The organism is Halalkalibaculum sp. DA3122 (assembly GCF_043951865.1).
Lineage (GTDB): Bacteria > Bacteroidota > Rhodothermia > Balneolales > Balneolaceae > JAMQKA01.
The window spans coordinates 1-48551 of sequence record NZ_JBINJF010000031.1 but is presented as its reverse complement, the minus strand read 5'-3'; the positions used below and the strand labels follow the sequence as shown (position 1 = coordinate 48551).

The 48551-nt window shown below is 49.7% G+C and carries 43 protein-coding genes; 18 read left to right on the top strand and 25 right to left on the bottom strand.

Features of this window, described 5'->3' with window-relative positions:
• Positions 1–328 precede the first annotated feature (328 nt).
• Positions 329–1120: a 5'-methylthioadenosine phosphorylase gene (locus tag ACG2F4_RS16215; RefSeq protein ID WP_395261936.1), complete on the bottom strand. Its 792-nt coding sequence runs from the start codon at positions 1118–1120 to the stop codon at positions 329–331.
• A gap of 312 nt (positions 1121–1432) precedes the next feature.
• On the opposite strand from ACG2F4_RS16215, the gene ACG2F4_RS16210 reads away from it, so the two are divergent.
• On the top strand, positions 1433–1705 hold the full coding sequence (locus ACG2F4_RS16210) for a hypothetical protein (RefSeq protein ID WP_395261935.1): 273 nt from the start codon (positions 1433–1435) through the stop codon (positions 1703–1705).
• Between the two features lie 243 nt (positions 1706–1948).
• On the opposite strand, the gene ACG2F4_RS16205 is transcribed toward ACG2F4_RS16210, so the two are convergent.
• From ACG2F4_RS16205 to ACG2F4_RS16170, 8 genes are all read right to left on the bottom strand, one after another.
• Positions 1949–2683, bottom strand: a complete 735-nt coding sequence (locus ACG2F4_RS16205) for an ABC transporter ATP-binding protein (RefSeq protein ID WP_395261934.1) — start codon at positions 2681–2683, stop codon at positions 1949–1951.
• Positions 2677–3456, bottom strand: coding sequence for an ABC transporter permease (locus ACG2F4_RS16200; RefSeq protein WP_395261933.1), 780 nt, complete (start codon positions 3454–3456; stop codon positions 2677–2679). Before ACG2F4_RS16200 ends, ACG2F4_RS16205 begins: the two co-directional genes overlap by 7 nt.
• Positions 3440–4321, bottom strand: a complete 882-nt coding sequence (locus ACG2F4_RS16195) for an ABC transporter permease (RefSeq protein WP_395261932.1) — start codon at positions 4319–4321, stop codon at positions 3440–3442. The genes ACG2F4_RS16200 and ACG2F4_RS16195 overlap by 17 nt, the downstream gene beginning before the upstream one ends.
• Positions 4287–5507, bottom strand: a complete 1221-nt coding sequence (locus tag ACG2F4_RS16190; protein WP_395261931.1) for an ABC transporter substrate-binding protein — start codon at positions 5505–5507, stop codon at positions 4287–4289. Before ACG2F4_RS16190 ends, ACG2F4_RS16195 begins: the two co-directional genes overlap by 35 nt.
• A 54-nt stretch (positions 5508–5561) precedes the next feature.
• Positions 5562–8561: a TonB-dependent receptor domain-containing protein gene (locus ACG2F4_RS16185; protein ID WP_395261930.1), complete on the bottom strand. Its 3000-nt coding sequence runs from the start codon at positions 8559–8561 to the stop codon at positions 5562–5564.
• A 92-nt stretch (positions 8562–8653) separates the two neighbouring features.
• Complete coding sequence (locus ACG2F4_RS16180; RefSeq protein WP_395261929.1) at positions 8654–9370, bottom strand: DUF2064 domain-containing protein; 717 nt, start codon at positions 9368–9370, stop codon at positions 8654–8656.
• Between the two features lie 1129 nt (positions 9371–10499).
• Positions 10500–11384, bottom strand: coding sequence for a mechanosensitive ion channel domain-containing protein (locus tag ACG2F4_RS16175; protein ID WP_395261928.1), 885 nt, complete (start codon positions 11382–11384; stop codon positions 10500–10502).
• A 477-nt stretch (positions 11385–11861) separates the two neighbouring features.
• Positions 11862–12233, bottom strand: coding sequence for a hypothetical protein (locus ACG2F4_RS16170; RefSeq protein ID WP_395261927.1), 372 nt, complete (start codon positions 12231–12233; stop codon positions 11862–11864).
• Between the two features lie 212 nt (positions 12234–12445).
• Between ACG2F4_RS16170 and ACG2F4_RS16165 the strand changes: the two genes are divergently transcribed.
• On the top strand, positions 12446–12868 hold the full coding sequence (locus tag ACG2F4_RS16165) for a DoxX family protein (RefSeq protein ID WP_395261926.1): 423 nt from the start codon (positions 12446–12448) through the stop codon (positions 12866–12868).
• A 353-nt stretch (positions 12869–13221) separates the two neighbouring features.
• Here the strand turns inward: ACG2F4_RS16165 and ACG2F4_RS16160 are convergent, their stop codons facing one another.
• The 5 genes from ACG2F4_RS16160 to ACG2F4_RS16140 are packed head-to-tail and all read right to left on the bottom strand — an operon-like array spanning position 13222 to position 20782.
• Entirely contained in the window at positions 13222–13653 is a 432-nt protein-coding gene (locus ACG2F4_RS16160) for a Crp/Fnr family transcriptional regulator (protein ID WP_395261925.1), read from the bottom strand.
• 10 nt (positions 13654–13663) lie between these two features.
• On the bottom strand, positions 13664–16414 hold the full coding sequence (locus tag ACG2F4_RS16155) for an Npt1/Npt2 family nucleotide transporter (protein WP_395261924.1): 2751 nt from the start codon (positions 16412–16414) through the stop codon (positions 13664–13666).
• Between the two features lie 12 nt (positions 16415–16426).
• Entirely contained in the window at positions 16427–17767 is a 1341-nt protein-coding gene (locus ACG2F4_RS16150) for an NTP/NDP exchange transporter (RefSeq protein WP_395261923.1), read from the bottom strand.
• Positions 17768–17779: 12 nt separating this feature from the next.
• A complete protein-coding gene (locus ACG2F4_RS16145; protein ID WP_395261922.1) occupies positions 17780–19489 on the bottom strand; it encodes a hypothetical protein in 1710 nt (569 codons plus the stop codon).
• 9 nt (positions 19490–19498) lie between these two features.
• A complete protein-coding gene (locus ACG2F4_RS16140; RefSeq protein WP_395261921.1) occupies positions 19499–20782 on the bottom strand; it encodes a BamA/TamA family outer membrane protein in 1284 nt (427 codons plus the stop codon).
• Between the two features lie 268 nt (positions 20783–21050).
• Here ACG2F4_RS16140 and ACG2F4_RS16135 point away from each other — a divergent pair, with 268 nt between their 5' ends.
• Positions 21051–21464, top strand: coding sequence for an SRPBCC family protein (locus ACG2F4_RS16135; RefSeq protein WP_395261920.1), 414 nt, complete (start codon positions 21051–21053; stop codon positions 21462–21464).
• 109 nt (positions 21465–21573) lie between these two features.
• Here the strand turns inward: ACG2F4_RS16135 and ACG2F4_RS16130 are convergent, their stop codons facing one another.
• The 3 genes from ACG2F4_RS16130 to ACG2F4_RS16120 form a co-directional block, all read right to left on the bottom strand.
• On the bottom strand, positions 21574–22887 hold the full coding sequence (locus ACG2F4_RS16130; RefSeq protein ID WP_395261919.1) for a rhodanese-like domain-containing protein: 1314 nt from the start codon (positions 22885–22887) through the stop codon (positions 21574–21576).
• A gap of 121 nt (positions 22888–23008) precedes the next feature.
• Positions 23009–23764: a flavodoxin family protein gene (locus ACG2F4_RS16125; RefSeq protein ID WP_395261918.1), complete on the bottom strand. Its 756-nt coding sequence runs from the start codon at positions 23762–23764 to the stop codon at positions 23009–23011.
• A gap of 182 nt (positions 23765–23946) precedes the next feature.
• Positions 23947–24507, bottom strand: coding sequence for a peroxidase-related enzyme (locus ACG2F4_RS16120; RefSeq protein ID WP_395261917.1), 561 nt, complete (start codon positions 24505–24507; stop codon positions 23947–23949).
• Between the two features lie 229 nt (positions 24508–24736).
• On the opposite strand from ACG2F4_RS16120, the gene ACG2F4_RS16115 reads away from it, so the two are divergent.
• Both ACG2F4_RS16115 and ACG2F4_RS16110 read left to right on the top strand, forming a co-directional pair.
• Positions 24737–26101: a sensor histidine kinase gene (locus tag ACG2F4_RS16115; RefSeq protein WP_395261916.1), complete on the top strand. Its 1365-nt coding sequence runs from the start codon at positions 24737–24739 to the stop codon at positions 26099–26101.
• 124 nt (positions 26102–26225) lie between these two features.
• Positions 26226–26717: a hypothetical protein gene (locus ACG2F4_RS16110; RefSeq protein ID WP_395261915.1), complete on the top strand. Its 492-nt coding sequence runs from the start codon at positions 26226–26228 to the stop codon at positions 26715–26717.
• Between the two features lie 322 nt (positions 26718–27039).
• On the opposite strand, the gene ACG2F4_RS16105 is transcribed toward ACG2F4_RS16110, so the two are convergent.
• From ACG2F4_RS16105 to ACG2F4_RS16090, 4 genes are all read right to left on the bottom strand, one after another.
• Entirely contained in the window at positions 27040–28140 is a 1101-nt protein-coding gene (locus tag ACG2F4_RS16105) for a DUF3179 domain-containing protein (RefSeq protein ID WP_395261914.1), read from the bottom strand.
• Positions 28141–28166: 26 nt separating this feature from the next.
• Positions 28167–29126 carry a hypothetical protein gene (locus ACG2F4_RS16100; protein WP_395261913.1) on the bottom strand — a complete coding sequence of 320 codons (960 nt, stop codon included), beginning with the start codon at positions 29124–29126 and terminating at the stop codon, positions 28167–28169.
• 65 nt (positions 29127–29191) lie between these two features.
• A complete protein-coding gene (locus ACG2F4_RS16095; protein WP_395261912.1) occupies positions 29192–29386 on the bottom strand; it encodes a hypothetical protein in 195 nt (64 codons plus the stop codon).
• A gap of 105 nt (positions 29387–29491) precedes the next feature.
• Entirely contained in the window at positions 29492–30145 is a 654-nt protein-coding gene (locus tag ACG2F4_RS16090; protein ID WP_395261911.1) for an RNA polymerase sigma factor, read from the bottom strand.
• 46 nt (positions 30146–30191) lie between these two features.
• On the opposite strand from ACG2F4_RS16090, the gene ACG2F4_RS16085 reads away from it, so the two are divergent.
• From ACG2F4_RS16085 to ytxJ, 12 genes are all read left to right on the top strand, one after another.
• Entirely contained in the window at positions 30192–31301 is a 1110-nt protein-coding gene (locus ACG2F4_RS16085; protein WP_395261910.1) for a DUF3179 domain-containing protein, read from the top strand.
• A gap of 187 nt (positions 31302–31488) precedes the next feature.
• Positions 31489–32217: a metalloregulator ArsR/SmtB family transcription factor gene (locus ACG2F4_RS16080; RefSeq protein ID WP_395261909.1), complete on the top strand. Its 729-nt coding sequence runs from the start codon at positions 31489–31491 to the stop codon at positions 32215–32217.
• Complete coding sequence (locus ACG2F4_RS16075) at positions 32214–33368, top strand: NAD(P)/FAD-dependent oxidoreductase (protein WP_395261908.1); 1155 nt, start codon at positions 32214–32216, stop codon at positions 33366–33368. The genes ACG2F4_RS16080 and ACG2F4_RS16075 overlap by 4 nt, the downstream gene beginning before the upstream one ends.
• Positions 33369–33518: 150 nt before the next feature.
• Positions 33519–34880 carry a TolC family protein gene (locus ACG2F4_RS16070; RefSeq protein ID WP_395261907.1) on the top strand — a complete coding sequence of 454 codons (1362 nt, stop codon included), beginning with the start codon at positions 33519–33521 and terminating at the stop codon, positions 34878–34880.
• Between the two features lie 54 nt (positions 34881–34934).
• Positions 34935–36005, top strand: coding sequence for an efflux RND transporter periplasmic adaptor subunit (locus tag ACG2F4_RS16065; RefSeq protein ID WP_395261906.1), 1071 nt, complete (start codon positions 34935–34937; stop codon positions 36003–36005).
• 24 nt (positions 36006–36029) lie between these two features.
• A complete protein-coding gene (locus ACG2F4_RS16060) occupies positions 36030–39251 on the top strand; it encodes an efflux RND transporter permease subunit (protein WP_395261905.1) in 3222 nt (1073 codons plus the stop codon).
• 76 nt (positions 39252–39327) lie between these two features.
• Positions 39328–39639, top strand: a complete 312-nt coding sequence (locus tag ACG2F4_RS16055; protein WP_395261904.1) for a hypothetical protein — start codon at positions 39328–39330, stop codon at positions 39637–39639.
• 193 nt (positions 39640–39832) lie between these two features.
• Positions 39833–40036 (top strand): DUF2892 domain-containing protein, encoded by a 204-nt coding sequence (locus tag ACG2F4_RS16050; protein ID WP_395261903.1) that lies wholly within the window; start codon positions 39833–39835, stop codon positions 40034–40036.
• Positions 40037–40211: 175 nt separating this feature from the next.
• Positions 40212–41045 carry a helix-turn-helix domain-containing protein gene (locus tag ACG2F4_RS16045; protein ID WP_395261902.1) on the top strand — a complete coding sequence of 278 codons (834 nt, stop codon included), beginning with the start codon at positions 40212–40214 and terminating at the stop codon, positions 41043–41045.
• Between the two features lie 647 nt (positions 41046–41692).
• Complete coding sequence (locus tag ACG2F4_RS16040; RefSeq protein ID WP_395261901.1) at positions 41693–42133, top strand: hypothetical protein; 441 nt, start codon at positions 41693–41695, stop codon at positions 42131–42133.
• A 48-nt stretch (positions 42134–42181) separates the two neighbouring features.
• On the top strand, positions 42182–42739 hold the full coding sequence (locus tag ACG2F4_RS16035) for a carboxymuconolactone decarboxylase family protein (protein WP_395261900.1): 558 nt from the start codon (positions 42182–42184) through the stop codon (positions 42737–42739).
• A 125-nt stretch (positions 42740–42864) separates the two neighbouring features.
• The gene (ytxJ, locus tag ACG2F4_RS16030; protein WP_395261899.1) at positions 42865–43260 is read left to right on the top strand and encodes a bacillithiol system redox-active protein YtxJ; all 396 of its coding nucleotides are present in this window, start codon (positions 42865–42867) and stop codon (positions 43258–43260) included.
• 313 nt (positions 43261–43573) lie between these two features.
• Here ytxJ and ACG2F4_RS16025 read toward each other — a convergent pair whose 3' ends face one another.
• Positions 43574–45352 carry an arylsulfatase gene (locus tag ACG2F4_RS16025; protein WP_395261898.1) on the bottom strand — a complete coding sequence of 593 codons (1779 nt, stop codon included), beginning with the start codon at positions 45350–45352 and terminating at the stop codon, positions 43574–43576.
• Positions 45353–45834: 482 nt separating this feature from the next.
• Between ACG2F4_RS16025 and ACG2F4_RS16020 the strand changes: the two genes are divergently transcribed.
• Positions 45835–46065: a hypothetical protein gene (locus ACG2F4_RS16020; RefSeq protein WP_395261897.1), complete on the top strand. Its 231-nt coding sequence runs from the start codon at positions 45835–45837 to the stop codon at positions 46063–46065.
• Here the strand turns inward: ACG2F4_RS16020 and ACG2F4_RS16015 are convergent.
• The 3 genes from ACG2F4_RS16015 to ACG2F4_RS16005 all read right to left on the bottom strand — a co-directional run.
• Positions 46062–46352 carry a sulfatase/phosphatase domain-containing protein gene (locus tag ACG2F4_RS16015; protein ID WP_395261896.1) on the bottom strand — a complete coding sequence of 97 codons (291 nt, stop codon included), beginning with the start codon at positions 46350–46352 and terminating at the stop codon, positions 46062–46064. The genes ACG2F4_RS16020 and ACG2F4_RS16015 overlap by 4 nt on opposite strands.
• 152 nt (positions 46353–46504) lie before the next feature.
• On the bottom strand, positions 46505–48091 hold the full coding sequence (locus ACG2F4_RS16010; RefSeq protein ID WP_395261895.1) for a sulfatase: 1587 nt from the start codon (positions 48089–48091) through the stop codon (positions 46505–46507).
• Positions 48092–48203: 112 nt separating this feature from the next.
• A partial coding sequence (locus tag ACG2F4_RS16005) for a sulfatase/phosphatase domain-containing protein (RefSeq protein ID WP_395261894.1) occupies positions 48204–48551 on the bottom strand: 348 nt, incomplete at its 5' end.

Sequence of the window (48551 nt, the reverse complement as noted above, 5' to 3'; positions counted from 1 at the left end):
TACGCGTTCAAATCGATAAAAATTTTAACAGTGCTTATTCCATTGGTTGCCAATAACTTACGAGAATTCAAAAAGTCCTTAACGGGACACTAGTGGTCCCAAATAACTAATAACCAGTCACAAATAACTACCCTGCGCCTTCGCTTGTTTGTCAATAATAAGTAATTTTGTTCATCTGAGGCACCATTTTGGGATAATCAAATCGCAGAAATGCAAGGTTTTTGGCCAATAAGGGAATTAGTTACATGTAATTGTCATAAAAATATAACTCATTGGTAACCAATGAGTTTATATGGGTATGGGATGTCCTGATTAACCAATAACTATACTAATACCGATAAATGTGATTGCCAAATTCAACCGGTTCTCCCCGCTGTAAAAATTCCAGGAGAATGTTCTCTGTGGCTGAGCGCGCCTGCTCCAGCGTTTCCCTGATATCCTCTTCAGGCGGATTATCAATGCCGGGAACTGAATATTTGTGTCCGACCACCAGCCCCGAAACGGGGATTTCGAGTTCATTGGCCAATACTACTTCGGGCGCAACGGTCATGGAGTTGACATCTCCCCCCAGTTGTGCCCACATACGGTTTTCAGCCGATGTTTTACTGCGCGGGCCTCCCGCATAAACGAACACCAGCTCCCGGTTCGGTTTGTAGATTATATCAGGATCAAGTCCGTACACCTGGCTTGCCAGTTCTTTTGAAAACAGTCCCTCGTTTAATACCAGGTGTCCCTGGTTTTCCGAAGGATCTTTAAACATCGTGCAGGTGGATCCATCCGGCAGACGGTTCTCCGGCATCATCATGTCGGTCAGCAGCATCGGTTTATACAAGGGTAAATCCGGATCCAGCACGCCAACGGAACTGTTGATTAGCAGGGCGCCGCAGTTGACCTTATGGAGTGCCGCGGCCTGCGCCCGGTAGTTGATCTGGTTTGGGAGCAAATGGTGAGGAACGCCATGCCGGATGATGGCATACACCTCCCGGTTACCGGTCACGGTCGTTTTATACAGCTTCTGATTGCCCCAGTCGGTGGCAATTTCCACCGTCTGCATATCCAGGGCTTCGGGTATGCTTTTTTCAAAGGCGCTGCCGAGAATAACGGCTAGGGATTTAGTCAAAACAGAATATTTTAAATTAACGTGGCTTTATGTTCATTTTTTCAACGATGAAAAAACGAACCAAAAAAATCGCCGCCTGGTGAAATTTTTGTGGCGTTCCCTCCGCCGCAGCTAAAACCATTTAACTCAATCCGCTGGGAAACACGGATCTCAAACAGAAATGGTTTCTTTACGCTTCGGCTCCAGTCACTCGAATCAACAAAAATTTCAAAGGGCGGAAGGGTGAACGATTTAAAATTACGAATGATAAATAATGAATTTCGAGGGAGTTTTATAACCGGGTTATTGCACTAAAACCAACCGGAAGAATCTATGTCTGACGAAGGGCGGGCGGCAGATCTGAGCAGCGGCCGGATCGATATCCGCCCTGAGGAGTTTAGATTCTTCTTGATTGTTGAGACCCTTTTGTATCAAGACAAAAGGGTCACCTCTAACACTTGGAATTTGCAACATAATTTTGCGGAAGCTTTAAATAGGGTTCCTAAAAAAATCTCAATAGCTTTTCCCAAAGGAAGAGGTGTTCCTTTTTGTGTGAACAAAAAGGAACCCAAAAAATCACCGGCGGGATTAGTTATTGGTTATTAGGAATTAGTTATTCGTTGTCCCAAATAACTAATAACCAGTCACAAATAACTACCCTGCGCCCCCGGGGCGGCTCAGAAATCGCCAGGCCGGAGGGAGAAAGCCCAATTTCACTGGCAGCCATCAAGTCCAGAAAATACTTGCAGTTGAACAGCTCATTATTTCTGTTAAGTCATTGTCACACAGACAATTAAATTGTGTTAAGGAACTCATAAATAGTGTAAAAAAGAAAAAAGGGTGATGCGTTTACTGCTTATCAGATATTGTTTGCCAAAAATCGATTTCTTCCTTAACGCTGTTTTCCCCTGATTGTACAAAGGCCTCGATGGAATCAAACATTTTAAGGTTCCCATTATCCAGTTTTGCGATGCGGTCGCCCATCAAGATGGCTTCTTTTACATTATGCGTGACAAAGATCGCCGTGATGTTAATCTGATCCGCAACGCGTTTAAAGAGGTTCTGCATGCTGGAGCGCGTATCAGCGTCCAGGCTGCCAAACGGTTCGTCGAGCAATATCACTTTTGGATCGGTAATCAGGGCGCGTCCAAAAGAAACGCGCTGTTGCTGCCCGCCGGAAAGCTGGTGAGGCATCTTGTCCTGCATACCGTTCAACTCCAGTTGATTGATCATCTTATTCGTGCGCTTGGTAACGGTTTTTTCATCCATTTTACGCAAACGAAGGCCGAAAGCGATATTTTCAAATACATTAATATGGGGAAACAGCAATGCCTCCTGGTAGAGATATACGATATCACGCTGGCTGGAGGATAGAGATTGAATGTTCTTCTCTCCCACCCAAACGGAACCCTGGTCAGGTGATTCCAACCCTGCCAAAATCTTGAGCAGCGTCGTTTTCCCGCACCCCGACCGCCCGAGAATGCTCAGCGTTTCATACTCCTGCAGTTCCATGTTCAGGTTTATCAGCACCTGTTCGTCTCCGAACGACTTTGTTATGTGTTCTGCCCTGAGTGGATTTACCATCGTTTCTTAAACAGGTATTTTTTGTTGAAATAGAGCAAAATGATCGGTGGCAGTACCAGCAGCAAACTGCTCATTGCGGCATTATAAAAATTGGCTTCATTAATGTACTGGAACACCTTCAGGGTAAGCGTCTGCACTTTGCCGACTCCTATCAGGGTCGTGAGGCCGTATTCAAACCAGGATATCAAAAAGGTTTGGAAAAAGCAGACCAGCAGCAGGCCCTGGGCCATCGGCAGGAACACACGACGATAGGTCTGCCACCTGTTGCCGCCCAGCGTTTGAACCAGTTGTTCCATATTTTGGATACGGTCGCTCCAGAAACCGCTAAACAATATGACGCTGTACGGGTATGCGATCAAGAGCTGTCCCAGGATCACTCCGACTGCATTCCCGGATAGCCCGGCCCGGATAAAATAGAAATAAAGCAGGGCCGCGTAGATGATCGGGGAAAGTACAAAGGGAAAATAGGAAAGCCGCATCCACAGGCTTCTTTTGTGATGGTACGCCAGGTGTTTGCTCGTATAGAATCCGCCAAAGGTTGAAAGCGTAGCCACAGAAAAGGCGATCCCCAGCGAGAGCACCAGGCTGCTGAACAGATCGTTATTGCCGCCTGCCAGCGATATCCAGCGCTGTAAGGTCAGCGAATCAGGCAGCACCTCGGGAAAAATCCAGCTGACCGAAACGGAGAGCAGCAGCAGAAACACCACCGGGAATAGAAATGTCACGGCAAGGGTCCGGGCCAGATATGTTGAGAAATTAGTTGTCGAGATCATAGCTGAACGACCGTGTTTTGAAGATCACAATGAGCAGAATAATAATGACAGCGATAAACAGGAGCGCCGCCACATACGCTTCAGGGATGGTATCGAGGCTGAATTTTCGAAGTTTGCGGATGATCAGCACCGACATCATTTGGGGCGACTGCTGCCCGAGAATCAAGGGAATCTCATACGATCCCAGTATAAATATGGTGTACAGTATGATGGTGGGAAACCCGCGCCGCAGCAGAATCGGAGCTTCAATCCGAAACAGTTGCTGTGCTCTGGAGGCCCCCAGTGATTTGGCCACCTGTGTAAACTCCCCGATCTGTTCCCCGTCATACAGGTTCATGAAATAAAGCCCAAAGAATGGCACCGCCATAAAGGTATGTGCAGCAATAATGCCGATGCCAAAGGGATCATTCACCAGGTCGGGGAATGTGGCGGAATCGGATATCCAGCCCAGCTGCCAGGCGATGCGTGACAGCAACCCGGACTGTGAGGCCAGCTGAAACACCAGAAAGGCGACAACAATGGCTGGAAAAGCGAGCGGTACGTACAGCGAAAAGCCCGGGAATCCTTTTTGCAGCGGCTTTTTCAAAAAGAGTGTGAGACCAAGTGCAGCTGTAATGGTAAGTGTAATGGTGACCAGCGCAATATAAAAGGTGTATCCCAAAGAGTTCCAGAATTCTGCATCTGCCAAGACTTGTTGCCAGTAAGATAGGGTCACGCCTTCACTTAACAGTCCAATAATTCCGAGACTATAGAGCACGGCATACAGAATCCCCATAAGCAGCGGTGCCACCGTCAAAAGCAGGAATAGCAGAATACCTGTCGCCTGAGCTTTACTGCTGAATAATGTTTGTACGGAAATCCTCATACAGTTGAATCATATATTCGGGAGCCAGTTCCTGAAACGCGTGATTGTTGAGCGAATCCCTCGCTGGGGCATATCTTCGCTGCGGCATCTGCCGGAATTCTTCTTTCCACTTGTCGGGCAAATTGTCCATTGCAAGCACCGTCCCGTCGCCCCACACATCGGGCCGGGCTTTCCGGTACTGCGCCTCCGGTGAAATAAGAAAGTTACTGACTACCATGGCAGCGGCTTTTTGTGGAGCATTCACGGGGATACCAAGATAATGGGAGTTTTGTATGGTACCATCTTCTAGTACGAATGCACGGGCGGTCTTCGGGAAAAAGCCTTCCAGAATTTTATTGTCCACTTCCGAGTCGTTGTTGCTCATGGTGAAATGGAGTTCACCGTTCACAAAAAGCTGGTGCATGGCGGCCACGTTCTCAGGGAATGTTTCGCCCTCTTTCCACATATATGGTTTCAGCCGGTTGATATAGTCCCACAACCGGCTGGAGTATTTCTGATAGGCTTCTTTGTTGAATTCGCCGTCCAGCGTTCCCGGACCGGCCATCCCGATCAGCAGCGATTTCAGAAAAGTCATGCCGGAAAAGTCATTGGCAATGGTAAAGCTCCCAGGATGCCGCTTTACGTATTCAGCCAGCGCCTGCCGGGTGGTCGGCGGATCCGTCACCCGCGCTGAGTCATAGATCATCGTAAACTGCACATTGCCCCAGGGGACTTCATACCCGTCAATGGGCTGCTGGAAGTCATATTTAATAAACGGGTTGTCCAGGTCGATGTAGGTTGAATTGGGGAGCTGTTCCAGAAAAGGTCCATATAATCCTTCTATCTGCCGAAGCTGGTAAAAGGTTTCGCCGTTGATCCACACGAGGTCAAGTTCGCCTTCCTGTTTACCGGCTTGCAACTCACTCATAATGATAGAGACAATGGTATTGCCCTGCCCGTTGGCAACTTCCAGGTTGATATCATACCGCTTTTCAACTTCCGGCACCACATAGGTTTGCATGTAGTCGTTTATGTTGGGATCTCCCATCCACATCATCATGCTGACGGTCTGGCCGCGTGCCTGTTCGGTGATCTCTTCCCATGACAGATTCCGCAGGTTTGGATCGGTTCGTTGGGATGAGCAACTCCCGATCCCTAACACCGAGACCAGTATAACTAAAATGTAAATAATGGGTTTTTTAGGCATAAATCGAGATTACTTAAACCTCCAAGGTTTCAAAAACCTTGGAGGTTTGGAGATTTAAAACAGGTATCGCAATGAAAACTGGAACTGGCGTGGCGGACTCGCATTTTTTTGCACCAGCCGTCCCGAGGATGCAGGTCCCACCTGAATTTGGTTGCTCTGGGTGGCATTATTTGCGTACCCGCTCAGATTCTGTGCATTGAAGATATTGAAAATATCGGCCCTGAACTCCAGGTTTTGTCCGCTGGTTACGGGCAGACGGTATTGAATGCCAATATCAAATGTAGTAGCCCAGGGCAGTCGGTCGCTGTTCCGCGGTTCGCCCGGACTCCGGTCGCTGTTGCCTACATAAGCAGCGCCAAATGAGCGGCCGTCCCCGTTGAGATCGGTAGTGCCATATTTTTCGGCATCGGGTATCCTGTTGATCGGCTGACCGCTCTGCAGCAATCCGGCCATGTTTATCGCAAATCCGTCAAATGGATACCACGTGAAAAAGCCGCTGATTACATGGGTGCGATCGTTGATGGACGGTCCCCACTCATTTTCGAAATTGTTGGCGTCCATCGCCCTGAAATTGATATCCTCTGTGTTGTTTCGAAGCCTCGAAAGCGTGTAGCTGAGGCGATAGGAGTAGTCGTCATCACTCCGTTCTTTTCGCAAGTTGAAACTGGCCGCCCAGTACCGTGATTCCCCTTTGGTTTCTGTCATGATCACGTTTCGGCCAATTCCGCGAAGAGTATCTTCCTCAACAACTCCGTAGGTCCCGTTTTCATCAGAATAGATCGGCACCGGGCGGGTGGCATCCGCCTCGGCCTGTGAACGAATGGTGACGTTTTGCGGATCGATCGGGTAGGGAGCGGGGGCATTGATGTCTCGCAGCCGGAACAGGTTGAAGGAGCGCGTGTGCATCAGATCCACATAAAACAGTTTGTCCCGGTCAACCTGAAGCTGGTATCCCAGCGAAAACTGGTGGGTATAGGGATTGTCGTAACCGTTTGGATTCAGGAGCCGCAGGGAATTGCTGAAAATACTGTTTCGATCAGCGGATATCTCAGAAGAGGTCGGTCCCTCGAGATAATCGACATTGTTAAGCCCGGCAGAAACGTTGCCGTTGAATGTCACCTGATCCAGGTCGGTATCCCCGGGTATTTTGCCCAGATCTTCCAACTGCTGCAGTTGTCGCTTGAAATCGGGAGCTGTCGAACTCTGCTGCAGGGCATCGCTGTACACAGAATAGACAATTTTGTCATAAAAAAGACCGTAGCCTCCCCGGAAGCTGCTACGATCTGTCAGCTTGTAATTGAAGTTAAATCGGGGAGCAAGATTATTATAGTCCCCGGAATCACTTCCCCCTTTTGAAAGATTATCGTAATCGTACCGGAGGCCGAAGGTCAGGTTGAGCCGGGAACTGACCGAATACAGATCCTCAATATAAAAACTGTAGATATTCTGGCGGGTACCGAAACGGGTTGGACGCAGTTCCACGGAATAGTTCAACACTTCGGCACCATCCGGAATATCTACCAGATCCAGAGAACGACCCGGGTTGCTCGCGGCCACAGCATTCAGCTGCTGCTGGTTTAGTTTTACCGTGTAGTTCCCGAATGCATTGCCGCCCCCGAGCAGGGAGTGGTCGGAACTCAGGATACTGGCACCGGCTTTAAAAGTATGGTCACCAGCGTACCAGGTAAATTTTTGCTGGAACTGGAACGTATTTTCGATTGCATCAAACTGAAAGCCGGGATTACCGACAATAGCAATCGTCTGTTCAGAAGGGCCCAGCACTGTGGCGGAGGGACGGTTGGGGTTTTCGGCATTGCTGTAGTTCCACCGGAAACGGGAATATTGCAGGTTGGTTTCGCCGTGTAATTCTCCCATTCGGTAACTGTTTTTGAGGGTGGCATGAAACGAATTGCGGTCCTGGCTGTTGGAGGCCGACGGGAAGGTTACTCCGCCATCGATGCCGCCGCCCTGACGTTCAATGTTGATCAGGCCGGTATTTACCCGAAGCGATGACCGAAAATTATCGGCCCAGCGGTGGTCCAGCTTGCCGGAAAGTAAGGTAAAGCGATTTTGCCCGGGCACTGTTTGATTAATACCCAACTGGGGCACGTTCAGCAAATTGTCCTTGAGATCGAAGATCTGTTCCGCATTCAGGTAAAAGAATGTTTGATCCTCCACAACGGGACCGCCCAGGCCAAAGCCAAACTGGTGGCGGCGGAATCCCTCCTTCACCTGGTTCCCGGTAAGGTCGCGCTGGGCAAAACCGGTTTCCCCGTCCAGCGGCTGCCCGGGCCTGACCACGTAAAAGGCTTCGCCCCCAAACTGGTTGCTGCCCGACTTCGTGGTGATATTAAACACGCCGTTCCCCGATAAGCCGTACTCGGTGGAATAGTTGTTGGTTAGCACAGTCACATTTTGTACAAATCCCGTCGGAATCGGGAATTTGGGTCCGCCCAGGAACTGCTCGTTGTTGTCCATGCCGTCGATCAGGTAATTGGTGTAGAGCGAGTTGGCCCCGTTGATACTGACGCTCGGCGCCTCGGGAAAAAAACCGGTGGCGGGCACGACGTTGGGCAGCCGGTATAACGCCGTGTTAATATCCCGGGCCTCCACCGGCAGCGTTTCGAGCTCTTCAGTATCCAGTTCGGCGGCCACCTCCGCATCAATCGTATTGATTTGGGTGATCGGGGCCTGCACCGTTATTTCATCTAATTCAACGGTCTTTTTGGACGAAAGTACCATCGTCACGCTGCGCATGGTGTTGGACCGGAGCTGAAGAGGATCGGTTACCAGACCGTGGAACCTCTCACTTTCCGGGATATTCACCCGGTATGTACCGGAGGTGGGGAGGCTCGTAAAACGGGCTTTTCCCTGTCCACCGGTTACAGCGCTTTGGGTAACACCGATCGAGGCATTTACCAGTGTCAATTCCAGGTCGGGTATTGGATTTCCATTTTCTTTCTGGATAACCGTTACTTCCAGGTCCGCCTGGGCACGTGTTTTTGTCGCAAAAAGTATACAAAGCAGGATCAGCAGCAGGGATATACGCTTCATTATAGAAAGATCATGTCTGATTAAAAATGAATGGATATGGGGAAACCTGTGCCAGCAATTTTTCACAGGATTCCGGTATCGGGACGATATAATCAGGCGATAAAAGGAGGGGCGCGAAGCAGTAGCGACGAAGAAGCCGGTGAGGTGGGCGTTTGAAGACACTCCTGTTTAAATTGATCTGAATATCCGGCTAAAATACCCCGGATCAGGTGGATCAGATGGAAAAGAGGCTGCAAAAACTGGGCGTTCCCGATAAACGAGACCAGGGAGGCATGGTTGTCAATATCCGCATACGACTCAAGCCGGGCTATTGAGAGCTGGTCAGATGACTGTTCCAGGATGGTATCAAATAACCTGGGGGTCCTCCAGGGTAGCTCCTGAAAGGAGTCGGCCTCAAACGCTTCCCGGCTGTAGCCCATCAGCCAGGTTCCTCCATCTTCGGCGGGACCCAGTACAATGTCATCCGTTCCGGCAGCAAGGCGTCGGGCCGCTTCACTGATATGGGCCGCTTTCAGTTGTGGCGTATCGTTGCCGACCGCGATGACATGCTCATACCCTGCGTTAAATACTTGTTCAAAGGCATGGGCAAAACGTTCGCCGAACGACCCGCCTTTCTGCATTTTTTCATCAATTTCAACAACGGGCAGACCGGTTCTTCTGATTTGCCTGCGGGTATGCTCAATTAAGGAGCTCGCAATATGAACATGCCGGCGATCACAGTTGTCACCGGCAAACCGCTTGCAGCCTCCCTCCGCTTCGGCGGAACGGGTAAAAAAAAGAACTGCGACATTTATATCGGTCGATGCCATAAATTATTGCTTTTCGGGACCTTTGCAGAACCTGCTATTTTGTTGGTCAATGGTTGTATCACCGACCCTATTGACTTTTTTTAAACGGGAGTACAACTCCCTCATAACAGAGGAATAGAGGATTTTGCAAAGCCCATGTTTTTATTTATAGACACAACGAAAAAAGTATTCAGCATCTCTGTTTTATCACTCCTTTTGACGGTACGTGAGCGGCGGGTCTTACGACATTGCCGGCAGAACTCAGTGAACTGGATAGAACGTCCAAACCCCGGTTTTGCAAAGCCATTGAAACCAGTGATCAAGAACATCCCGGTACCACGTGAACAAAGAGATAGTCAAACAACATAATCAACAACATAGTGCTCGGAAACGGACTTTAAAAGAAGGAACTCCATAGAGTGGTAGTCTGGTTTTTCGTTGCGGAAAATCCAGGAATAACCTGCCCTTCGGCATGATATCAAGAAGGCAAAAATCAACGTCAGGACCGTGAAAACGTTAAATGAGATGATGGCTAAAATTCCGAATTGAATGAGATAGGCTCAATATAACCGACTACTGCAAGCACCAATGGTGGGATAATCAGGGGATTCGCCGTATCGGACAAGATCCTGGCCTTAACTTCCGAAATTGTGCTTTTCTTTATCTGGTAATAGCGTGTCAGCGGCATGACCGAGGCATCCTGTTTCTTATTCAGCTTTGTGTACTGAAAGTGGCATGATAAATTAATGTGGGAGTTTGGTTTTTAGGATGGTTCGAAATCATTCCTTCTTACGAATTTTATCGATATTGAGATCAGTGAGAAACAGGATATCCCAACTAAAAGAGTTGGTTTTTAAGGGACTATGAAAACCCGCACCTTATGAGCGATACAATAGATTTATGGAGTCTCAGCTCGCTCATCGGATTACATAAACAGTCGCCCGATGAGTGATACAAATGCCTCTTATAATGTATACCTGTATTTAAGCAGGGCATCCCCAGAGTAAAGCTATGTCATTATCTGCCCGTATAACGGAAAGTTGGATGGACTTTTGAGGAAAACCCAAATTAATGTTACTAAAATAATATTACTGGCTAGCCAGTAATATTACCTATATTTGTGAATAATCCGGGATAAGATGAATACAACCTATTGCTCAGCCTGATCATCGGTCTCTTTATCCTCTTTCTTTGCAGCAAAATCATTGTTACTCAACACTTCCGATAATATAGATTGCTCAATAAAACTGCGCTGTCCCGATTTTACAGGTATCCGGATAATCAGGTGAACCTCCCCGGCTGTGGGGATCTGTATGGTTACCCGCGGTTCTACTGTCGGCACGTCAAGCCCTCCCTCCTCGCTAAGCTGTTTCATGTGCCTTCGCACCTCCTCAAGATAAGGCTCGCAATGCCGGTTTGCCGATTCAAGGAACGTCTCCTGTGCCCCCCGCCAGTCATCTTCGCGTTTAAAGGGGATGGTAAAGACATGCAGAATATAGTCGTGGGTATAGCTCTCATTGATAACCGGCTCTGATACGAATAGCGCGTTGGGGATCACCGTCATTCGGCCGGTTCGCTGGTGGGTAATCTTACCCGGACCGACCTCCAGAATGGTAGTGGCAAGCAGATTTTGATCGATCACATCACCCCTGAAATCTTTGACCTGGATACGGTCACCAAGGTTAAAAGAGCCGGCACCGGTCTTGAGTATGGAGCCGGTAACACATAGAATAAGTTCCTTCGTGGCCACTACAAAAGCAACGGCAATCGCAACAATAGAAAGCGCGAGGGTACGAAGCTCTTCTCCCCATATAAAGAGGAGTCCCAGCAAGAGCAGCAGAAGCAATCCATTGCGCGACTGAACCAGCCATCGGCGCCGCAGCTCGGTAGAGGAAACACTCCGACGGATATATCTCGAAAAAAGCCATCGCAATATTATTGTTGCAAGAATGAGTATGGCCGTACTTATGAGCATATTCGGCAACGAACCCGACACGTAGAAATACTCCAGCCACTTTCTGAGGTCTTCAAGCATGATTTTTAGTCCTGCATATTCAACTCGGTATTAAAACACATTATATACTCTTGTGGGACGCACTGCAAATCCAGGATGTAACGCAACAGATCAAAGACCTGGACCAATACGCAAAGTCCACTGCTAAAAAATTCAGGTAGAACTTATCCCTGGATACATCAATAATAATCTGTATTGATTTCTACAATCAGTATCATTCGGTATAACTGAAAAGAACTCGCAATAAATTGGTCTGGTTATTCCCCTCATCTGATGTTTAGTATGAGGTGGGGATGAACATTCAAGCCATTGGTAGCATTATGATAATAAATATGGGATTTTTCGACGACATATTCTCTACCTGTTGCTGTTGTTGTATCACAGCACGTGAAGAGGATATGTGTATGAAGATTTGAATCATTTCACTTTCAATATACAGATCTCATCACACAAAACTGGTGAGGCTTTTTTATTTCTGATCCCAAAAAAACACAACTATTATGCCTGGTACATGGTGGTTATGGCTGCAAGCGTACTGTCAGGCATATAATTTTCTTTGACAATGATGGCGCCATTGGACATCGGGTTCTCTCCATTCATGGCGGCGTCATAGGCAACATCATTCAGGTATATGGCCAGGAGCATGCCGTGGGGCTCGGTACCCTCATACAGCTCTTCCGTGCCCGGAAATAGTCGCCATGAATCCTGGTAGTTTTCCTGCTCAAGGTGATTCCACACCGCCGTTCCCGAAGCCTGGAGATCCGTCACCTCTTCCATATCGCTATCATTGGTTCCACATGCAACCAGAACCAGCGCGCTGAAGACAGCTGCAATACTGATTTTCATCCCACCTGCTATTCGATCCATCATAGTGTCCCTTTATTTAAGTTCTAATTTCGGTATAAATAATTAGATGGGGCTAACTTTATTCTCTTGGCAAAAAAAGAGAATTTTTTTACCGCTGGGAATGAATGAGGTGCGGCGACCGTCTCATGAATGGAGATTCGGGTAAGAACTTCGTGTTTGAACGCATCCATTGATAACAACTTTGTAACCATTAAAAAATCAACGGGGATATTACGATGGATCAACTGAATAAACTTTCGGGTATAGCGCACTGGCTTCCCAGGCTTTCACTGGCGGCCACCTTTATTTATCACGGGTTCCCAAAAGTAGCGATGACCGGCGACGTAGCCGCGATGATGGGTATGCCGTTTATCATGGTACTGATGCTCGGCATCGTCGAAGTGGGAGGCGCTTTGCTTATGCTGTGGGGTGGATTTGGTCCCGATTGGGCTACACGAATCTCCGGATTGTTATTTACAGTGGTAATGATTGGAGCGATCGTAATGGTCCATGCGCAATACGGCTGGAACTCGATCAACATGGGAGACAACGGTGGACGCGGAATGGAGTTCCAGGTATTGATTATCGCCGTATCGCTGCTTTATGCCTTCAAAGGCAATGCCCTGAAACAAAAAGTTGACGTTAGCACCACTCCATAACATCCACAAGACAGAAAGAGGAAGGCTGGAAGATGTCTTCCTCTTTTTTTAACTCCTCATCACGTCCGCCGCAAGCACTGGTGGCACCCAACTTGGGCCCTGACCAATAACTCCCATTCATAACCAACGCAATGGGGTGTCCTTTTTTAGAGGCCCTTGCAAAACATTCGAATCACCGTTCGGAGGGAGTTGCACTCCCGTTAAAAGGTCGGTAGTACAACTACCTCCCAACAAAATAGCAGTTTTGCAAAGGTCCCGAGCAAAAAGCGAACAGGGGAAGATGATTAGAAAGGCCCAGGTAGAGACTGCAAATTTACGTCCCCTGCCTGCCGAATGAGAAAAGGGTAATAAAATCATACAATTGCATCTGACAGTTCAGTGAGTTTGCGTATCCTTTTTACAAAATATTTTAGTACCCCCTGGCTCAGGTTCACGCGTTCCTCCATCAGGTCATAAAAGTCCATTCGGTTGATCGTTAAAAAATGACTTTCTTCTTTACAGACAGCGCTCGTAAGCCGTTCGCCGCCGTCAAAAAATCCCCAGACACCGATAGCTTCCGAATTGGTTAACTCTTTTCTGAGCAAACCGTTGCGTTTCAGCTGCACCTTGCCATTTATTAGCAGAAACAGCGATTGAGACCGGTCGCCCTCTTCAAACAACACGTGTTCTCTGTCCGCCGCAAGACTTTGGGTAATTCCGGCCAGGTGCGCCAGTTGCTCAGACGGGATATCGGCAAAAAGCTCAATGCCCTGCAGGAAAATGACGCGTTCAATTGTTGTATCCATGATCTTCTGATTAAGTGTCGTTTGCATTTCGTTTGATAACCAGCTCCGCTGTTTCCCTGATCAGCTTGTGGGGTGAGTGCGCCACTTCTCGCACTTTCGCCTGAAGAGTGGCGGGACATTGGGGAGAGACACTGTATATCGCGCAGATCTGGAGCCACAGGTCCTCCCCGTTAATCAATTGCAGCAGGCCCTGGTCATACCGCATTTGGGGGATGTCAAAGAGCCTGCGCCCTGCCTCCAGTTTTTCAGGCTCCGACCGGCTGTCAATAATAGGGAAAATGTATTGATGATCTGCATCGGTTAATACGTTATCCAAAAACTCAATGGCAGCAGATCGTTTATCCGGGGAGATACTTTGCAAGGCCAGATAAGTGCCATACATATCACGGGAGTCATAAATGAGTCCCAGCAGTCGGAATATGCGCTCAGTGCCCTGTTCCATCTTTTCATCAAGCGCTTTTAACAAAATTTTGTTCGGCCTGTTCGGGGGCTGAAGCTGCTTCATGGCAAGCAGCTCAAAAATATTCTGCGCCTCACTTCTTATGATGGCACGCACTCTCATTGTCTTCATGGCAAGAGACGGGCGTTCCCGGAGCAGCTTGTTAAGACTTTTGATGACATGGTACCGCAGGTCGGGATCATCAATACGGATCATTTCAAAAAGCTGGTCGGCCGAAATTTGCTCCGGGAGATAAGCAAAAATACCGGGAATGCTCTTGCGAATATTTTTGGAGACTGATTCATCAAAAAAGCGATCTTTGAACAGGATCAGGTGATCGCTGCCAAAGGAGGCAAGGGCCTTCCTGATTTCGATCTTGTATTCGGGATTTTCCAATTTCTTTATCAGCAACGGGATAAAGCGGTCGTTCTGTTGGCGTCCCATGCTGGCGATGGCCTTCCGTACCACAGAGGGGTGATCATCATCCAGGAGTTGAGAAAGGTATTTCCGGGATATGCGATCGTCATTAATATAGCCGAGTGCATCGGCAATCTGGGCTTTAATGACGATTGCATCCTTTCCCTCTTTATGGAGCAGCTGATCGAAAAAATCCGGTTCCACCAGGTCGGTCGCCGAACCCCGGTGCTTGCTGGCACATCCGAGTGCAGCCGATTTTAACTTGTAGCTGCTGTGGTCCAGGTATGATTTAATAACACTTGTGGGATCCTCGCTTGAATGCCGGCACAGATAGTAGATCGTTTCCAACCGGATTTCCGGGTCCTCATCATCCAGTAACTCCTTTATCTCCTCAGTAAGATTCAGGGACTCCACATCCTGCAGCATCTTCAGCGCCCTCAGTTTTATTTCTTTGTTGGAATGATATAACAGCTGCCGGAGCTCGTCCGCAATCTTGTCAACTTCACCGTCTTCCAACAGGATCAGGGTGTGCAGCACCTGGGAGTCGCTGGAGCTGGAAAGCGATTCCTTAATAATGGTCAGGATGGTGGATTCATTGAGATTCAGGGCGATGCTGCCGGTGCCGATCAGCTGTTTCTGGACCGAGTTGCGAAACTTGTCCACATAGCCCCTTTGGGCCTTGATGCCCAGTAAAATCCAGACGATTAACAACGTAATAACAGCATAGGTTAACAGGTGTACCGACCATCCCAGTACCGCGATAAAGCCCAGCAGGAGAAGCCCGCCCAGCCCACGGGAAAACCGATCCACAAAAATATCGATAAAGATTTTGGTCTGTTCTTTCGTGTGCTGGGAAAGGGGCAAAAAGAGCAGTTCGCGCCCCGTTCTATCAATGGAGTAGCGGGTAGCGCCGTCAAACCCATTCAGGATAACAACGGACGCCAGCACCGGTTCTATGGCCATCAGTATGGCTCCGATCATCATACCGGCGGGACGGGATAAAATAGCCCCGGACAGCCCCGTTTTTTTAATGATTTCGGAGGAGAGCAGTACCTGAATCCCCAGCGATGCCAGGCTGATACCTGCATAAAAGGTGCCCATAAAGGCGGTCAGGCCGGCCGTATCAGGATGGGCATCAAACGCCAGGGCCTTGAATTGATAATCGGTAAAGGTAGTTGTGATCATGGTCAGGCCGATAATAGCAGCCACGGTCAGCTGGTAGCGGGAAGTCAGCACGTTCCTGGCCGACTTGAAGGCAGAACTGCTCTTTTCCCGCTCGCCTCCTGTCTGCTCCTTTCCGGCTTCCGCGGATTGCCCGGGGATGAAGTAGAGCAGCACAATTCCCGCCAAAAGCAACGCGATACAGACATATAACAGGTTTTCCGTGGACAGATCGAGCAGGGCAACGATAAGGCTGGAGGTTTCACTACCGGTGATGGCCCCAAAAATAGCTCCCAGCGTCAGGAAGGAAAAGATCCGTTTGGATTGGGATGGCTGGAAAATAGTATTGGCCAGCAGCCAGAACAGGGATATCACCAGGATGCCGAATATGCCGACCCATATGTAGAACCCCATAAAGATCCATTCCATCCTGAACTGGAACAGCCACCGGATAAATAACAAGTTGGCCGCCAGCGCCCCCAGGGTCCATATCAGGACGTTGCGCACGGGGTAGCGTTTCATGACCGAGGTTAGGAGCTGCGTGACCGGAATGGAGACGACAGCCAGCAAAATATACACGTAGGGGAGCTCACTGGGACCATTTTCGGTGAGGAACAGGCTGTCGCGGGCGGGCTTCAAAAAATATAGCACGACCATAAGGATGAAATGAAGCCCAAACATCAGGAGTACCCGCTGCCATTCATCCTTGCGGATATCGTAAAACGTGGAAATTAGTTTTTTCAAGCTTGCTATTATTTATACAGGCAGTTCCTCAACAGCTGCCTTTTTATCAAATTCACGGCCGACGTACCGGACGGTCATGATCCAAAACACAAGGATAACCAGGCAGGCTACCGACAGCCACCGCACATGTTGGAGTCCCACCCAAGCGGCAACCGCCAGGTTAAGCACCACGGCCAGCACCTTGGCAAATCGCTGAACAAACATGTCGATGAACGCCTTGGCCTTGTACTTGGTATCCTGGTCGGTGGGGGTGTATAGTGCTTCTTTGGCTGACTGGTTGATCGAATAATTCAGGCTGTTATCGCTGGCGGACATGATGGTTACAAACAAAAGGCTGGGTATCACCAGGAAACCAACAGACCCAAAGGTAATGGCTAAGGGCAAAAACAGCAGGGCGATGCCCACCCCGTATCGCTTCATGATAAAACTGGTCAGGAACAGCTGCACAACAAGAGAGATAATACTGGTTATTTGGCCCACAAGACCGAAATAGGCATCTTTTTCCAGGTCGCCGCTGATGCTGGAAGCGATGGTCGCTGACAGCTGAAAATCAACGATATTGGATACTATTTCGTAGAGCCCAATGATCCCCACTATAGCCAGCAGGTAGTTGGATTTAAATACGATATTCGCCCCTTCAAAGATTGCGTTACAGCGCTTTCCCTCGGCGCAGGGCTCTTGCGTGTTTGGTTCCCGCACTCCCGGTGTTCGACGGTTGACGATATACCCGATCGCGATCATTACGGCCAGGGGAATCAGGCATATATACAGCAGCGTGGGACGCCCCAGCTCGCTTACGTAACCAGCTACCACGGATGACCCGACAATGCCCCCGATTATGCCGCCCAACCCAACGATGCCATACGTTCGCCTGGCCTGCTTTGCGTTAAAAATATCATTGGAATAGGCCCAAAAGAATGTAACCATCGCAGAGTTGAACATATCGCCCAGCACGTAAAAAGACCAGCTGGTGGAGGCCCCGGGGTTGTGCATGAAACCGGCGAAGAGAATAAACAGTCCACCGAACAAGAGGTTCAGGGCAAGATTCAGGTGCTGTCGCTTGAGTTTCCGGGCCAGCAGGGTAAAAATGACTACAACGGCATACACCACTACCATATTCACCACTTTGGCCAGTTGCTCCACCTCGGCACCGGCAAAGCTCGTACCCATAAACTGCAGCGGATTGGTTTGGTAGTAGTTAACCAACAGCCCGCGCTTTAACGGCTTTAAGACCCAAAACGTGGCAATCACCATGAAAAAGAACAGGGACATCAGCAGCACATTGGGCCACTCCTCTTTCCTGATGTCAAAGAAGTTTTTGCGGATGTGCTGGATAATTCCGGATTCAGCCATAGTGCTGTCGATTTATTCTTCTCGTTTAATGCCAACCACTCTGGGACCCGAAGATTCGAGGGCTACATACACCCGGGTGCTTTTTTCGGATACTTCGGAATTAGCCCTTCGGGTTATAATATCATACTTCAGTACCGTCCCCTGGCCGTTATCTTTCCTTTTGGGAATCAGACATCGATCAATAGATATCCTGGGTTGCTGAACCTGCTGATGTTGCAGTACTGATCCATCCACAATAGAAACAGTATAGTCGTAATTCGTTGAACCTTCTTCAAAAAGTCCGCTGTCAATTCCCAAGTCCTTGAAAGAGAGTACGATCTGTTGCCCGGTGTCTTTCGCGCTGAACTTGTCAACCGGATTGATGCGGCGGAACCAGTGGCGGCCGATCTTGTCTCTGCGTTCTATTAGTACATCAATGACATATTGCTCGGCTTTGGGATTAGTAAGCTGACCGGTCTCTGCGATTGCGCGGATATCCTCATCACTGAAACTCATCACCTGCTTGGCGCCCCAGAAAGCGTCGCGCAGCGTCATGTTTTCGTAGGCGGGCAGCGGATGGGCCGACACCCACCGGCCCGGTTTGAACACATCAGCACGAAAATAACCCACAGAGGGATGAGGAATATAATTTTGTGGATCTACCGTCTCCCATAAATTTACATTAAGTCCAAGAGTGGCGGCATTCAGCGCCATGTATCGCGGGTCAATCAGGTAGGCCTGTCCATAAATCGGTTCGTGGATACCCGCTCCGTTGGCTCCAAGGGTGTTGCCGAAATCCTGCACGTAATGTTTGATGTAACCCTCGTCGGTATAGACCGCCATGGTATTGGCATCGCGGCGGTCCGTATCATTCAGCCAGGAGCTGAGGATGCGCATGCCCCGCAGCTCACGGCGGTGCTCGTGGGCCACCCGATCGTTGGGATCATCGGGTCGCGTCCCCTCAAATGCCCACTGGCCGACCGGAACGCCATCTACAAATTTGCTGGCCAGGGCGCGGATTTTCCCCTGCTCGTTTCGGGGCTTACCAGAGATAATGCTCCGGTAGTCCGTCATCGTCATAGGGCGTTCTTTGCCGGCTTCCATTACGTAAACTCCCTCTCCAATGGTTACTTTGGCAGGATCAAAATAGGTGATCGTGGCTTCGGGCACGTTGTAACCGGCGCCGTGGAATATTTTGGTGCCGATGACCTCGGCAGAAGTGGTTAGTTCGGGGTACTGCGGACCGTCAAACTTGATCAGGAACCGGTTACCGCTGGCATCTTCGATAAAAAATCCGGGATTGGCGCCCTCCAGCTTGGCGGAAAAAATGGTCCAGGAGCCCGAGGTATCAGGCTTGACAGTATTGGGACCCTGCGCCAGTTCTTCAGGCGTCATGGGATTATAGTAGTGCCGGTAGTTGTACCAGCTCGATTCGGGCGGCTCGTCCAGGCGATTCACATTGTCGGCCTGTCTGGCACCGGCCGCCCCAACGGCACGCCCAGCCGTTCGAATAACCTTGTTGAGGTCCAGCGGTTTTTCGAGCTGGTGAAAAATGGTGTTGTCGATGCGGTCCCAGTATTGGTAAGACTCGTTTTCTTCCGGCTGGGGAATTTCAGCAGTATCGGGATCAAATGTTTTAACCGGTCCCAGCGTGTAAGGCCTGGTATTGCTGCATCCCATTAGTCCCAAAAACAGGACCAGGAGTACTGGTTTAAATGTAATATTTGAGTAAAGCGGAGCCACAAACAAATCTTAAAAATTGGGATTTATGGACAGAATTACGCGGGAAGATTCTTTACTGAAGGCAAATTCGGACCGAAAGGCAAACCCTTTGGTGGATATCAGGTGAAGGCCAAAGCCGTAGCTGGTATGAAAATCCTCCAGACCAATGTCAGAATAGCCATTGAACACCTGACCTTCATCCACAAACAGTACGATGTCCGCAAAATTCCACAGGGGATACCGGTATTCCAGGGTCGCCAGCAACGACCCGTCATCCCGGAAACGGTCGGTGGGAAAGCCCCGCAGGTCGTTGGAGCTGCCGAGGATGGGATAATCAAAAAACGGGATTTCGCGGTCTCCCAGCGGCGCGGTTTTCTGCACTCGTGTTTTTAATGCCAGGCGTCGCGTATCCGGCAGAAAGGGAACCGGCAAAAACTGGTGCCACTCCAGCTGGTAGGTCAGGTAATGAAACCGGTCGTCGGTCAGTGAGCGGTTCCAGTTTAATCCCAGTATATATCTTGCTCCGTGTGTGCTTCGGGGGGATTCATTAACGAAATCAAACTGCAGAGAGCTACCGATCCCCAACAGCGCAGTTGCGCCCCTCAGCGGTTCAGGAATCAGCGGGAGGGGATCTTCCCGTACGATTTCATTATTGGAAATATCCATCTTTCGGTACCGGCCTGAGATGGTGAGTGTTGTTGCCGGGCTAACCAGGTGGCGAAACTCGATCCCTCCTTCCAGTTCTTCAGTGGCATAAAGCTGCTCATTTACCAGCGCAGAATTATTACCTCCATACAGCGATTTGACGGGATCGTTGGAATAGCTGGCGTCGAATTCTAACTGACTCCTGCTGGAAAAAAATTGGGGGATGGCATATTTGAAATCAACATCGTTGTATTCCTGGGATCCGAACAGGGCTTCTATGCGGGCGCGGTGATTATAGCTGGTAAATTGGTTGTGGTACAAAAGTAATCCATAGGCAATTCCGACATCGCCGCCCAGCTCGAACAGTGGATATACGCCGTAGGGAGCACGCTCTCCCTGCAGCAGATGGGGCAGCTCACGTTCCGCCCATTTTACGCCCCAGCCCAGCGGGCGCGTGGTCCAGTGCAGTAGGTACGAGGGAAGCGCAAGCAGGTGCTCTCCTGCAGATCGCTCCGAGGAGTAGGGAACCGAGTTTGGGTTTGCAGTAGCCTCTTCTGACTCTGAAGATTTTTTTTGGACACTTTGGCTCCAACCATCTGTGACAGGTGCAATCGTCAGAACACTTAATAAGCCAACGAAAATCGATTTCCAGGAGTGATTGGTCTCCATTAAAAAAATCCGGGATAAAAAATGACTATTCTATTTACAGTTGATCGACACATTAATTTGAAGGGAATAAAGTACAAAATCTTACGAACAATCTTGCCCTGGCTGTCCGAGCAGATATTCCTTACAGGAATTTTTCGACCCTGTTCTTTTGTTCGATATCGGCATATCCATACATTCGAAATCCTCATGTTAAAAATTTACGAAAGATTATTCTCACACGGGACGTCCGTTACATCAAGCAAACTCTAATCACATAGACAGTAAACACATGGAAAAAGTGAAAGTAAGCGGTACCATCAATGCACCGGCTGAAGAGGTGTGGAAACTAGCGGGTAATTTTAACGGATTAGATGAGTTTGTCGAAGCCGTTGCCAGTTGTACTACCGAGGGGTCCGGCGTTGGAGCCGTACGGACGCTGATCTTGCAGGATGGTGGAGAAGTCAGGGAAAAACTGGAAAGCCTGGATGCAGATAATCGGGTGATGACCTATTCCATCGTAGAATCTCCTATGCCCATTGAAAATTATACCGGAACCATAGAAGTTAAAAAGATCGATGAAGAGCGGTCAGAATTCACCTGGTCATCGACATTCGAGGCGGCTGATGGCACGGAAAATGATATGAAGGAAGCGCTGGAAGGTCTCTATTCCCTGGGCGTGGCGGGGCTGAAGGATGCTTTTTAGCGTGGCTGTTATCTTTGTTAAATGTTGAAGGTTGACAGGTTGAAGGTTACTAACCCGCAACCTTCAACCTGTCAACCTTCAACCTGCAACAAGAAAACAGCAGTCGCTGCTACCTACCATTAACTACTGCCCTCTCCTCCGGAATTCCGGTTTCGATGGGATTAGCCGGATCGTTGCACCACTCATACCATCCACCGTCATAGACCGACACGTTGGGCCATTCCATCAGCCAGGCGTTGATGAAAGCCTCGCTGCCCCGCCATCCGGTACCGCAATAAAAGGCGATATGTTTGTCCGGCGTGATCCCCCCCTCCCGCCAGGCCGCTTCGACTTCGTGGTATTCCCGCATGGTATGATCGAAATTCCGGTAATTTTCCATGTGGTAGGCGTCGCTGCCGCAGTTGCCGAACACCGCGCCGGGAATACGTCCCTTCTGCTCGATATAGTGATAGCCGCTCCGGTTGCCGATAAACTCCTCCCAGCTGCGGATGCTTACCAGCTCGCCATTGGCTGAGCCCAGCAGCTGCTTCGCCTCCGGCGTGTCGATCATGTATTCGGGATGGGCGGGGATATCGATTCCAAAATCGCTGGCGGGATTGGGGTCGTTCGGTTCCATGGAAAGATCATATCCCGCATCTTCCCAGCTGGTGACGCCCCCGTTTAAAATCCGTATATCCTTGACCCCCGCATACAGCATAATGGCCGCGCAGCGCAGGGCGCCCAAATGACCGGCACTCTTCCCGGGAAATTTTTCTTTATCGTACACCGGCGACGAAAATCGCCCGTAGATGACCACGGTGGTGTCGTGGCGTATTCCGAGGCTTTGAAGCGTTTCCCTCAATTCTTCCGGGCTCCGTCGGTTCCAGGTTTCGGTCGATTCCAGGCTGTTGGTATCCACCGCAACGGCTCCCGGGATATGGCCCCTGTGGTAATCTTCGATATGGTCGTAGTGGGAATGGCAAATGACATAATTTTTGCCGTTGGAGTGAAGTGGTTTTTTACCATCGATCAACTGCTTCACCCATTCGGGATACACCAAATGTTTGAACCGGGGGAGCCGCTCCATCGGCAGCTCCGGGCTGGCTGCCCATTCATAAACAAACCCGTTGTAGATGGACACCTGCTGAAAGCCCAGCTTCCGTAATTTTTCAGCCATTTGAATACTTTCATCCGGCTTGTATCCATACACAATAACGGGTCGGTCTTTGGCAATACTCTTTTCTTCCAGCACCTCCACCCAGTCCATATACCGGGTCCAGGTCAGGGGAACGCTTTTTGCGCCCTGGATGTGTCCACCGCGCTGCTCCCCCTGCAGGGCCCAACCGTTGTAGGCGGCAAGGGGGCGAACGTCGATAAGGGTGGTAGTTGTCTGGTTCAATTTTTCAGCGAGCGTGCTGGTGGAAAGTTCTTCAAATGCGGGCATATAGGTTCGGTTAGTTAGGATCGAAACGGATTATCTGAATGTACGGATGCTCAGACAAGGTAAAAACCCCGGCACGCAGCAACCTTGTTCCAGTAGTTGACATACCGGTGGCTGTACCGAGTCAACGGTGTTCAGGATTGGGATGATCAAAACGGCAGCCGGCCTCCCATTCTGATCGCTGGTTGCCGTGGGCGGGTATGCCGCCGGCCTGGTCGAGCATCAGGGCCATGTGCATCAGGTTCCAGGTCATAAAGGTGGTATTGCGCTGGGTAAACTCGTTGTCGAAACCTGCGCGACCATTTTCCACTTCGTCGCCGTAACTCGGCCCCGGACCTGCTTCGCCGATCCACCCGGCATCAGCCTGTGGTGGAATGACATAGCCCAGGTGCTGCAGACCATAAAGAATACTCATTGAACAATGTTTGATGCCATCTTCATTTCCGGTAATCAGGCAACCCCCTACCCGACCGTAATAAGCGTATTGCCCCTTGTCGTTAAGGTTTCCGGAATACCCGTACAACCGCTCAATGACTTTGGCAGCAACAGAAGATTTTTCTCCGAGCCAGATGGGAGATCCGATGACTAAAATATTGGCATCCATCACCTTCTGCTGAATAGCCGGCCAGTCGTCGGTTTCAAATCCGTGTTCCCTCATATCCGGGTAGACCCCGGGCGCGATATCGTAATCCACAGGCCGCAGCACTTCGGTAGTCACATTATTCTTTTCCAGGATAGACCGGGACACCCCGATGAGCGTCTCGGTATGCGATTCTTTTGGACTGGGCTTCAGTGTACAGTTCAGAAAGAGTGCGCTGAGGTTTGAAAAATCCCATCGACTGTCGCTGCAAAGATCTTCCTGTTTTTTTGATAGAGCCATATTCTATGCCTTGTTGTATTAAAATTACAATCTTCCTCAATGTTTACCGTAACAAGAGATATCGTGTTATAGGTTGCAAGTTTCAGGTTGCAGGTTTATACGAACATAACCTTCAACTTTATTCTTGCAACAGAGAAAAGAGCTAAGAGTTAGATCTCATTATCATCGTAGTTCTTACCAAATCAATACTTATAACCCTTCACTTCCTGTTCGTCGGCCTCCACTCCCAGTCCCATTACCATTCGGTTAACAAAATTGAAATAACTGATAACCAGTACAGCATCCAGAATCGCGCGGTCTGAAAGGCCCGTGTGCTTAAGAGGCTCCACGTCTTCTTTCGCGTCTATCTGGTCTGGAGTATTGGTTAGTTTTTGTGCCAGTCTGCACAGTCGGGCATCCACATTATCAAGATCAAGCTTGGTATAATCCTTCCGGAGCTGCTCCACCTTCTTGCGGTTTTTCCAATAATGGTTTAGGGCCTCCCCGTGATGCAGCTCGCAATATTCGCATTCGTTAGCCGCTGACACGACTACGGCCATCATCTCTCGCCGGGCCCGGCTCAGTGGCGACTTGCTAAACATGATGGACATATACAGCTCCATATGTGCGACAATGGTCTCCGGGTTCAGGCTCTGAATCTTGTGAATTTGAGCCAGCTTTCCCCGCTTTTTCCTCAAGTCTTCATAAATCTCTTTCAAGGTGCCGGAGGCTTCATCCGGTTCAATAATATCAATATATGCCATTTAGAGGTAGTGATCTGTAATTTGGAATTTCCCTGTTTGGACAACAACACGGTCTCTTTTCTTACCGTACGGTACTGAAACTTAGGTACCGCCGCCCTTTTACCCGCACCAACCCAATGTATATGGTTTTATTAAAGTCTGCTAATAACGCGGATCAACAGGTAAGATCCCCGGGCGGCTGTTCATCCACTAACATTCAAATTATGATGCAAGAATTCAGTTTTCGTATATGGGAGAAATAGAGCCGCAGAACAATCGATTTTACCTGAGTCGGAAATTAATCCTGATCGTTAGCCTGTTCATTCTTATTGCGAGCGTTCTGGTTGTACTTACCAATTTCTCCCTCAACATGATTGCAGCCACCAGCGACTACACAGCCTTGCTGTCTAAATGGAGCCAGCTTCACTACAGGTCCGAAATAACCATCCAGCAGTATGCACGAACAAAATCGGACTCTACATACCACAATTTCCTACAGATGAAACGTGAGATGGACCGGCTCCGGCAGCCCATTGACGAGCTGTTCCAGGACGAGGTGGATGCGGATCTTGTTTTTGAGTCGCTCCGCCCAGATCATATATATCCAAATGAAATTTCAACCCTGATCTTTGTTTTCAGCTGGTTTAACGATCTGCAAATAGTCGGCGAAATACGACAGGAGTGGCAGCAACTGCACCGAATTGAAACGGCTCAATCTGTACTGTTGAACTCACTGCACCGAAAACGGGAAACCGGAGCTCCCGGCCAAAATATAGTCGATCAATACGTGTCGGAGGCAACCCCGCTATACAGCCGGTGGAATACCCATCACGAGAGGTTGATGGGAAAGGTTGAAACTGCCTCCCTCGCCATCAAGCGGATCGGTTTGTGGATTAGCGTCATACTGGGGATCCTGCTGGTGCTGATTGGGATCGTTATTTCGGTTCGGGCCAGCAAAAGTGTCGGCCGATGGGAGCAGTCCCTGCATGAAAAAGAGATTCTGCTTTCAGAAATTCATCACCGGGTTAAAAATAACCTGGCCGCGATTTCAGGCCTCCTGGAACTGGAGGCTATGCAAAACAAAAATCCCGGGCAGGCCCTGAAGGAGAGCCGCGATCGCATCCACTCCATGGCCATAATTCATGAAATCCTGTACCAATCCCAGTCCTTTTCAAAAATCAGGTTAGACCATTATATCGAGGAACTGGCAGATCACATTTGTAAAACCTATACCGGTAACGCCATGAACGTTGAACTGACTTATGATTTAGAAAAGGTAACGCTGAATATAAACCAGGCTGTTCCCGCCGGACTCATTCTGAATGAGCTACTGGTAAATGCCATTGAATACGGATTTAGGGAGACCGCGCAAGGTATGCTCACGATACACCTGGATGAATCAGAAGGAAAGGTGCGATTATTGCTTCAGGATAACGGAAAAGGACAGTCCACCAAATTCGATCCTAAAAAAGCGGAAACTGCAGGCTTCGCCATCGTGGAAACATTGGTCAGGCAGCTGGACGGACGGTTGCGAATTAAACAATCCAAGGCCCCAACCGTTGAGCTGGAGTTCAGCAAATCAGAGGCTTCCGGTTCCAGTAACAGGTATCTGTAGGGGCCTTGCGAAGTCAAACAGGTAACTATATTAGTGTTATATCGATAACTAAATGCCTGTCAAGACCTGCCAGGGCTCTGTTCATTTTTAGTTTACCAATACTGGTGATAATTACTAATGCATTATGAAAAAAAGTCTGGAAAAAAATTTTAACATCATGCTGGCTGGGTTTCTGGCCAGCCTTGCCATGTTCCTGTTCATCTACATTGGAATCAATATCACCGGGCTGGCCCCCTTTAATGTCCCTCCTTCATCAGCCTTTTTGCATAATTTGGGGATCGAGGGAAGAGGGTACGCCTTACTTCTGCATTTCTGTTACGGAACTCTCTGGTCGTATGTATTCGTCTATACGTTTGAAGAGGACGTTTCTATTTCTAAAGCAATTATTCTCTCGCTCATCTTGTGGATTTTCATGATGCTGGTATACAGCCCGTTAATCGGCTGGGGCATCTTCGGGATGGGCTATGCAAGCCATTTACGTCCCGGCCATCCACTGTTTCTCTCCAACAGTTTCTCCTACATCGCCATCACGCTGGCTCTTCACTTGGTTTATGGATTTACGCTGGGCTACCTGAACAGCCGGTGGCTGAGAATGCAGTATCAGCAACACCGGTAGAGTTTACCCGGAATTTCTCACGATTCCCCTATAACTCAAATTCATCAGGGCATCCTCAAACAAATCACAAAAAGGCTTTTTCCCCGGCCTTGAGTGGATCGCGGAAGCCGAAACAAAATCCAGTACAGGCGTGACCTGTCGCGTCTCAACGAGCTTCAACGCCTGGGTCTTTCGTTTTTTGGATCAAGACAAGAGAAACACCTTGGTTTGAAAAAGATCTCCTGTTTCTCGTGGAGGCTTCTCAGTCGACTTTCCCTGTTCATTTTTTGTACGACATGAAAAACGAACCGAAACAGTCACCGGGTTCGTTTTCAAGGCCATCTCAATTTCTAAACCGATAAATTTCCACCTCCGGGAAGAAGTCGGCCCAGGCAAACCAGTACCCGGTGTAGGAGTTGGTCGGCCTCAGTCGTTCCCCTTTCCTCAGGCCCTCCACGGCATAGCCGAACAGGTCCCAGCGGTTGCCCTCCTGGTCTTCCATGATCACCGGCAAAGCATCCTGTACAGGCTCAAATTGAAGCTCGGTGCCATCTTCCGGACGTGCTTGGAAGGATACGGCAAAGTTGTGATTTGAGCTTCCGGCAATGATAACCTCCTGGCCTTCAACCTGGTCAGTTACCAGGTGAACCCCTTCTCCGAACATCCCGACCTGGTACACCTTCACCTGCGCGTCCTGGTCGGCCGGGCGTTCCGCTATGATACCGTGTACCCGGGCTTTGTTGGGTAGACGGCTGTCAGCATTTTGTACTGGAAACAGGGTTCCGGAATCTTCATCCCGGTAGTAATCGCGGCCGTACACGAAGCCGCTGTAATCCCGGCTGAAACCGGTATCGGTGGTAAGCACCTGCGAGTCGGGGTACATCTCTTTCCATGTGCTCCAGGTGGTTTGAACGACCTGTATCGTAGTTAGCGGCGACCCGGACTCCTCACCGTTTACCCCGCGCATCTGCATCTGAGAGTAACGGCTTCCCGTCCTGCGATCATAAGGGATGAGATTATTCCTGAACAACCAGCCGGATACCCCGAATTCAACTGTTTCTCCATTGATGGTTCTCTCCCACGCGATGGCGGTACCTGTCAGTGGACACAGGGTAAGGCAATACGGGAGATCTCCAGCCGCGTCGTTCACAATTTCGTGATGATCCATCACCTGGTGGGGATACGCTTTGACGGTATCCCCGATTTTGATCCCGGTGACCAGTCGACTATTGCCGACATAGCCGACCCCGCTTGCGGTGGAAAACCGGGGTTCGTCGATAGAAGGGATGCCATCGGGTCCCGGACCGCCATCCACGATCTCATCCTTCGGGATGAGCCAGTCGCCCTCCACACCCCGACTGCTGTCCGAGCTGTCAAATACGGAACCGCAACCTGCCAGTACCAGGATCAGGCTTGCTGCCATAAATTGCTTTAGATGTTTCATTCTATTCCCATGGTTTAAAATTGAACTTAAAAGATGACCCGCCTCCCGAAGTTGTAAAAAAGAGAGATCGAAGCGGTATACGCCGTAGTGGGCTGGGTACCATTAAGGTATTGATACACCGGTATTTGCCCCCCCACTTTTACGGATAGCTCCTGCGAAATACGGTACCGAACGGCCGGCTCCAGGTTAATCCATTTTCCACCGGTGTTGGGCAGCGTCTGGCCGTTGCGCCGGTCTGAGCTGGTAGACCGGTAATTGATCATCCCGATATAGGATAGGCCCGGCAGGAATGTATCTGTGATACCGGCATTAACCACCCACTCATTGCCAAACTTGTACCGGTCGTTACTTCCGAAGCGCTCACTGGAGCCGGTGATACGGTAGGTGTTAAACAGGAAAAAATTGATGGTCGAGGACGGTGCAAACGTTTTGGAAAAATAGGACCACAGCACCCCGTCCCAGGCCCCGGTTCCCGGCTGCATATCCATATTCAGGGCAATGCCGTTCTGGGACAGCGAGCTCCTGCCAAACGGAATTTTCCCGCCCCCGCCCACGGCCAGCTGGTATTGCTCACGCATCGTATTCTGATGCAGCACATATTTGAACAGCACTAGCCCGTCCCCGATGCCCTGCGTAGTTAGCTGATCATTGGCCCCGGGCGACCGAAGTCCGGTCCGCTGTTTGCGGACAAATGTGGTTGTGGCAGAGATAGTGAGTCGATCGGTAATCCCATAATTGAGTTCCAGCAATGTGGACTGCGTATTTCTCTCCACCGAACGGTTGGTTAACTGTGTTTTACCGGTATACAGATTGGAGATGTCATTGTACTGGTAGGTCACTCCGGCAAGGAGATTTCCCTTTGAGGCAGAACTGATGCTTTGGGAACTGATAAGCGGCGCGCCGGCACAACTACAGGTTTGACCAGGCAGGTCAGCAGGAATTAGAAAGGCGAAAGCGAGAAGAGTATATGCGAATTGCTTTTTCATACCTGGCAGTTTTGTTCCTTTTCTACTAGACTACCAGGTAACGGGGTATCTTACGTTTTAAAAATTTATGCCGGACTTTGAAGGCCTTCCATCGCATCAAGGAGGGCTTCGTACTCCTCCCTGCAGCTGCCGCACCGGTCAAGATGATCTTTTACCAGGGGCATCGCCTCCTCCGGCGATTTACCGGCCAGCTTCATTTCGGCGAACTGGTGCAGGTCCTCAAAGCACTCATCGCAGCCGATTTCATCGGATCTGGTCATTTTGACCATCCGAATCATTTTCTTTAACAGATCATTGGTTAACTTCATGACTAATAGGTAATTATAACTGTTTCTTTACAATAGACGACATTAAGGCGCGAATTCTTACAGCTTGTTGAGCATCTCATCCGGATCGATCCCCTCCAGCTCAAAACGGTGCTTTAGCTTGAGGCGTGCATCATGGACCACTTTGTACAGGGCATTCCTGTTGGTTCCCAGTTGTTCGGCTACGACCGAAGGGGGAATCCCGCTTATCACAATCGCTTTGATGGCGATTTTTTGCTTCTCGGTCAGCTCCTGGTTGATAATGGTCATCATCTTCTCCATCAGCTGCGATTCGTGCGTTGTACGATCCGGGGCCGGCTGGTTGTCGGCGACGCTCATCGAACGGATTTCACTGTCGTCGTCTTCATGCTTCAGGTCGTCAAGGGAGATATCGTCATACCGCTTTCTCCGCAGCTCCGTCAGCCCTTCGCGGACCGCAATTTTCATCGCCCAGGTGGTAAACTTGCTTTCTCCCCGGAACGTATGGATGTTATCCAGGATTTTGAGCAGGCTGTCCTGGGCCACATCTTCCACAAACTGATCCAGTTCACGATCCACGTATTTGGAAAGCGCCGGTTTCAGGCCCCTGATCAACACTTTTCGCAGGGCTCTTATGGCATTGTCATCAGGAGGAGATTCCAGGCCATTGATCCAGTCTTCATTGGATTGGTAAGAATCTTCCTTTTTCCCGCGTCTTTTAAACCAGTTGAGCATGCTTCTTTGTTTCTGAGATTGAACGAACTTATAAATACAGATACCGATGCTTCCATTCAAGTACACTGCTGCAACTATCGGATTTTTTTTGACGTTCGGTGCCGGTACGCTGCTGGCACAGGAAGACCTGTTAAAGGGGTGGGAGACGAATACCTCCAAATCCGTCATCGACATCGAAGAATTGATACCCGGCGGACCCGGTAAAGACGGCATTCCCGCTATTGACAACCCCGAGTTTGTCTCAACTGATGCCGCCCGGTCATGGGTCTCCAGCAAGGAGCCGGTGATAGCGGTTGAATACCGGGGAGAGGCCAGGGCCTACCCGCTGCAGATTTTAATCTGGCACGAGATTGTTAATGACCGCATCAGGGATACGCCGATACTGGTCACCTTTTGCCCGCTCTGCTACTCTGCGCTCGTATTTGAACGGCGCGTTGATGGAGAGGTGCTGAGATTTGGCGTTTCCGGCTTTTTGCGCCACTCCGACATGATTATGTATGATCGCAGAACCGAATCGCTGTGGCAGCAGTTTACCGGCAAAGCCCTGATCGGCGACTACGTCGGCACCCGGCTTAAACAGATCAACAGCCAGATCATATCCTTTTCCCAATTCCGAAACAGCTATCCCGACGGAAAGGTGCTGTCTCGCAACACCGGTCACAAGCGCCCCTACGGAAATAATCCCTACGGTGGATATGACGACATTAACAACACGCCGTTTGTGAAAACGGATACGAAAGACCTACCGCCGATGGAAAAGGTGGTTGGGGTTAAAGTCGGTGATGCTGCCAAAGCCTACCCGTACTCTGTAACCTCACAGGAGAATATCATTCATGATACCATCGCTGACACTGCCATTGTCCTGTTTCACATAAAAGGTGCCCGCTCCGCCCTGGATTCCACCGACATTTCGGCATCGAAAGAAGATGGATCAACAGGGGTCTTCGAGAGAGCGGTTGACGGAAAGCTGCTCACATTTGAAATGCGCTCGGGTCAAATTTACGACAGGCAAACGGGCTCCAAGTGGAGTATTACGGGCAGAGCCGTGGAGGGACCGCTCAAAGGGCACCGGCTTCGTCCGGTCACGGCCGGCGATTATTTCGCCTTTGCCTGGATGGTATTCTGGCCGGAAACGGAACGGTACGTGCCGGAATAAACAGGCATCAATTATACTCCTGGCTCCTCGGACAAGGTCACAAAAGGCGATATCTCGATCTCGGGTTCTTTTAGAGGGCTTTTCCGCACGCTAGTTTCGGGACACCAGTTGAAACCCGATATTCATTCAATAAAAATGTTGAATGTATTATTTTTTTGCCGTACTATTCATTCAACGAAATTATTGAATGACAAAGATTTCAACCCAGCATATGGACATACGGAAATTCAAAACAACCTTGTACCAGAAACTGTCGCAGGTCACCAAAGCGCTGAGCAATGCCCACAGGCTTGAAATCCTGGATTTGCTGGCCCAGGGGTCATTCCCGGTTGCGTACATTGCCGAGCAGATAAACTTGCCGGTGGCTAACGCCTCCCAGCATCTGCAGGTCCTGAAAAAGTCGGGACTGGTTAACACGCAACGCGAGGGCAAGTACATGTTCTATGAACTGGCGGGCGAACATGTATTCGAAACATGGTGCGCATTACGGAAGCTTGGGTTTGCCCAAAACGAGGAGATCAGCAAGCTGCTGAATGACTACCGAAACCGCCGCAACAGGTTAAAAACCATCAGCAGCACTGAGCTCAGTGAAAAGATGGACCGGCAGGAGATCTATCTCATCGATGTAAGACCGAGGGAGGAGTATGAGAATGGGCATATTGAAGATGCCGTTTCGTACCCGCAGAAAGAACTGAGTGAACGTATTAAAGAGCTGCCGGAGGACCGGGAAATCGTGGCGTACTGCAGGGGACCGCTGTGCCTGATGGCGGATGAAGCTGTCAAATACCTGCAAAAGCATGGGTTTAAAGCCGCCCGGCTCGGGGGCGGGTATGCCGACTGGGTAGCAAGCGATCAACCCGCGGACAACCCGGGGCTGGAAATTCACAATAAACAACGCAAAAAAAGAACGTTATGAAACCGACAATATTAGTTTTGGGTGGAGGAATAGGCGGAATCAGCACGGCCAGGGAATTGAGCCGGAAAATTGGTAACGAAGATGGTATTAACCTGGCCCGGATTTTGGTCTTTGAAAAGGAAAAGAGCAGCCTGTATGCTCCCTCCCTTACATGGATGATGGTGGGCAAAAGAGAAGAAAAACAGGTGTACGGGGATCTGTCCGACGTCGAACTCGGCGGTATCGAAGTTATCCACGGAGAGATCCAATCGATCGACCCCGAAAACAGAGCGGTAATCTCAAATGGCACGGAATACCGGGGGGATTATACAGTGATCTCTCTCGGAACGAAGCTGACGGATATTTACAATCTCAGCCGATATGGCCACAACTTCTATACCCCCGCCGGGGCCTCTTCTTTCTATGAGGATCTACAACAGTTTGAAGGCGGGGAAATCGCCGTGGTGGTCTCTTCCCTGCCCCACAAATCACCGGTGGCCCCCTACGAAGCCGCACTGCTTATCGATGATTTTATCCGGGAGAAAGAGATCCGCCAGAAAACCGGGATCACCCTCTATACCCCGGAAACCGGTCCCATGGATTTTGCCAGCGAAGAAATATCCGGCAAGGTTCGCCGACTAATGGAAGAGAAAGAGATCCACTACAAGCCGGAGCATACATTGATTACGGCTGAGAAAAACAGCCTGACGTTTTCAAGGCCTGAGAATAAAAATGTAAAAGCGGCATTCGATCTGCTGGCCTTCACTCCCAAACACACCGCCCCGGATCTCATACGGGAGGCGGGACTGACCGGAACATCCGGGTGGGTGGAAGTGGATGAGCAGACTTTGCAGACGACCCATGATAATGTATTCGCGATAGGCGACATCATCTCTCTCCCGGTCGGCGACGGGAAAACACTGCCGAAAGCCGGCGTATTCGCCCAATATCAGGCGGATACGGTTGCCCACAACATTGCCCGCATGTTACGCGGCAAGCAACCCAATAAAATGTTTGAGCCAAAAGGTTCCTACATCCTGGACCAGGGAGACAAGGCCAGCAAAGTTGACGGCGACTTCAATGCTGAAGAGCTGAAAATCAAAACCTCCAGCATGATCCGCCACTGGGAGAAAGTACTCACAGAAAAGGCCTGGTTCCTGAAAAATTTCTAATCCCCAAACCGATCACAATATGACACTGTCAAGCTCTTGCCAAATGGTACGGTACTGCATAATGGAAACATGCGAACCGGAGTAAAAAAGAGATGATCACAGAGCCGACAGGAATATAACCTCCATAACAACTTAAATTAATACCTGAAAATGAATTCAACCCATTCATATGTACCGGGAGTATATCTTCTTCTGATGATGTTACTGCTGCCGTTGTATGCTTCGGCACAGGATATCCCGTCCGAAAAAGAACCCCTGTTTCTTTCACTCGAGGAAGCCATTGAGCGGACCGGGGAGGAAAATTTTCGCATCAGGCAGGCCGAGTATGATGTCGAAAAGGTTCGGGGACAGTACCGCCAGACCAATGCCACATTTCTTCCGCAGCTTTCTGTCGAAGAGACGGGCATATCCACCAATGATCCGCTGAACGTATTCGGTTTTAAGTTGAAGCAGGAGGCCGTAACACAATCTGATTTTAATCCCCCGCGCTTAAACGATCCCGATTCCTACGACAATTTTACCACCAAATTCCAGGCAAGGCAGCCGGTTTTTAATGCGGATGCGATTTTCCAGCGGCGCGCCGTCAAAAAGCAGCTCGAGGCAGCGAGGGAGCAGCTTGAGGGAACGCTCCAACACGCGCGCTACCAAGTCAAGGAGACCTATTACCAGCTGCAGCTGATGGAAAACCAGTTGGAGGTGATCCGTAAATCGCTGGAGACGGCTCGTGAAAATGAGCGGCAGTCAAAAAATTATTACGAGCAGGATATGATCAACAGGGCCGATTACCTGGCTGCTCAAGTGCGGGTGCTGGAGCTTGAAAGCCGGCTGTCGGAGACCAACGATCAGCTGCAAACCGTACAGGATAACTTGCGATATCTGCTGAATATTGATGAGGAAATAACCATTGTAGCTACCGACAGCCTGCGTATGCGTCCCGGTATTGCCGATAACATGGTTAATCCGAAAAATGCCCGTAATTCACGGTTGGATGCGTTGGAGAGTCGAAAAGCGGCAGCGGAGGAGATGCTCCGGGCCTCAAAATTCAACTTCATCCCAAGCCTGAATCTGTTTGGCAGCTACGAGTTTAATGACCAGGTGCCGTTCGGTATGCAGGGAAACAGCTACATGGTGGGCGCCACGCTTCGATGGGACCTGTTCAGCGGATTTAAAAACGTGGGCAGGGTGATGGAGTCAAAAGCCGAACTGAAGCAAGCTGAGCTGGCCTACGAAAGCAATCGCTTTAAAAACAAACTGGAGATTCAGCAGGCGCAGCGATCAATTGACCAGGCCCAGGAACAGCTCCGGTTTGCGGAAGCCTCGGTAGAGCAGGCCGAGGAGGATTTTCGAATCCGCAACAATCGATACAGGGAGGGACTCGAGAGAACGACGGATCTGCTCCAGGCGGAAACCAAGCTGTTGCAAAGCAAAATGAAGCGCCTGAATGCCCTGTATCAATACAATTTGAGTTTGGCTGCGCTGGAGCTGCTCATGGAAAAAGAGATGCCTTACTAATCAGTTTTAAAACGATTTTAACACAAAATAAACAGCACAATGAAAGAGCAGATCATGAATATATCAGGCAGACTAATAACGGTATTTACGGTACTTGCGCTGGCTGGCGCAGCCTGCAGCTCTTCGGAGCAGCCGGATTCGCAGCAAACGAAACCGATTTCAGTGACCACACAGACGGCGGAGTTTGTAAACAGCAGCTCGACACACCGCTTTTCAGGTACGGTAAGCAGCGACCAAACGGTCCATTTGAGTACCAAAATTATGGGGCGTATCTCTCAACTTGATGTCGAAGAGGGGGATTACGTTCAGGATGGAGACCTGCTGGTGCGTATCAAAGATGACAACGTGATGGCGCAGAAACGGCAGGTGGAATCAAGCTTGTCGGAAGCCAAAGCGGCGCTTCAAAATACCGAGACCAACTACAACCGGATTAAAAACCTGTATGAGCAGGAAAGTGCCACCAGGAAGGAGCTCGATGATATCTCCACCCAGTACGAGATGGCCAAGGCGAGGGTGGCTGCGTTAGAAGGACGCCTGGCGGAGATTGAGGATATGCTGGATTACACGCAGCTGAGAGCTCCTTTTAATGGCTACGTTACCGCTAAAATGGCATCGCAGGGCGACATCGCCAGCCCCGGTCAGCCGATTCTTTCTGTGGAACAGGAAAATGTGATGAAGGTGAAGGTCACGGTTCCGGAAAGCAGAATATCACTATTTCATCTTGATGATACCGTTTCGGTAGATGTACAAGCGGCCGGCTATTCTGAGGGGCAGGGTATAGTGAAAAATATTAACCAGGCCGGCAATCGCGGCAGCCGGCAGTTTTCGGTGGAAGTGATGCTGCCGGAGGCAACCGGGGTAAAATCAGGCATGTTTGCCGAGGTAAGCCTTAAAACGCAGCAGGACCAGGTTATTGTGGTGCCGAAGTCTGCCCTTATTGAGCGCGGTCAGCTTACCGGGTTATACACCCTCAATGATGATTCTGAGATCGTATTGCGCTGGGTACGTCTCGGCGATGAAAATGGTGACGGCATTGAAGTACTGTCCGGATTGACGGCGGGCGAAGCATTTGTGGCTTCGGCAGATCAGCCGTTGGCCGAGGGACAAAAAGTAAGTACACAGTAACAGAAATTATTTACCAACCGTATTATGAAAACCGGAATTGCAGGTAAAGTTGCGCAGGGCTTCATCGATTCAAAGCTGACCCCCTTGCTGATGATCGTGTTTCTGGCGCTCGGATTTTATGGAACATATCTGACGCCGCGCGAAGAGGAGCCCCAGATTGATGTGCCCATGGCGGATATTTTTATAGGATACCCCGGGGCAACGCCTGAAGAGGTGGAGAAACGGATCTCAATCCCCATGGAGAAAATGCTCTCCAACATTGAAGGGGTTGAATACGTGTATTCAACCTCCATGCCCGACCAGGCGATGGTCTCGGCCCGTTTCTACGTCGGGGAGGATGTAGAGCGGAGCCTGGTGCGGCTCTACAATGAGATCATGAAGAACATGGACCGGTTTCCCGAGGGGGCGACCCAACCCATGGTGAAAACGAGGTCGATCGATGATGTGCCGATAATGACCCTGACGCTGTGGAGCGATGCATACAGCGATTTTGACCTGCGGCGCATGGCTGATGAACTTTCGCTGGATATCAAACAGATCGAAGATGTCGCTCAAACTGGTATCCACGGGGGCCGAACGCGACAGGTGTCGGTAAGCCTGGATAAACACAAGATGGCCTCCTACGGCATCGATCCGCTGAAGGTCGCCGGACAAATCCAGGTGGCCAACCGGGAGTTGTCGTCGGGATCCTACAGCAAAAACGATACGGAATACCTGGTTGATACGGGCGACTTCTTCCGAACTGCCGAAGAGGTTCGAAATATCGTTGTGGATGTTCAAAATGGGGATCCCATCTACCTGCACAGTATTGCCGAGATTCGAGACGGACCGGAAGAGCCTTCCGAGTACGTCTCGTTTGGGGTGGGTAACCAGATGGCGGAAGAGACCGGGTTGAATGTGGGAGAATCGTATCCCGCAGTGACCATATCGGTTGCCAAGCGGTCGGGCGCTGATGCCATGGCGATTGCCGAACAGATCGAAAATAAAGTAGATAAACTGGACGGGAGCCTGATCCCCTCTGATGTACATGTAACAACCACCCGAAATTACGGGGAGACGGCTTCAGCCAAGGTATTCTCCCTCCTTGAGCACTTGCTGGTTGCCATCCTGGCGGTAACGTTTGTGGTGGCGCTGGCGCTGGGCTGGCGCGGCGGACTGGTGGTCTTTTTGTCGGTGCCGGTAACCTTCGCGCTCACCCTCTTTCTGTACTACATGTTCGGCTATACGCTGAACCGCATTACGCTGTTTGCGCTGGTCTTTGTGACGGGAATTGTGGTGGATGACTCGATTATTATCGCCGAAAACATGCACCGGCATTTCAAGATGAAAAAGCTCCCGCTTAAACAGGCGGCAATCGCTTCCATAAGTGAAGTGGGCAACCCGACCATTCTGGCAACGTTTACCGTTATTTCGGCGGTGCTGCCGATGGCTTTCGTATCGGGATTGATGGGACCGTATATGAGTCCGATGCCCATTGGTGCCTCCCTGGCGATGATCTTCTCGCTGATAGTGGCCCTGATTATTACGCCCTGGCTGGCCTATATTTTGCTGCCGCACGGCAACAAGAAAGACAACAATGGAGAAGAGCCGAGCTATGATCTTAAAGAAACGGTCATCTACAAATGGTATGAGCGTGCAATGACGCCCCTGCTCGAAAGTGTTGCCATGCGCTGGACTTTTATTGTCAGTGTAACGGTATTGCTGCTGGGGTCCACCCTGCTGTTTTACTTCCGCGCGGTAGAGGTCAAAATGCTTCCCTTTGATAATAAAAATGAGGTGCAGCTGATCATCGATATGCCGGAAGGGACCACGCTGGAGCGGACCAATGCGGTGGCTCGCGAGGTGGGACTGAGCCTGAAGGGAGTCCCCGAAATTAAGGATTATCAAATTTATGCGGGCACGAATGCTCCCATAAACTTTAACGGGCTGGTTCGTCACTACGATCTGCGCTCCGGAGCAAATGTGGCTGACGTGCAGGTCAATTTGGTAGACAAGGGCAAACGCAGCGATCAAAGTCACGCGATTGCAAAACGCATACGCCCGGTTGTACAGAAAGTGGGCGAAAAATATGACGCCAACGTAAAAGTTGTGGAGGTCCCGCCCGGACCGCCCGTTCAGTCCACCATAGTCGCAGAGGTATATGGACCAGATACGGATGAACAAGAGCGCGTAGGCAAGGAAGTCAAAGATATCTTTGAACAGACGGCCGGTATTGTGGATGTGGACTGGATGAAGGAAGCACCTCAGACCAAGTACAAGCTGGATATAAATACCGAAAAAGCGATGATGTCGGGAATTACCTCCGGCCAGGTCGTAAGAACAGTGACGATGGCGCTGAGTGGTCAAACTGTGTCGCGTATTTATGACGAAAAGGAACTCAATGACGTGCCAATCGTCGTAAAGCTGCCGAAAGCGGATCGCTCGGATGTGGAAAAGCTGAAACAGTTGTACATGCAGTCGGCATCGGGACAGATGATTCCGGTTTCGGACCTGGTGACCGTGCGCGAAGATACGCTTGAGTCGAGCATCCACCGCAAAAACCAGCGGCGCGTAACCTACGTGCTGGCAGAGGTGGCCGGCGAAATTGAGAGCCCGGTGTACGCCCTGCTGGATACCGGTGACGAGATCGATAATATAGAAATGCCTGCGGGGTACAACTTGGCGCAAATATTTGCCGGACAACCTTTTATGACGGATGACTATACCCTGAAGTGGGACGGCGAATGGCAGATTACCTACGAAGTGTTCCGTGACCTGGGTATCGCCTTTGCCGTTGTGCTGGTGATTATTTACATGCTGATTATCGGCTGGTTCCAGGATTTCAAGGTGCCCATCATTATGATGATCGCCATCCCGCTTTCGTTGATCGGTATTCTCGTGGGCCACTGGGTACTGGGCGCCTTCTTTACGGCAACCTCGATGATCGGGATGATTGCCCTGGCCGGCATCATGGTGCGCAACTCGGTATTGCTGATCGACTTTATCAACATACGGATCGACGACGGCGAATCGCTAAAACAGGCCGTGATCGAAGCGGGTGCGGTACGCAGCATGCCGATTCTGCTGACAGCCGGTACCGTTGTTATTGGTGCCGTGGTCATCCTGTTTGACCCGATATTCCAGGGATTGGCCATCTCGCTGATGGGCGGTGCTGTTGCCTCTACGGCGTTAACGTTATTAATGATTCCGCTGATCTTTTATATGGTGGAAAACAAGGTTAAGGAGCTGAAAGAAAAGAACGCATAAGGCGAGCAGATATATCGTGGCCGGGTTGGATTGTGATTCCGGCCGCGATCTATCACTAAATCAAAAAACGAATACTATGAAATTACTAATCATACTCAGCATCGAAGAATACACCGATGACGTACGCAAGATTTTAGCCCGACAAAAGGTACCCATTTACAGTGAAACGAATGTGCACGGGTTCCGAACGGACGAGTACCAGCCGGACATCACAAACTGGTTTGCCGGCGACGATCACGGCGTGTACTCCACGCTGTTCTTTTCGATACAGGATGGAGCCTGCGTAGAGCGCGTGCTCGAAGAAGTCAAAGCCTACAACAGGGAAACCGGTGCCGAAAAGCAGAATCCACTGCACGCGTATTCGCTGAACGTTGAAGAATCAGCATAATTCGGGCATCCTTTGTAACAGGCTATTTAAACACCAATAGCTAATTGGGTCAGTGGATGAAGTGTTCATTTTTTTAAATGAGTCAACAACGAACAGGGAAGAGTGATACGGAAGTCCCCTAATTTAAACCCTGGAAACCCCACGGAGCAATATTATGAGTAACAAAACTACCTCCTGTTCAACAATGCGGCCTATGGAGCGTGCAATACGAATCCTGGCCGGCACGATGGTAACCATAAGTTTGGGATTGGGCTATTTCGTAAGTCCATACTGGCTTTTGCTTACCCTGTTTGTCGGTCTGAACCTGTTCCAGTCGGCATTTTCCCACTGGTGCCTCGCCGAACAGATCTTTGCCAGGCTGGGAGTGGGCGACGAGAAAAAATCTGTCCCTGACTAACGTTTCTCACAAGTATTTAGCCTGAATTTGTGTTTTCTAAAGAATAACGGCAACCGATCCACACGGATCTCTTCAGGAATCCATAAAGTTCCGGCGCCGGGAGTAAGATTTGCCAAATCAAAGGCATCCATAGTCTGAACATGAGACTCATAAAACGATCTTCAGGCATTCAGATATGGTCAAAATATACCGGGATGACGAGCTGGGCAGCAAGATGATCCTGACGGACCATCACAGCGATATTGACAGGTACGATGGAGACGATTTCTTTAAAATACTCTGGAATCGCGGCTCCCCGTTCGGCCTCATGATAAACAATGTGGAGGTTACGGTTGGACGGGATAACCTCATCTGCCTTACGCCCCTGCAAAACCCTGACTTCTCTGCTATTGCTCGTGATTACCAGCTGCTGCTGTTCAACAGGGAATTTTATTGCATCCACGAGAACGACAATGAGGTATCCTGCGAGGGGTTGCTTTTTTGGGGATCCTCCGAACTGCCCGTACTGAATCTCAATGACCAGGAGGTGCCCAAGTTTGAAACCCTGTTCCAGGTGCTGATTGATGAGCTTGACACCCGGGACCGGATCCAGGGAGAGATGCTGCGAATGCTGCTGAAGCGGTTAATTATCAAAAGCACGAGGCTCGCCCGCAAGCAGTTTTTCCCGGAGGATATCGGGGAGCACCAGACCGAGCTGATCCGCCAGTTTAATATCCTGGTGGAACAGCATTACAAAGAGCATCACCAGGTAAGCGCCTACGCGGAGATGCTGCACAAATCTCCCAAAACTCTTTCCAACGTATTTGCCGAGGCGGGACACAAAAGTCCGCTTGAGATGATCCACTACCGAATAGCCCTGGAAGGGAAACGCCAGCTTCTCAAGACCGACAAGCTTGCCAAGGAGATCGCCTACGAGCTCGGCTTCTCGGAACAGGCCCATTTCAGCCGATTTTTCAAGAAGGAAACCGGTATGTCTCCCTCGGCCTACCGGAAAAGCATCACCAGTTAGCCCGGGTTCTGCTACCGTACAGGGAACACAAGCGGATGGATTATGGCAGTAAAATGGTAGCTTAACCTGAGTTCTACATAGTGATCTCAACCAGAATGCCTGTTTGCCTTGAAATGGCAAGAAAACAGTCCCTCCTCGAGGAGGGTGGGCCAATCGCGTGGGTTTTGCGATTGGGTCGGGAGGTGCAGGTCTGACATAGAATAACACCCCTCCCGCCTTCGGCGGGGCTCCCCTGAAGGGGAGATTAAAGCCCTGCCACAACAAATTAAGAAACAATGTTCAAACTGATGTTTTGCAAAGCCCTCTGATTTTTAATTCTTCACTGATTACCCTCCTGTCCCCCCCCCTTCGAACATCACTTCCAGCTCTTTCATAATAACCGCCACAATGGGGAAGGCACCCCGTAAAATTCATAATCCTTCATCCATAATCCCCCCCTTCCACGATCCTGAGCCCTCCGGCAGAATACAGCAGCGACGCGATTTAGTTATTGGTTCAAACAAATAACGAATGAACAGGGAAGGAGTATTAAAGAAGCACCAAAAAGGAAAAATTGATAAGGATATGGGAAGAGTGGTCATTCGCATTCTGACTGGTTCCATAGATATTGGGGCAGAATCAAAATCGAAACAAACCCAAAACATACTATGGAATCACTCAACTGGAAGAAAGCGATTATTGCCGGAGTCGTTGGTACCGTTCTATTTGATATCGTTGGCCTGATTTTTACCGGCCAGTGGTGGGATATTCCCGGACTGCTGGGGCAAAAGACGGGACTGGGATTTGCCTACGGCATATTCGGCCACTATGGCAACGGCGTGTTGCTGGCGATCCTCTACACCGCCATTGCCCCTCACCTGTGGGGACCCTACTGGCTCCGGCCGTTGATCTTTGTTACGGCCGAGACTATCGCGCTGGTCTGGCTCTTCATGCTGCCCCTGCTTGGAGCGGGCGTAGCGGGACTTGATCAATCGGCCATGACACCGGTGGTCACCCTGCTTCGTCACTTTGCCTTTGCACTTCCGCTCATTTTTTGGATCAACCGGGATTTTAAGCAGCAATCTACAACATCTGAAGCTACAGCCTGATCTTGTACATCGCACGTTAATCACTCAACAAATCAAACACTACTTATTATGAATTTTACTATCTATAACACCGACAATGCACCGGAAGAATCGAAACCATTTCTCGAAGCGGCCAGGGAAAAATTCGGCTTCCTCCCCAATTTACTGGGAGAGTTTGCCGAATCGCCGGCCCTGCTGGAGGGCTACCTGAAGCTGAACGAAATCGTCGGCAAGACAGACTTCACTCCCAAAGAACAGCAGCTGGCAATTTTGGCAGTCAGCGTAGAAAACAAGTGCCATTACTGCACGGCCGTTCACTCCACGATCCTGCGCAACCAGATCAACGCCGACGACGAGATTGTCGATGCCGTCCGCAACGGGGATCCGCTGCCGGACTCAAAACTGAACGCACTGGTTACCTACGTAAAGAGATCCGTTCAAAAACGGGGCTTTGTGGAAGAAAGCGACCTCCAGGCGTTCCTGGATGCCGGCTACAGCAAGCGGCAGGCGCTGGAGGTGAACCTGGTGATCGCCCTTAAGACGATGAGCAACTACACCAATCACCTGGCTGTCACCCCGGTCGATGAGCCGTTTGAGCCGGAAAAGGTCGAATTTGCCACGGTATAACCCGTAAAAAGTATAACAGTCGCAATGGCAGGTCCGGAACGCTACGGGCCTGTTTTGCGATTTAACAGCGTTAAAATCTGCCGGTATCAACAGCAGTGGCAGCCATAAACACAACAACTATTATTATGAGTTTTTTTGATCGAATTAGAGATAAATCTTCTGAATCGGACGAACGTGAACTATGGAATAGCATCCCCGGGTTGGAAGATATTGAATCCATGCTGGAGAACTCCGAAGAACGGCCTCAGCTCATTTACAAGCACAGCCATCGCTGCAGTGTCTGTTTCCTGGCCCGGCAAGAGCTTGACAAGATTACCAACCAGGCAAGTGAGATCGCCGACCTGTATTTGGTCAATGTTATTCACCAGCGAGACGTATCCAATGCTATTGCATCCACACTGGATGTCCGCCATGAATCGCCCCAGGCTATTGTCGTAAACAACCGATCCGTTGCCTGGAAGGGATCGCACTGGGATGTCAAGGGAAACAAGATACTGGAATTGCTGAACGGTCTTGTATAAGCAAAGCTTTACAGATGCTGGCATGCTTTAGCCTGCATGTCTCACGATAATAGAGTCTGAATACGTGTAATGCCTTGACAGGATGCAAGTTACCTTAATTTTAAGGCTGGAATAAACCTAACAGTGTGTATCGGGCTACAAAATAGTCCCGTCTGCTGCGTTAAAGTTGGAAATCGCGCTCTCAATGCATCAATATACGTTTCGCTTGCGATTACCACTTCGCCTTGCACACGAACCAATTTCTTGGTGAATACTCCGGGTAAAACCAATCCCTAATAATCCATAATAGCCTGTGTTCAACGGTAGTATTTGTTTACTCTATTCTCGTCAACATCAACAGCCGTACGTCCGCTACCTCATCCCCGGGCATTTCGGAGGCCTTCAGTGTCAATGTGCCTCGTCCCTTTTCCAGTTCAATGGTTCCCATGTCCAACGGTTTGAAATCCTTCACATACGACTCAATCCGCTCCACGCGGTCATGCTCCATCCCCTCCAGCGGGGGGTCGTGGGGCTGGCCGACGACCGTTTCCACCGAGTGGGACCCAAAGGACAGTGATATCGTTGAACCCACATCTTCCGGCCGGCAGGTATAATACAGATCAACAGTAAATTTTCCATCATTTATTACCTCAACGTCCCAGGTAATGCTGTCCTGCTTGCTTGTCCAATTGGTGAAGAAGGAGGCATTGGGGAATCGGTTGGACCGCTCAATATTGCCGTGGGCCGCCCCATCCCGCGCCGGCAGCTGCGTGTACCGGAAGTCCGGGTGCCCCACCGGGAAGGGGCGCGGGGCCTCCGGATGTTCCGGGATCACCTGCTGTTCCCAGCGCGCCACGGTGTCCCTGAGAGATTTCGCCAGCTCCGGGTGCTGGTCGGAAACGTCCTGCTGCTGACCCCGATCCTGCCTGATATCGTAGAGTCTTCCCTCGTGGTCCAGCCGGTAGGTGCCGGTTCGCACGCTGGTCCGGCCCCGCCAGTGGGCAAACAGCAGGCGGTCCTGCCACTCGGGATTATCGGAAAGCAGCAGCGGCTCCAGGCTTTTCCCGTCTACCGGGTGCCGGGGCTGCATATCGATTCCGGCCAGGTCAGCGAGCGTCGGCATCAGGTCGATGGCACCGGTCACCTCCTCCACCTGTTTGCCGGCCTCAATTTTTCCCGGCCAGCGAACAAACAATGGAGATCGCACGCCACCCTCATCTGTCGAGCCTTTCCGCCCGCGCATACCGCCGTTCCACCGCCAGCTGTTGGGACCGTTATCACTTATATACAGCACGATTGTGTTTTCTTTAAGTCCCAACCTATCCAGTTTCCGATTGAGGCGCCCCACATTCCAGTCAATATTTTCCACCATTGCCAGGGCGGCCCGCGTGAACTGCGGGTCTTCTTTTTCGGGATCCCGGTGCCGCATCTCCAGCTCCGTGCCCTCAAACTGGTTCCACCAGCGATCCGGGACCTGCATCGGTGAGTGCGGAGTATTGTATGGGATATATGCGAAAAACGGCTCGTCTTGATTGGCATCAATAAATGAAAGCGCTTTATCTGTTAAATCATTTACTATGTATCCTTCACCCTGAACCAACCTGCCATTGCGTTCCAGAAATTTCGGGCTGAAGTAATCGCCCCAGTGACCGGAGGCGAACCCGTAGAACTCGTCAAATCCGCGCCCGTTCGGGTGGTAGGGATACTGCATCCCGTTGTGCCATTTGCCAAACACGCCGGTGTGGTATCCTGCCTGCTGGAACACCTCGGCTATCGTGGTCTCATCCAGGTCCATGCGCTCTCCGCCGGCCGAAGTGCTGTACACGCCGCTGCGCGGGTGATACCGGCCGGTCAGCAGCTCCGCCCGCGTGGGCGAGCAGACCGGCTGCACGTAAAAGTTGGCGAATGAAGCTCCTTCGTAGGCAAGAGAGTCAATGTTTGGCGTCCTGATGTTTTCATTTCCGTGAATACTCAAATCCCCCCAGCCCTGGTCGTCGGTGACGATGAGTACAATATTCGGCAGTGCGTCGTCCTCACTGGTATTGCTTCCGCTGCATGCACCAAGCAACAGTACCCACTGAGTGATGATAAGAAGGTAGTTTATTCCTTTCATTTGTATTTGAATGTCATGATTGATCGTGTATCCAATACCTGTCATATTTACGGGATCAAGTGGATCATACAATAAACAAAACCTGACAGGTACGATTTTTGACCCGGTTTCGCAGATGTCGAACATTTTCATGGTTCGAGCAAGCCCGGGTTGACTATTAAACCGTGTTATAGGGTTACACCGGTTCTTGTTTTTTTAATCAAGACGAACAGTTATCGCCACCCCAGTATCATTACAGTATATTATTTATGAAAACTATTTATGTTGACACCTCCGTTTTGGGTGGCAAGTTTGATGAAGAATTCGGTTACTGGACTCAAAAATTTTTGATCAAGTTATTACAGACAACGTTCAACTTCTAAAATCAGATGTAGTTGATGATGAATTAACAGGAACTCCTGGATTTGTTCGTGAATTTGTTAATTCACCTCCGGGTAAAGTTATTCAACATATTGAGTTATCGGAATAAGCTATTTTGTTATATGAACAGTATATCAAAGAAAGAGTTGCTGGGAAAGCCAGCAGAGCTGATTGTTTTCATATTGCGATTGCAACCCTTTCAAAAAGCAGATTTACTGGTACGTTGGAATTTTAAACATATCCTAAATATCGAACGAATTCATGGCTATAATGCTGTAAATCTTAAAAATGGTTTTCAAATGTTAGAAATAAGAAAACCAAGAGAAGCCTCTGATTATGAAGACAACAACTAAAAAAGTTTGACTGTGTAAGCAGTTTGATTTTGATCCGGCATACTTTCTCCTTTCAACAGATGTGACAAACTCTCACCCTGAAGTATTTCCGGTGCTGATGCAGAGTATCCCGGTAAATCTGTAAGGGTTGGATAAGGATCGATCAATTCCGTGATAACTTCTGATTCGGTTCCGTAATTTCGTTCAAAATAATCCCCCGGTACCGAAACAATCAAAGGAACCCGAATGCTACCCTCCCAAAGACTGATTTTAGACCAGTTGTCATGCTCGCCCAAAGTTGTACCCATGATCAGATACAAAAATCACTATAGTGAGGAGGATGTTTGGTTTATCAGCGGTCTGCACAACTCAGCCTCCATCTCAGAATTACATCCAGCCAGGTAAAAGAACAAAACCCGGAAATATTGATAAAAAAGGGTTTGAGCACCCAACAGTTTGTTTACTCATCCCAGGTATTATCTTCATATTTATCCTGAAGCTCGTCAATCCTATTCTTAAGTCTTTGCTGCACATCGGTATACTCCGGGTCGTCATATACACTTTGGATCTGTTCGGGATCGGATTCAAGATCAAACAGTTCCCATTCATCGTGATTGGGATAATGAACAAGTGTATACCGGTCTGTGCGAACACCATAATGCTTGGCTACTTCGTGTACTCTTGGCGGACCTTCATAATAGTGGTAATAAACCGCATCACGCCAGCCTTGCGGATTTTCACCTTTCAGCAAAGGCACTATCGATTTACCCTGCATCCTTTCTGGGATTTCTGCATCGGCCAGCTCTAAAATTGTGGGGGCCAGATCCAGGTTTTGAACCAGTTGTTTGTTTATCGAACCCGCCTCGATTCCTTCCGGCCAGTGTACAATCAGCGGCATACGCATCGACTCTTCGTAGATCCAGCGCTTGTCAAACCAGCCATTTTCACCCAAAAAGAATCCTTGATCACCTGCATAAATGATGATGGTGTTGTCGAGCAGATTCTCCCGTTCCAGATAAGCCATCATCTTTCCAACCTCATCATCCACTTCCCGGATCACCCGCAGGTAGTCCTTGATGTAACGCTGATATTTCCAGCGGAGGAGTTCCTCTTCGCTCATCCGATCGTAATTTTCGTAGAGGTATTCGTTGTCTTTTTCGTAAGCATTGTTAATGCGTTCAAGTTGTTCGTCCGTCAGTCGATTTCGTTCCACGAGATTGTCCCATCCCTCACTCGGTTCCCCCGTTTCGGGATTGGTCGGAACTTTCAGATCCCAGGCCCACCGCATGGTGGTTCCGATCTCCATGTCCTGTTCGTGGGCTGGTGTTGCCAGACCGGAATAGTCGTAGAAAAGTGTGGGAGGTTCCGGTATATCACGCATTTGATAATCATTGAGTGCGGGACCCGGCAGCCAGTTTCGGTGCGGGGCTTTGTGGTTGTAAATCATCATGAAGGGTTTGTCCCTGTCTCTTTGCAGCCTGAGCCACTCAATCGCTCTGGTGCCAATTATTTCCGTGGTATGGCCGTGCCTGTCTACATCTCCGTTTGAGGTCCTCATGGTTGGATTATAGTACGGACCTTGTCCATATAAAACTTCATAATAATCAAATCCCTGGGGTTCGGTTCCCAAATGCCATTTCCCAATCATAGCCGTCTGGTAACCGTTTCGTTGAAGAATCTTAGGAAAAGTTTCCAGGTCAACAGATATCTCTTCACCATTTGTCAATACGCCATTTTTGTGGCTATGTAATCCCGTCAACAGAACGGCACGGGAAGGTTTACAGATGGAGTTGGTGACAAACGCGTTGTCGAACCGCATGCCGCCTTCGGCCAGGCGATCGATATTTGGTGTGGGAGTATGATCCAGCTTCAGGCCATAATTCAACACATCCTGGTAGGCTCCGATGGATTGCGCAGTGTGATCGTCGGAGTACATGATGATGATATTGGGTGAATCAGTGGACTGGTTTTCCCCCTCATAGCCTTTCAATCCCACGAATATTACGGTCAAAAAAAAGAAGGCAGAAATAGTGATTACTTTTTTCAATACTCCTCTATGACTTTTCCAAGTAAAATACATACCAATTGTTTTGATTTGATTAAATAAGTATGAATCGAATTCAATAAAATAGAAAATATAATTACCGGATTATTATCAATTATTCATCCGCCCAACAAGGCAGCGGAGCACCTGTTTCCTGTAGCCAGCCTTCCAATTGTTGCATTAATTGTACTCTTTTTCCAGGCATCTGCCTGGCAAGGTCAGTTTCCTCACCTGGATCATCCGCGAGATCGTAGAGCTCAACATCACCTGTTTCGTAGAATTTCATAAGTTTCCAACGTTCAGAACGTACTGCGCTCACTGGACCTGTTCTCCATCTTGAATTCGGATACCCCGGAAAATGCCAGTACAATGCTTCGCGATTTAAGGAGTTATCCGGATTCTCCAATAACGGAGTCAGGCTAACCCCATCCAGCTGATAGCCTTCGGGGTTTTCAAGCCCTGC

Excerpts from the sequence above, each read along its gene's own strand:
- ACG2F4_RS16125 (WP_395261918.1), bottom strand. The coding sequence starts at position 23,764 with ATGGCTCTATCAAAAAAACAGGAAGATCTTTGCAGCGACAGTCGATGG.
- ACG2F4_RS16135 (WP_395261920.1), top strand. The coding sequence starts at position 21,051 with ATGGAAAAAGTGAAAGTAAGCGGTACCATCAATGCACCGGCTGAAGAG.
- ACG2F4_RS16060 (WP_395261905.1), top strand. The coding sequence starts at position 36,030 with ATGAAAACCGGAATTGCAGGTAAAGTTGCGCAGGGCTTCATCGATTCA.
- ACG2F4_RS16085 (WP_395261910.1), top strand. The coding sequence starts at position 30,192 with ATGCTTCCATTCAAGTACACTGCTGCAACTATCGGATTTTTTTTGACG.
- ACG2F4_RS16190 (WP_395261931.1), bottom strand. The coding sequence starts at position 5,507 with ATGCCTAAAAAACCCATTATTTACATTTTAGTTATACTGGTCTCGGTG.
- ACG2F4_RS16075 (WP_395261908.1), top strand. The coding sequence starts at position 32,214 with ATGAAACCGACAATATTAGTTTTGGGTGGAGGAATAGGCGGAATCAGC.
- ACG2F4_RS16050 (WP_395261903.1), top strand. The coding sequence starts at position 39,833 with ATGGAGCGTGCAATACGAATCCTGGCCGGCACGATGGTAACCATAAGT.
- ACG2F4_RS16025 (WP_395261898.1), bottom strand. The coding sequence starts at position 45,352 with ATGAAAGGAATAAACTACCTTCTTATCATCACTCAGTGGGTACTGTTG.
- ACG2F4_RS16175 (WP_395261928.1), bottom strand. The coding sequence starts at position 11,384 with ATGCTTGAAGACCTCAGAAAGTGGCTGGAGTATTTCTACGTGTCGGGT.
- ACG2F4_RS16115 (WP_395261916.1), top strand. The coding sequence starts at position 24,737 with ATGGGAGAAATAGAGCCGCAGAACAATCGATTTTACCTGAGTCGGAAA.
- ACG2F4_RS16040 (WP_395261901.1), top strand. The coding sequence starts at position 41,693 with ATGGAATCACTCAACTGGAAGAAAGCGATTATTGCCGGAGTCGTTGGT.
- ACG2F4_RS16065 (WP_395261906.1), top strand. The coding sequence starts at position 34,935 with ATGAATATATCAGGCAGACTAATAACGGTATTTACGGTACTTGCGCTG.
- ACG2F4_RS16160 (WP_395261925.1), bottom strand. The coding sequence starts at position 13,653 with ATGGATACAACAATTGAACGCGTCATTTTCCTGCAGGGCATTGAGCTT.
- ytxJ (WP_395261899.1), top strand. The coding sequence starts at position 42,865 with ATGAGTTTTTTTGATCGAATTAGAGATAAATCTTCTGAATCGGACGAA.
- ACG2F4_RS16185 (WP_395261930.1), bottom strand. The coding sequence starts at position 8,561 with ATGAAGCGTATATCCCTGCTGCTGATCCTGCTTTGTATACTTTTTGCG.
- ACG2F4_RS16130 (WP_395261919.1), bottom strand. The coding sequence starts at position 22,887 with ATGCCCGCATTTGAAGAACTTTCCACCAGCACGCTCGCTGAAAAATTG.
- ACG2F4_RS16100 (WP_395261913.1), bottom strand. The coding sequence starts at position 29,126 with ATGAAAAAGCAATTCGCATATACTCTTCTCGCTTTCGCCTTTCTAATT.
- ACG2F4_RS16140 (WP_395261921.1), bottom strand. The coding sequence starts at position 20,782 with ATGGAGACCAATCACTCCTGGAAATCGATTTTCGTTGGCTTATTAAGT.
- ACG2F4_RS16080 (WP_395261909.1), top strand. The coding sequence starts at position 31,489 with ATGACAAAGATTTCAACCCAGCATATGGACATACGGAAATTCAAAACA.
- ACG2F4_RS16205 (WP_395261934.1), bottom strand. The coding sequence starts at position 2,683 with ATGGTAAATCCACTCAGGGCAGAACACATAACAAAGTCGTTCGGAGAC.
- ACG2F4_RS16045 (WP_395261902.1), top strand. The coding sequence starts at position 40,212 with ATGGTCAAAATATACCGGGATGACGAGCTGGGCAGCAAGATGATCCTG.
- ACG2F4_RS16055 (WP_395261904.1), top strand. The coding sequence starts at position 39,328 with ATGAAATTACTAATCATACTCAGCATCGAAGAATACACCGATGACGTA.
- ACG2F4_RS16195 (WP_395261932.1), bottom strand. The coding sequence starts at position 4,321 with ATGAGGATTTCCGTACAAACATTATTCAGCAGTAAAGCTCAGGCGACA.
- ACG2F4_RS16020 (WP_395261897.1), top strand. The coding sequence starts at position 45,835 with ATGAACAGTATATCAAAGAAAGAGTTGCTGGGAAAGCCAGCAGAGCTG.
- ACG2F4_RS16180 (WP_395261929.1), bottom strand. The coding sequence starts at position 9,370 with ATGGCATCGACCGATATAAATGTCGCAGTTCTTTTTTTTACCCGTTCC.
- ACG2F4_RS16015 (WP_395261896.1), bottom strand. The coding sequence starts at position 46,352 with ATGGGTACAACTTTGGGCGAGCATGACAACTGGTCTAAAATCAGTCTT.
- ACG2F4_RS16035 (WP_395261900.1), top strand. The coding sequence starts at position 42,182 with ATGAATTTTACTATCTATAACACCGACAATGCACCGGAAGAATCGAAA.
- ACG2F4_RS16200 (WP_395261933.1), bottom strand. The coding sequence starts at position 3,456 with ATGATCTCGACAACTAATTTCTCAACATATCTGGCCCGGACCCTTGCC.
- ACG2F4_RS16090 (WP_395261911.1), bottom strand. The coding sequence starts at position 30,145 with ATGCTCAACTGGTTTAAAAGACGCGGGAAAAAGGAAGATTCTTACCAA.
- ACG2F4_RS16170 (WP_395261927.1), bottom strand. The coding sequence starts at position 12,233 with ATGATGGATCGAATAGCAGGTGGGATGAAAATCAGTATTGCAGCTGTC.
- ACG2F4_RS16095 (WP_395261912.1), bottom strand. The coding sequence starts at position 29,386 with ATGACCAGATCCGATGAAATCGGCTGCGATGAGTGCTTTGAGGACCTG.
- ACG2F4_RS16120 (WP_395261917.1), bottom strand. The coding sequence starts at position 24,507 with ATGGCATATATTGATATTATTGAACCGGATGAAGCCTCCGGCACCTTG.
- ACG2F4_RS16105 (WP_395261914.1), bottom strand. The coding sequence starts at position 28,140 with ATGAAACATCTAAAGCAATTTATGGCAGCAAGCCTGATCCTGGTACTG.
- ACG2F4_RS16165 (WP_395261926.1), top strand. The coding sequence starts at position 12,446 with ATGGATCAACTGAATAAACTTTCGGGTATAGCGCACTGGCTTCCCAGG.
- ACG2F4_RS16110 (WP_395261915.1), top strand. The coding sequence starts at position 26,226 with ATGAAAAAAAGTCTGGAAAAAAATTTTAACATCATGCTGGCTGGGTTT.
- ACG2F4_RS16150 (WP_395261923.1), bottom strand. The coding sequence starts at position 17,767 with ATGGCTGAATCCGGAATTATCCAGCACATCCGCAAAAACTTCTTTGAC.
- ACG2F4_RS16210 (WP_395261935.1), top strand. The coding sequence starts at position 1,433 with ATGTCTGACGAAGGGCGGGCGGCAGATCTGAGCAGCGGCCGGATCGAT.
- ACG2F4_RS16070 (WP_395261907.1), top strand. The coding sequence starts at position 33,519 with ATGAATTCAACCCATTCATATGTACCGGGAGTATATCTTCTTCTGATG.